General features: G+C 58.2%; 50 protein-coding genes and 1 other RNA gene (1 of these 51 running past the window's edge). 22 read left to right on the top strand and 29 right to left on the bottom strand.

Annotated elements, in window-relative coordinates:
- The 11 genes from rbsD to galU form a co-directional block, all read left to right on the top strand.
- Nucleotides 1–310, top strand: the 3' portion of a protein-coding gene (gene rbsD, locus Q0753_RS03690; RefSeq protein ID WP_298717419.1) for a D-ribose pyranase. It extends 110 nt beyond the left edge of the window; only the last 310 of its 420 coding nucleotides appear in the window; the start codon falls outside the window, past its left edge; the stop codon is at nt 308–310.
- Nucleotides 311–317: 7 nt separating this feature from the next.
- Nucleotides 318–1820, top strand: a complete 1503-nt coding sequence (rbsA, locus tag Q0753_RS03685; RefSeq protein WP_298717416.1) for a ribose ABC transporter ATP-binding protein RbsA — start codon at nt 318–320, stop codon at nt 1818–1820.
- A complete protein-coding gene (gene rbsC / locus Q0753_RS03680) occupies nt 1817–2782 on the top strand; it encodes a ribose ABC transporter permease (RefSeq protein WP_298717413.1) in 966 nt (321 codons plus the stop codon). Before rbsA ends, rbsC begins: the two co-directional genes overlap by 4 nt.
- A 215-nt stretch (nt 2783–2997) precedes the next feature.
- Complete coding sequence (rbsB, locus tag Q0753_RS03675) at nt 2998–3879, top strand: ribose ABC transporter substrate-binding protein RbsB (RefSeq protein WP_298717410.1); 882 nt, start codon at nt 2998–3000, stop codon at nt 3877–3879.
- A 399-nt stretch (nt 3880–4278) separates the two neighbouring features.
- A complete protein-coding gene (gene rbsK, locus Q0753_RS03670; protein WP_298717407.1) occupies nt 4279–5205 on the top strand; it encodes a ribokinase in 927 nt (308 codons plus the stop codon).
- Entirely contained in the window at nt 5205–6206 is a 1002-nt protein-coding gene (locus Q0753_RS03665) for a substrate-binding domain-containing protein (protein ID WP_298717404.1), read from the top strand. Before rbsK ends, Q0753_RS03665 begins: the two co-directional genes overlap by 1 nt.
- Before the next feature lie 94 nt (nt 6207–6300).
- The gene (locus Q0753_RS03660; protein WP_298717402.1) at nt 6301–7176 is read left to right on the top strand and encodes a DMT family transporter; all 876 of its coding nucleotides are present in this window, start codon (nt 6301–6303) and stop codon (nt 7174–7176) included.
- A 78-nt stretch (nt 7177–7254) separates the two neighbouring features.
- Entirely contained in the window at nt 7255–7791 is a 537-nt protein-coding gene (locus Q0753_RS03655) for a septation protein A (protein ID WP_298717400.1), read from the top strand.
- A gap of 80 nt (nt 7792–7871) precedes the next feature.
- Nucleotides 7872–8171, top strand: coding sequence for a YciI family protein (locus Q0753_RS03650; RefSeq protein WP_298717397.1), 300 nt, complete (start codon nt 7872–7874; stop codon nt 8169–8171).
- A 162-nt stretch (nt 8172–8333) separates the two neighbouring features.
- Nucleotides 8334–8624 (top strand): helix-hairpin-helix domain-containing protein, encoded by a 291-nt coding sequence (locus Q0753_RS03645; RefSeq protein ID WP_298717394.1) that lies wholly within the window; start codon nt 8334–8336, stop codon nt 8622–8624.
- A gap of 114 nt (nt 8625–8738) precedes the next feature.
- A complete protein-coding gene (galU, locus tag Q0753_RS03640) occupies nt 8739–9644 on the top strand; it encodes a UTP--glucose-1-phosphate uridylyltransferase GalU (protein WP_298717392.1) in 906 nt (301 codons plus the stop codon).
- A 6-nt stretch (nt 9645–9650) separates the two neighbouring features.
- Here the strand turns inward: galU and Q0753_RS03635 are convergent, their stop codons facing one another.
- Nucleotides 9651–10619 (bottom strand): response regulator, encoded by a 969-nt coding sequence (locus Q0753_RS03635; protein ID WP_298717390.1) that lies wholly within the window; start codon nt 10617–10619, stop codon nt 9651–9653.
- Nucleotides 10620–10758: 139 nt separating this feature from the next.
- Here Q0753_RS03635 and Q0753_RS03630 point away from each other — a divergent pair, with 139 nt between their 5' ends.
- The 3 genes from Q0753_RS03630 to Q0753_RS03620 all read left to right on the top strand — a co-directional run bounded on the left by Q0753_RS03630 (nt 10759) and on the right by Q0753_RS03620 (nt 15173).
- On the top strand, nt 10759–11439 hold the full coding sequence (locus tag Q0753_RS03630) for a DnaT-like ssDNA-binding domain-containing protein (RefSeq protein WP_298717383.1): 681 nt from the start codon (nt 10759–10761) through the stop codon (nt 11437–11439).
- Complete coding sequence (locus Q0753_RS03625; RefSeq protein WP_298717381.1) at nt 11423–12268, top strand: ATP-binding protein; 846 nt, start codon at nt 11423–11425, stop codon at nt 12266–12268. The genes Q0753_RS03630 and Q0753_RS03625 overlap by 17 nt, the downstream gene beginning before the upstream one ends.
- Before the next feature lie 97 nt (nt 12269–12365).
- Nucleotides 12366–15173: an HD domain-containing phosphohydrolase gene (locus tag Q0753_RS03620; RefSeq protein ID WP_298717378.1), complete on the top strand. Its 2808-nt coding sequence runs from the start codon at nt 12366–12368 to the stop codon at nt 15171–15173.
- Nucleotides 15174–15190: 17 nt separating this feature from the next.
- Here the strand turns inward: Q0753_RS03620 and Q0753_RS03615 are convergent, their stop codons facing one another.
- The 11 genes from Q0753_RS03615 to Q0753_RS03565 all read right to left on the bottom strand — a co-directional run bounded on the left by Q0753_RS03615 (nt 15191) and on the right by Q0753_RS03565 (nt 25533).
- A complete protein-coding gene (locus tag Q0753_RS03615; RefSeq protein WP_298717375.1) occupies nt 15191–15433 on the bottom strand; it encodes a hypothetical protein in 243 nt (80 codons plus the stop codon).
- Between the two features lie 3 nt (nt 15434–15436).
- Nucleotides 15437–15832 (bottom strand): phage holin family protein, encoded by a 396-nt coding sequence (locus Q0753_RS03610; protein ID WP_298717373.1) that lies wholly within the window; start codon nt 15830–15832, stop codon nt 15437–15439.
- Between the two features lie 137 nt (nt 15833–15969).
- Nucleotides 15970–16281: a YqjD family protein gene (locus Q0753_RS03605; RefSeq protein WP_298717371.1), complete on the bottom strand. Its 312-nt coding sequence runs from the start codon at nt 16279–16281 to the stop codon at nt 15970–15972.
- A gap of 193 nt (nt 16282–16474) precedes the next feature.
- Complete coding sequence (locus Q0753_RS03600; RefSeq protein ID WP_298717368.1) at nt 16475–16948, bottom strand: hypothetical protein; 474 nt, start codon at nt 16946–16948, stop codon at nt 16475–16477.
- A 119-nt stretch (nt 16949–17067) separates the two neighbouring features.
- Nucleotides 17068–17457: a host attachment protein gene (locus tag Q0753_RS03595; RefSeq protein WP_298717365.1), complete on the bottom strand. Its 390-nt coding sequence runs from the start codon at nt 17455–17457 to the stop codon at nt 17068–17070.
- 220 nt (nt 17458–17677) lie between these two features.
- Nucleotides 17678–20560 (bottom strand): aminomethyl-transferring glycine dehydrogenase, encoded by a 2883-nt coding sequence (gcvP, locus tag Q0753_RS03590; protein ID WP_298717362.1) that lies wholly within the window; start codon nt 20558–20560, stop codon nt 17678–17680.
- A 136-nt stretch (nt 20561–20696) separates the two neighbouring features.
- Entirely contained in the window at nt 20697–21086 is a 390-nt protein-coding gene (gene gcvH / locus Q0753_RS03585; RefSeq protein WP_298717359.1) for a glycine cleavage system protein GcvH, read from the bottom strand.
- Between the two features lie 32 nt (nt 21087–21118).
- Nucleotides 21119–22222, bottom strand: coding sequence for a glycine cleavage system aminomethyltransferase GcvT (gene gcvT, locus Q0753_RS03580; RefSeq protein WP_298717356.1), 1104 nt, complete (start codon nt 22220–22222; stop codon nt 21119–21121).
- Nucleotides 22223–22542: 320 nt separating this feature from the next.
- Nucleotides 22543–23754 carry an FAD-dependent oxidoreductase gene (locus Q0753_RS03575; RefSeq protein ID WP_298717353.1) on the bottom strand — a complete coding sequence of 404 codons (1212 nt, stop codon included), beginning with the start codon at nt 23752–23754 and terminating at the stop codon, nt 22543–22545.
- Nucleotides 23755–23757: 3 nt separating this feature from the next.
- Entirely contained in the window at nt 23758–24948 is a 1191-nt protein-coding gene (gene ubiH / locus Q0753_RS03570) for a 2-octaprenyl-6-methoxyphenyl hydroxylase (RefSeq protein WP_298717350.1), read from the bottom strand.
- 18 nt (nt 24949–24966) lie between these two features.
- The gene (locus Q0753_RS03565; protein ID WP_367179488.1) at nt 24967–25533 is read right to left on the bottom strand and encodes a UPF0149 family protein; all 567 of its coding nucleotides are present in this window, start codon (nt 25531–25533) and stop codon (nt 24967–24969) included.
- Nucleotides 25534–25684: 151 nt separating this feature from the next.
- On the opposite strand from Q0753_RS03565, the gene zapA reads away from it, so the two are divergent.
- Nucleotides 25685–25984, top strand: a complete 300-nt coding sequence (gene zapA, locus Q0753_RS03560) for a cell division protein ZapA (RefSeq protein ID WP_298717344.1) — start codon at nt 25685–25687, stop codon at nt 25982–25984.
- Between the two features lie 34 nt (nt 25985–26018).
- Nucleotides 26019–26201: non-coding RNA, 6S RNA (gene ssrS, locus Q0753_RS03555), on the top strand.
- A gap of 88 nt (nt 26202–26289) precedes the next feature.
- On the opposite strand, the gene Q0753_RS03550 is transcribed toward ssrS, so the two are convergent.
- Together Q0753_RS03550 and Q0753_RS03545 are read right to left on the bottom strand one after the other, a co-directional pair.
- Nucleotides 26290–26841 (bottom strand): hypothetical protein, encoded by a 552-nt coding sequence (locus Q0753_RS03550; protein WP_298717341.1) that lies wholly within the window; start codon nt 26839–26841, stop codon nt 26290–26292.
- Nucleotides 26838–28274 (bottom strand): ethylbenzene dehydrogenase-related protein, encoded by a 1437-nt coding sequence (locus Q0753_RS03545; RefSeq protein WP_298717338.1) that lies wholly within the window; start codon nt 28272–28274, stop codon nt 26838–26840. Before Q0753_RS03545 ends, Q0753_RS03550 begins: the two co-directional genes overlap by 4 nt.
- Nucleotides 28275–28453: 179 nt before the next feature.
- Here Q0753_RS03545 and Q0753_RS03540 point away from each other — a divergent pair, with 179 nt between their 5' ends.
- From Q0753_RS03540 to rpiA, 3 genes are all read left to right on the top strand, one after another.
- The gene (locus Q0753_RS03540) at nt 28454–28684 is read left to right on the top strand and encodes a VF530 family protein (protein WP_298717335.1); all 231 of its coding nucleotides are present in this window, start codon (nt 28454–28456) and stop codon (nt 28682–28684) included.
- Nucleotides 28685–28819: 135 nt separating this feature from the next.
- Nucleotides 28820–29398, top strand: coding sequence for a 5-formyltetrahydrofolate cyclo-ligase (locus Q0753_RS03535; RefSeq protein ID WP_298717332.1), 579 nt, complete (start codon nt 28820–28822; stop codon nt 29396–29398).
- A gap of 95 nt (nt 29399–29493) precedes the next feature.
- On the top strand, nt 29494–30153 hold the full coding sequence (rpiA, locus tag Q0753_RS03530; RefSeq protein ID WP_298717329.1) for a ribose-5-phosphate isomerase RpiA: 660 nt from the start codon (nt 29494–29496) through the stop codon (nt 30151–30153).
- A gap of 34 nt (nt 30154–30187) precedes the next feature.
- Here the strand turns inward: rpiA and modC are convergent, their stop codons facing one another.
- From modC to modA, 3 genes are read right to left on the bottom strand one after another with little or no spacing between them, the layout of a single operon-like run.
- Nucleotides 30188–31249 (bottom strand): molybdenum ABC transporter ATP-binding protein, encoded by a 1062-nt coding sequence (gene modC / locus Q0753_RS03525; RefSeq protein ID WP_298717326.1) that lies wholly within the window; start codon nt 31247–31249, stop codon nt 30188–30190.
- Entirely contained in the window at nt 31246–31923 is a 678-nt protein-coding gene (gene modB / locus Q0753_RS03520) for a molybdate ABC transporter permease subunit (protein WP_298717716.1), read from the bottom strand. The genes modC and modB overlap by 4 nt, the downstream gene beginning before the upstream one ends.
- A 24-nt stretch (nt 31924–31947) precedes the next feature.
- Nucleotides 31948–32706 (bottom strand): molybdate ABC transporter substrate-binding protein, encoded by a 759-nt coding sequence (gene modA, locus Q0753_RS03515; RefSeq protein WP_298717323.1) that lies wholly within the window; start codon nt 32704–32706, stop codon nt 31948–31950.
- 144 nt (nt 32707–32850) lie between these two features.
- Between modA and Q0753_RS03510 the strand changes: the two genes are divergently transcribed.
- On the top strand, nt 32851–33639 hold the full coding sequence (locus Q0753_RS03510; RefSeq protein ID WP_298717320.1) for a TOBE domain-containing protein: 789 nt from the start codon (nt 32851–32853) through the stop codon (nt 33637–33639).
- Nucleotides 33640–33924: 285 nt separating this feature from the next.
- Here the strand turns inward: Q0753_RS03510 and acnA are convergent, their stop codons facing one another.
- Entirely contained in the window at nt 33925–36642 is a 2718-nt protein-coding gene (gene acnA, locus Q0753_RS03505; protein WP_298717317.1) for an aconitate hydratase AcnA, read from the bottom strand.
- A gap of 282 nt (nt 36643–36924) precedes the next feature.
- Between acnA and rimK the strand changes: the two genes are divergently transcribed.
- Together rimK and Q0753_RS03495 are read left to right on the top strand one after the other, a co-directional pair.
- Nucleotides 36925–37827: a 30S ribosomal protein S6--L-glutamate ligase gene (rimK, locus tag Q0753_RS03500; RefSeq protein ID WP_298717314.1), complete on the top strand. Its 903-nt coding sequence runs from the start codon at nt 36925–36927 to the stop codon at nt 37825–37827.
- Nucleotides 37827–38846, top strand: a complete 1020-nt coding sequence (locus tag Q0753_RS03495) for a succinylglutamate desuccinylase/aspartoacylase family protein (RefSeq protein WP_298717312.1) — start codon at nt 37827–37829, stop codon at nt 38844–38846. Before rimK ends, Q0753_RS03495 begins: the two co-directional genes overlap by 1 nt.
- 43 nt (nt 38847–38889) lie before the next feature.
- Here the strand turns inward: Q0753_RS03495 and serA are convergent, their stop codons facing one another.
- From serA to Q0753_RS03440, 11 genes are all read right to left on the bottom strand, one after another.
- Entirely contained in the window at nt 38890–40119 is a 1230-nt protein-coding gene (gene serA, locus Q0753_RS03490; protein WP_298717309.1) for a phosphoglycerate dehydrogenase, read from the bottom strand.
- Between the two features lie 162 nt (nt 40120–40281).
- Complete coding sequence (locus tag Q0753_RS03485) at nt 40282–40995, bottom strand: SIMPL domain-containing protein (RefSeq protein WP_298717306.1); 714 nt, start codon at nt 40993–40995, stop codon at nt 40282–40284.
- A gap of 53 nt (nt 40996–41048) precedes the next feature.
- Entirely contained in the window at nt 41049–41564 is a 516-nt protein-coding gene (locus Q0753_RS03480; protein WP_298717300.1) for a hypothetical protein, read from the bottom strand.
- 25 nt (nt 41565–41589) lie between these two features.
- Nucleotides 41590–44415 carry a retention module-containing protein gene (locus Q0753_RS03475; RefSeq protein WP_298717296.1) on the bottom strand — a complete coding sequence of 942 codons (2826 nt, stop codon included), beginning with the start codon at nt 44413–44415 and terminating at the stop codon, nt 41590–41592.
- 123 nt (nt 44416–44538) lie between these two features.
- Nucleotides 44539–46449, bottom strand: a complete 1911-nt coding sequence (locus Q0753_RS03470; RefSeq protein ID WP_298717293.1) for a LapD/MoxY N-terminal periplasmic domain-containing protein — start codon at nt 46447–46449, stop codon at nt 44539–44541.
- A 2-nt stretch (nt 46450–46451) separates the two neighbouring features.
- Nucleotides 46452–47138: a transglutaminase-like cysteine peptidase gene (locus Q0753_RS03465; protein ID WP_298717290.1), complete on the bottom strand. Its 687-nt coding sequence runs from the start codon at nt 47136–47138 to the stop codon at nt 46452–46454.
- On the bottom strand, nt 47138–47737 hold the full coding sequence (locus tag Q0753_RS03460) for an OmpA family protein (RefSeq protein WP_298717287.1): 600 nt from the start codon (nt 47735–47737) through the stop codon (nt 47138–47140). The genes Q0753_RS03465 and Q0753_RS03460 overlap by 1 nt, the downstream gene beginning before the upstream one ends.
- Before the next feature lie 26 nt (nt 47738–47763).
- Nucleotides 47764–49077 (bottom strand): TolC family outer membrane protein, encoded by a 1314-nt coding sequence (locus Q0753_RS03455; RefSeq protein ID WP_298717284.1) that lies wholly within the window; start codon nt 49075–49077, stop codon nt 47764–47766.
- A 21-nt stretch (nt 49078–49098) separates the two neighbouring features.
- On the bottom strand, nt 49099–50484 hold the full coding sequence (locus Q0753_RS03450) for an HlyD family type I secretion periplasmic adaptor subunit (protein WP_298717281.1): 1386 nt from the start codon (nt 50482–50484) through the stop codon (nt 49099–49101).
- Nucleotides 50477–52621 carry a type I secretion system permease/ATPase gene (locus Q0753_RS03445; RefSeq protein ID WP_298717278.1) on the bottom strand — a complete coding sequence of 715 codons (2145 nt, stop codon included), beginning with the start codon at nt 52619–52621 and terminating at the stop codon, nt 50477–50479. Before Q0753_RS03445 ends, Q0753_RS03450 begins: the two co-directional genes overlap by 8 nt.
- Nucleotides 52622–52745: 124 nt before the next feature.
- Nucleotides 52746–57671: immunoglobulin-like domain-containing protein (locus Q0753_RS03440; protein WP_298717274.1), on the bottom strand; the 4926-nt coding region annotated here is incomplete at its 5' end.

Genomic DNA, 57671 nt, shown 5'->3' with positions numbered 1-57671 from the left:
CGAGCGTATCGATCTGGCGGTCAGCCCGGGGTTACCCGGCCTGCAGCCGGTACTGGCGGCGCTGCTGAGTGAATTGCAGCTGGAGTCGGTGGTGCTGGCGGAAGAAATTAAAACCGTCAGTCCCGAACTTCACCAACAATTGCTGAGCCAGCTGGCCGAGGCCGGCCAGACTCAGGGCCGGGACATAGCGGTAAGCTACATCAGCCACGTGGCGTTCAAGCGGCAAAATGCCTGCGCTCGCGCCGTGGTGCGCACCGGCGAATGCACCCCTTACGCCAACATCATACTGCGCTGCGGCGTTCCTTTCTGAGGTGAGCATGGAACCCATATTGTCTCTATCCGGCATCGACAAGGCCTTTCCCGGCGTCAAGGCGCTGGATCAGGCCGGACTCAACGTGTATCCGGGCCAGGTAATGGCGCTGATGGGCGAGAATGGCGCCGGAAAATCCACCATGATGAAGGTGCTGACCGGTATCTATCAGGCGGATGCCGGCGAGATCCGTTATCGTGGCCGGCCCTGTCACTTCAAGGGTCCGCGCGACTCGCAACAGGCGGGTATAGGCATCATTCATCAGGAGTTGAACCTGCTGAACGAGCTGACCATTGCCGAGAACATTTTTCTCGGGCGCGAGCCGGTCAATGCCTTCGGCAAAATCGACTGGACCCGGCTCTACGCCGACGCCCAGGTATTGCTGGATCGATTGCAGATCCGCCAGTCTCCCAAGACCCGCGTCGGTGATCTCAGCATCGGCGCCCAGCAGATGGTGGAAATCGCCAAGGCGCTGTCGTTCAAGGCCGACGTCATCATCATGGACGAGCCTACCGATGCCCTGACCGATACCGAAACCCGCGCCCTGTTCCGGGTGATTGAAGAACTGCGAGCCGATGGTTGCGGCATCGTCTACATATCTCATCGCCTGAAGGAAATCTTCGAGATCTGCGACCGGGTCACCATACTCCGCGATGGCAAATGGATCGGCGAAGATGCGGTAAGCGATATCGACGAAGACCGCCTGATCGAAATGATGGTTGGCCGCAAGCTGGACGAGCAATACCCGCGCATCAGTGTTCCTCAGGGGCCGGAAGTGTTGAAGGTAAAAGATCTGAGCGGCACAGGAGTAAACGGGGTCAGCTTCAGCCTGCATGAGGGCGAAATCCTGGGCTTTTCCGGCTTGATGGGCGCCGGTCGTACCGAACTGGTCAAGACCCTGTACGGTGCCCTGCCCCGCACCAAAGGCCAGGTCTGGCTGGCAGGAAAACCCTATGTCGCCAACAGCCCGCAACAGGGATTGTCCGCCGGTATCGCCTATATTTCAGAAGACCGCAAGGGCGATGGTCTGGTGCTGGATTTGTCGGTCAAAATCAACATGAGCCTGTCGGCGCTGGCCCAGCTGAGCCGGGGCCCCCAGCTCGATCACCAGGCCGAACGTGGTGCCGTGGACGAGTTTATTTCGCTGTTCAAGATCCGTACCCCGGGTCGCGAGCAGCTGATTGGAAACCTGTCGGGAGGCAACCAGCAGAAAGTGGCCATCGCCAAGGGACTGATGACGCGCCCCAGAGTATTGATCCTCGACGAGCCGACCCGCGGCGTCGATGTGGGTGCAAAAAAAGAAATCTATCAGCTGATCAACCGTTTCAAGCAGGAAGGCATGGCCATTATTCTGGTGTCGTCCGATATGCCGGAAGTGCTGGGGATCAGTGACCGTATCATGGTGATGCACGAAGGGTGTATTGCCGGTGAATTCAACGCCACCGCCGCGACCCAGGAACAACTGCTGGCCGCCGCCGTAGGTCAGACTCAACAAGAGGAAGATGCATGAACTCCCCCGCCATTAATAGCCGCCGCTGGTTCAGCAAGGAATGGTTGATTGCCCAGAAATCGCTGATTGCCCTGCTGGTGCTGATCGCGGTGGTTTCTGCACTGAGCCCCAACTTTTTCACCGTTGACAACCTGCTCAACATACTGCGTCAGACCTCGGTCAACGCCATTATTGCCGTGGGCATGACCCTGGTGATCCTCACCGCCGGCATCGATCTCAGCGTGGGCTCGGTACTGGCGCTGTGCGGCGCCTTTGCCGCCAGCATGGTGTCGATGGAGCTGTCCATTTTCATCACCCTGCCGGCGGTGTTGCTGGCCGGCTTTGCCCTCGGTGGCGTCAGCGGCCTCATCGTCGCCAAGGGCCGGGTACAGGCCTTTATTGCCACCCTGGTCACCATGACCCTGCTGCGCGGCGTGACCATGGTCTATACCGATGGTCGCCCCATCTCCACCGGTTTTACCGATGCGGGCGACATCTTCTCCTGGTTCGGCACCGGCTATGTGTTCGGCATTCCGGTACCGGTATGGCTGATGGCCATGACCTTCCTCGGCGCCTGGTATCTGCTCAACCACACCCGCTTTGGCCGCTATATCTATGCGGTGGGCGGTAACGAAGCGGCGGCAAGGCTGTCGGGCATCAATGTCGCCCGGGTCAAGATGGGCGTGTATGCCATCTGCGGCATGCTGTCGGCCCTGGCCGCCATTATCGTCACCAGCCGCCTGTCATCGGCCCAGCCAACCGCCGGCACCACCTACGAGCTGGACGCCATCGCCGCCGTGGTACTGGGTGGCACCAGCCTGGCCGGCGGCAAGGGCGCCATTATGGGCACCCTGATCGGGGCGCTGATCATCGGTTTTCTGAACAACGCGCTCAACCTGCTGGATGTGTCTTCCTACTATCAGATGATCGCCAAGGCCTCGGTGATCCTGCTGGCAGTGCTGGTCGACAACAAACACAAGTAACTATTGGTAACGACACAAAATTTGGCAATAAGAGGCTAACGACCTCTACGCATGGGGGCGAATAAAGGGGAGCACTAAACCGACCGTGACATGCCATGGATGGCATGTCCGAGCCCCCAGGGAGGGGTTTACGGCGTGTCGGTGTAGTGGCCCCTTTGTTCGACCTTGTTAATATACAAACTAACGCTGTCTTTAACCCGAAAGGAAGCTGAATCATGAAAAAACTGACGACCCTGCTCTCCGCTGCCCTGATCAGCGCCACCATGACCTCGGGTGCCTACGCCAAAGATACCCTGGCCCTGGTGATCTCGACCCTCAACAACCCCTTTTTCGTGACCATGAAAGAAGGTGCCGAGCAAAAGGCAGAAGAGCTTGGCTATGAGCTGATCGTGCTGGACTCCCAGAACGATCCGGCCAAAGAGCTGGCCAACGTGGAAGACTTGAGCGTGCGCGGCACCAAGGTGCTGTTGATCAACCCCACCGACTCCGATGCGGTCACCAACGCCATTCGTCTGGCCAACCGGGCCGACTTGCCGGTACTGACCCTGGACCGGGCCGCCAACCGTGGTGAAGTGGTGTCGCATATCGCCTCCGACAACGTGGCCGGTGGCCTGATGGCCGGTGACTATATTGCCGAGCAGATTGGCGCCGACGCCAAAGTGATTCAGCTGGAAGGCATTGCCGGCACCAGCGCCGCCCGCGAGCGTGGCAACGGTTTTGCCCAGGCGGTCACCAAACACGGCTTCGAGCTGATGGCCAGCCAACCGGCGGACTTTGACCGCACCAAGGGCCTGAACGTGATGGAAAACCTGCTGACCGGCAACCCGGAAGTACAGGCGGTGTTTGCCCAGAATGACGAAATGGCGCTGGGTGCCATGCGCGCGCTGCAGGCGGCCAACAAGAAAGACGTAATGATCGTCGGCTTTGATGGCACGCGGGATGGCATCAAGGCGGTGCAAGGCGGTCGTCTGGCGGCTACCATCGCCCAGCAGCCGGATGCCATCGGTGCCATCGCGGTAGAAACTGCCGACAGAATCCTGAAGGGTGAAACCGTGGCCAACCATATTCCGGTTCCGCTGCAGGTGATCAGCGAGTAATACCAAACAGATTAAATAATTGATCTGTTTGGTTGCTCTGCAAAGGCCGGATAAAGGGCCCGCTCCGCCGACACGCCATGAATACATCCTTGGCGCGGAGGGTCGGCGAAGCAGATCCCTTTATCCTCCCTGATGTCAGGGAGTTACCTGTTGGCATTGTCTACAGGCAACTCGGTGCTTGAGAAGAGGCAACAGAGATCGACTACCACGACCGTGAAATGCCAAGGACGGCATTTCCGAGCCCCCAAGGATGGGTTTATGGCGTGTCGAGGGAGGCGACTGTGTTGCCTCTGGTCCGGGGCCTCAATATGATCAGATCATCTGGGGTTGGTATAAGGCTCAGGGTAAAAAATAACAGGCGGGGGCTCTGTACTGCTAACGCAGTCGGTCCCCGATTTAATGAATAAGGCAAACACCATGACATTAACCGTAGTAGGCAGCATCAACATCGATCATGTGATCCGGTTGCCGCAGTTTCCCCGCCCCGGTGAAACCCTGACCGGTAGCGACTATCGCATCGTGCCCGGCGGCAAAGGCGCCAACCAGGCGGTGGCTGCCGCCCGGGCCGGGGCCGCGACCCGCTTTATCGCCTGCGTGGGTGACGATGCCCTGGCCCGAAGCCTGATCGATGGCTTTGCCGCCGACGGCATTGATGTAAGCGCCATCGAACGCATGACCGGCATCAACACCGGGGTGGCCTTGATCCAGGTGAATGGCGAAGGCGAGAACACCATTTCCCTCGCCGCCGGTGCCAATGGCCGACTGACGCCCGAACAGCTGAACCGGCATTCGGCCGGTCTGAGCTGCGAACAGCTGCTGCTGCAACTGGAAATTCCGCTCGACACCAACATCGCCGCCGCCAGTCAGGCCAAGGCTCAGGGGGCGCGTGTGGTGCTCAACCCGGCCCCGGCTCAGGCGCTACCCGATGAATTGTTGTCTTTGGTGGATCTGATCACCCCCAACGAAACCGAGGCCGAACGGCTGACCGGTATCGCGGTACACGACGATGCCGGCGCGGCGGCGGCGGCCCGGGCACTGCATGCCAAAGGCATCGCTACCGTCATCATCACCCTGGGTGCCCGCGGCGTCTGGCTGAGCGAGCAGGGTCAGGGCCGAGTCATACCGGGCTTCAAGGTCGAGACGGTGGACACCACGGCGGCGGGCGATACCTTCAACGGTGCCCTGCTGGCGGCATTGCAGCAACAGCCGCTGGAGCAGGCGGTGCGTTTCGCCCAGGCGGCGGCGGCCCTGTCCGTGACCCGGCCCGGCGCCCAGACCTCGGTTCCTTACCTGGCCGAGATCAACGTCCTGCTGGAGTCCCGCTGATGGCCACCATCAAGGACGTGGCACGGCGGGCACAGGTGTCGACCTCTACCGTCAGCCATGTACTGAACAAGACCCGCTTTGTCAGCCCCGAGATCACCTTGCGGGTCGAACAGGCCATCGACGAGCTTCACTACGCACCTTCGGCGCTGGCGCGCAGCCTCAAGAGCAATGAAACCCGGACCCTGGGTATGCTGGTGACCAGTAGTGCCAACCCCTTTTTTGCCGAGGTGGTACAAGGGGTGGAACAACGCTGTTTCGAGCTGGGTTACAGCCTGGCGCTGTGCAATACCCGCGGCGACAAGGCGCGGCTTAACGCCAGCATGGAGATGCTGCTGCAAAAGCGGGTAGACGGCATTATTCTGATGTGCACCCAGGTCGATCTGGGCGCCGGCGTGTTCGACCGCTACCCCAGCGTGCCCCTGGTACTGGCCGACTGGGGCCCGATGGACATGGAAGCGGATCTGATTCAGGACGGCGGCCGTCTGGGTGGCATGCTTGCCACCGAGCACCTGCTTGGCCTGGGTCATCGCCATATCGGCTGTATTACCGGCCCCCGGGGCAAGCGGGCGGCAGACGAACGCCGGGCGGGCTTTGAAGCCGCCATGACCAGGGCCGGCCTGACGGTACGACCGGAGTGGGTCATCGAGGGCGACTTCGAGCTGGCCGGCGGCAACAGCGCCATGACCGCCCTGCTCGCCCTGCCCGAACGGCCCACGGCGGTGTTTGTCGGCAACGACATGATGGCCATGGGGGCACTCAGGGCCCTGGCCGATGCCGGTGTTTCCGTGCCGGAGCAGATGTCGCTGGTGGGCTACGACAACATAGAACTGACCCATTATCTGGTGCCGGCGCTCACCAGCGTAGAGCAGCCCAAGGCCGGCATGGGCGCATTGGCGGTCGACACCCTGCTGGCGCGCATCAAGACACCGGACTGCCCCCGCCGGGTACTGACCCTGACGCCCGAGTTGATCGTCAGAGACAGCAGCCGGGCGCTCGCCTGAATAAGGGCCCGGCGCTCACTTTTGCAGCGATGGGCTGGTAATCCCGGTTTGCTCTGATTAGCATCGACGTTTACTCATCATCAATTCAGGCGTTATGGATAACCACCGGAAAGGACTGCTGCTGACCGCGCTTGGCGTGCTCATTATCTCTCCCGATGCGCTCTTGTTGCGCGTGATCAGTCTGCCCGCCGAGCAGATAGTACTGTGGCGGGGCCTGCTCAATGTACTGGGATTCTGGCTGATTGTGGTAGCCCGCCACCAAAACCGGTGGTGGCAGGCTTATCGGGGCTGTAGCCGAGCCGGACTGGGCTGTGCCCTGCTGTTCAGCTTCAGCACCATCGGCTTTATTCTGGGCAACCACTTTACCAAAGCCGGCAACGTGCTGGTCATTCTTGCCTCCGCTCCCCTGATAGCCGCCCTGCTCAGTCGTTTCTTTCTGCAGGAGCGTCTGCCCATGCGCACCTGGGTGGCCATCTGCGTTTGCCTGTTTGGCATCGGTCTTATCGTCCTCGACGACACCGGTGCCACCTCCTGGCTGGGTAGCAGCTTCGCCCTGATGGCGGCACTGGGACTGGCCGGCAACCTGACGCTGGCACGCAGTCGGCCCGACATAGACATGAGCCCCATGCTGGCCCTCAGCGGCCTGATTACGGCCGCTCTGGCATGGCTCTGGAGCGGCGAGGTTGTGTTACCGGACGCCATCAACATGGGCTGGCTGGTACTGCTGTGCCTGATCCTGATGCCGGTGGGCTTTACCCTGATCCAGCAGGGGCCTCGGTATCTGCCCTCGGCGGAGGTCAGCCTGCTGTTGTTGCTGGAAACGGTCTTCGGCACCCTGCTGGTCTGGCTGTTCCTGAGCGAGCGCCCCTCCAATCAGGGCCTGCTGGGTGGCGCCATCGTATTAATGGCCATACTGACCAAGAGCGGGCTGGAACGGCGCCGGCAGCGACTGGTTTACCGTGAAGGATGATCCGGGGTGGCAGCAATGTTTTGCCAGCCGCCGGTGCTATGGGTAAACTGCGGGTATCTTTGTTGTACGGGTCCTTCTATGAAGCAGTTTGCCGAATTTATTCCCCTGATCATCTTCTTCGTGGTGTACAAGGCCGTCGATATCTACGCGGCGACCGGCGCGCTGATGGCCACCACCTGTATCCAGATGCTGCTGGTCTGGCTGAAACACAAAAAGCTGGAAAAAATGCACCTGATCACCCTGGTACTGGTGCTGTTTTTTGGCGGTCTCACCATGTTTTTTCAGGATGATGCCTTTATCAAATGGAAGGTCACCGCAGTCAATGGGCTCTTTGCCATCGGACTGCTGGTGAGCCGTTACGGCTTTCGTAAAAACCTGATCAAACAGATGCTGGGCAAGGAAATGACGGTGCCCGACAGCATCTGGGACAAGGCAAACCTGGCCTGGGTCGGCTTTTTCAGTTTCTGCGGCGCCCTCAACGTCTATGTCGCTTTCAACCTGTCGCAGGAATTCTGGGTCAACTTCAAGGTATTCGGATTACTGGGGCTCACCCTGCTGTTTACCTTCGCCACCGCCCTGTACCTCTACCGTCAGCAACAGGCGCTGGAAAAATAAGCCGTCATTTTCAGTACCAACAGGGCGGCTGCATGAGTGGCCTCCCTGTTTAATTTCCATCATGTAACAAGGAATACACCATGTGGTATGTCATCTTCGCCGAAGACAATGCAAACAGCCTGGCCTTGCGCAAGGAAGCTCGTCCGGCTCACCTGGCACGCTTGCAGGCGCTGACCGATGAAGGTCGTCTGCTGGTCGCCGGCCCCAACCCCGCCATCGATGCCGACGATCCCGCCGAAGCCGGCTTTACCGGCAGCACCGTGATTGCCGAGTTTGATTCGCTGGCATCGGCGCAAGCCTGGGCCGATGCCGATCCTTACGTGGCGGCCGGTGTTTATGCCTCTGTCGTGGTCAAGCCCTTCAAAAAAGTCCTGCCCTGATACAAACCGGCTGCGGCCGGTTTTTTGCTGTTATTCCCGTCCTTCTTTTAAAACTTTCCATAATTTGTTGTTTCTTTATTGGCGAAAAATTCATCTTTCGACAAGGCTTGATAGGGTCCGATGGACAAAATGCTACTCATCTGGAAACAAGGAGAGACGGTAATGAACAAGGCACTGTTATCCACCTTGCTGGCCGCGTTACTGACGGTAACGGCACCGAGTATGGCCAATGAAGCGGCGACCGAGCAAAACGCCGTGGTCACCAGCATCGATATCAATAACGCCACCCAGGATCAGCTGGCCATGCTGACCGGCATAGGTCCGGCCAAGGCGGCGGCCATCGTGGAGTATCGGGAAGCCAACGGGCCCTTTAGCTCGGTCGACGAGCTGGCCGAAGTCAGTGGCATAGGTCCGGCTACCGTAGAAAAAAACCGGCATTTACTGAGTAATTAACACGGATGCCGGAGCCGTGGCCCTCCCGATAATGGTCGGGAGGGCCACTATTGGTTATCATTAGCTCCCATTGTTTTTTTGATGACACTCATGCCTTCAACGACGCCTCAAAACATGCCTTCACCCTTTTCGATTCGTAAAGCGGTCATCCCGGTCGCCGGTCTGGGCACCCGCATGCTGCCCGCCACCAAGGCCATCCCCAAGGAAATGCTGCCGGTGGTCGACAAGCCCCTGATCCAGTATGTGGTGAATGAAGCCGTACAGGCCGGGATCAAGGAAATCGTGCTGGTTACCCACGCCAGTAAAAACTCCATCGAAAACCACTTCGATACCAGCTTCGAGCTGGAAGCCACCCTGGAAAAGCGGGTCAAACGGCAGTTACTCGAAGAAGTGCAGAAAATCTGCCCTCCCGACGTGACCATCATGCATGTGCGCCAGGGTGAGGCCAAGGGCCTGGGCCACGCCATTCTGTGCGCTCGCCCGCTGGTGGGCGACGCCCCCTTTGCCGTGCTGTTGCCCGACGTATTGATTGACGATGCGGGCTGCAATCTGCAACAGGATAATCTGGCGGCCATGATTCGTGCCTTCGAGGACAAGGGCCACAGTCAGATTCTGGTGGAGCCGGTGGCTGACGAACTGGTCGATCAGTTCGGCATTGTCGATATCGGCGGTCAGCCGCTGGGCCAGGGAGAGTCGGCGCCGATTGAAGCGATGGTAGAAAAACCGCAACAGCAGGAAGCCCCGTCCAATCTGGCGGTAGTGGGTCGTTATGTACTGCCGGCCGACATCTGGCCTCTGCTGCTCAAGACGCCGCTCGGCAAGGGTGATGAAATACAGCTGACCGACAGCATCGCCATGCTGATGGCGCAACAGCCGGTCTCTGCCCATCATATTACCGGCAAGAGTCACGATTGCGGCAGCAAGCTGGGGCTGATGGTGGCCAATGTGGAATATGGCCTGCGCCACCCGGAGCTGGGCGCTGCCCTGACAGACTATCTGCAGCAGCTCAATTTGCGGTAACTGCTTTCACGAAACCCCATGGCGCGCCGTCAGCTGGATTTCACCGCCGAAGCCGCCATGCAGGGTCAGATCGAAAGGAAAAGAACAGGGGTAGCTCAGCTGGCTGGCACTGAAGGTTCCCGCACCCAGCGGGCCGGCATCACACCGGGCCAGCCAGTCGTTGCCGGCCATGCCGCCGTTGGCCAGCACCACCTTGTTGCTGTTGGCCTGCAACCGGTATAACGCCAGGTTCATCCGGCAATTCAGCCCCGTATCCAGGATCAGACGATTGATGTATTCCAGGGTGCGGCCCGGGTGGTTGAGCAAAGATCCCGACTGATGCTGCCGCCGAGGCTCATGCAACAGCAAGGGCATCAGCGCCATCACCACCGGGGTATCCATGCTCAGCGGATCGAACTCCGCCAGCAACAACAACAGATCCTGATCGAGCCGAATATACTCTGCAAGCAGCCAGGGGGTGCTTTGCCGCCAGCTCAAGTGCCAGCCCCCCAGATCCCGCTCCGGCCGCTGACGCAAGTCCCGACTCAGACGACTGGCGGCCACGTCATCCCGACGAAAGAACGCCAGATGTTCGTTGAGTTCACCCCATATTCGCCGCGGACTCGATCCGAGACAGGCGGCCATGACATCAAATACCTGCCGCCAGTTACGAATCGGCTTGATCAGGTAATCTTCGGCGCCGGCCCGCAGCGCCCGGGCCACATCGACCATTTTCAACCGCGCGGAAATCGCAATCACGGGCAACGCCGGATAGCATTGTTTCAGGCAGGCGATCACCTCAATACCACTCGGTGCCGCCAGCAACAGATTAATCAAGACCAGATCGGGTGCCTGCTTCCCCGCCAGCCCTATGCCTTCGTCGCCATTGTCCACTTCAATCACCCGAGCGCCCCACAGTTCAAGGTAGGTCACCATCAGCCGACGGAACACGGGATCGTCTTCTATGAGCAGAATAAGCGGAGAACGTTCAAACATCGAATGAGGTAACAGCGTAGTGGGGGTATATACTGAGCCTAGCCGAATTTTGACCTCATGGCAGCGGCTCCGTCATGGCGGCTGTATTCTACTGCGGCTTTGTTGGATAATGATCCCCTCATTCGATAACAGTGGCACTATGACACCGGCAGAATATCAGGCGCTCACCTCCCCCAGGCTGTCTCACCCGGCCCGCAGCCTGTATCAGCTTTATCTCAGGCACCTGGCGCGCGGTGACCATACCCAACCGCTGGATTATCCCTTGCTGGGCAAGGCGCTGGCCGTGCAGGGTGAAGGGGAATATCGCTATCGCGTCACGCCGATGGCGTTGACCGAGCTGGTTGATGAGCTGCTGGACGCCGGCTTGCTGAGTGTGGTGCAAAATCCCCACCCCCAGCATTATCACGGGGCCGTGTTCTCGCTGCCACTGAAACGGCTTGAAGGGCTGACCCCGCTGCCTTCTCGCCAGTTTGCCATGCATCCACAGTGGCGCCCGGACGAACAGTTCGAGGGGCTGGCCAGACTCTGCGGCCTGCTCGACAGCCAGTTCGATGAAACCGAGCTGGGCGAGTTTATTGCCTACTGGCTGGGGCGGCCCGAAGTATTTGAAAACCAGCATCAGTGGATGCTGAAACTGGTACGCAAACTCAAGAATCAGCGTAGTGTCAAACGCACGCCGGCGCCGCAGGAGAGCGGTGGCTATCAGCAATTGCCGGCCAAGAGCGACGCTGGCCCCAGCAAACGGGCCCAGGAAATGATGGCCGAAGCCCGGCGTCTCAGCCCCGATAACCAGGAAGACCGCAATGAAAAAGACACCTGAAGAAATTGCCGCCGACCTGAACGACATTGCTCGTCGTCGACGCCGCCCGAAACCGCAGAAAGACCTGACCCCCACGGCCACCGGTGGCGATGTGAAGGGGCTGCTGAACCGACTGCAGCGACTGCGTGCCGACGGTAACCTGCCCGAGTACGATTATCTCGACCTTAAACGCCAGTATGAACAACAGGCGAATATCGAAGTGCGCCAGGCTCAGAAAGAAGCGCAACAGAAACGGACCGAACGTTTGCTGGCCCAGGCGGATCTCAATCCGGAATGGGTGTTCGAGAATATGGACCGCGACGATCCGGCGCTGAGCCATCATATCGACACCGCCCATCATTTCATCAACGCCTTCGATCACTGGGAAGAGAAAGGCGGTGCCGCCATTCTGATCTACGGCAACTTCGGCACAGGCAAATCGACCCTGGCCGGGGCCATTGCCCATGATCTGATTTACCAGCACCAGAAATCGGTCATTTTTCAGCAATGGGCCTCGGTGGTAGACCGACTGTTTTTCGGGGTGATAGAGGATCAGGAAAGCCGCAACCAGTATCGGCGGGCGCTGGAAGAAGTGGACCTGCTGGTATTGGATGAAGTGGCCGCCAACCGCACGCGACTGGCCGAAAGCCAGTCCAGCTTTCTTGGCCATCTGCTGCGTCGCCGGCGCAACCTGGCCAAGAGCGTCATCATCATCACCAACCATGATCCCCAGTCTCTGCACCGGGCGGTAGGTGATTTCTGCTTCGAAGCCATCAAGGCTTTCCATCCGGTCGACATGGCGCTGCTCGGCCCCAGCCGTCGGCCCGATATCGGTGATTACCGAAGTTAAGCCCGGCTGCCCGTTTACGCCGGCAACACAAAGATACTGATGGCACCCCGCTGACCGGCAACTACGCTTAGGACTGTTCTGGTCACGGATGCCGGCCATGTCCCTTTTCTACTCACGTTTCAGCCTGCGAGTATACATTACCTGCATGTTTGCCACCCTGATCATTCTGCTGGGTGGCGTGCTTATCTATGCGCAGCACCGCCATAACAGCGCCTTTGTGCTGGCCAACAGCGAACACCGCCTCGACAGCCTCGCGAGTAGACTCAGCCAACAGCTGGAGCAGAGCCTGCACAACATCAATACCGGCCTGACCCTGATGCGAGCCAATGACGTCACCCTCGCCACCAGCGAGCAGACCCCTGCTCGCTGGTGGCCTCTGCTGCATCCCCTGCTGGACGCCAACCCTGGAGTCACCGCTTTTTATGTAGGCGAGCCCGATGGTCGTACCCTGGCGTTCAGCATGATACGCGATCCGCAGACACGTGCCGCTTTCACGGCGCCAACAGGTGCCGATTTGATGATGGAGATCATAGCGCCGGACAGCACTGCCCGGCGCTTCTATTTCGACCGCCATTATCGGCTGGTCGACGAAGTCGAGTTCTACGCCGAGTCCTTCGATAGCCGCACCCGCCCCTGGTTTGCCCCTACCCTTACACAACCGGATCTGCACATCACCCCGCCCTACTATTTTCACTTTTCACAGGTTCCGGGTATTACCCTGTCTTTGGGAGATGCCAGCCGGCAACGGGTGTGGGCAGCCGATTTACTGCTGAGCGACCTGGATGCCCAGCTCAAACAGGCCTTGCCACAGGCTCACACTTTGCTATTGCAGGCGCCGGCATTTCAGGTGCTGGCCAGCAGCCTGCCCGAGTCGGCATCCGCCGACCTTATGCCGGCCTTTGATGAACTGGAGGGATTTGGAATATTGTCGACCCAGCCCGACCTGGCAAGCTGGAAAGTCGAGCTGAACGGCGATGTCTGGCTGGGTCAGCAAATCCCGCTGACCCTGGACACCGGCAGCAAAAGCAGCCTGGATCTGCGCCTGTCTACCCTGATCCCCTATCGCAAGCTGATGGCACAAGCGCTCGGCTTTGGTCGCTCCCAGGCGTGGCTGACGCTGTTGATTGTGGTGTTGAGCCTGCCGGTGGTCATCATGGCGTCTCGTGCCATCACCCGCCCCCTGCGACAAATGGCAGAAGACATGAAAGGAATTCAGGAGTTCGACTTTGACGGCCTGAAGGAACGGCACTATTTCTACCGGGAGCTGGATGCCCAGGCCCGCGCCATCACGCTGATGCACCGCACCCTGGCCGGCTTTATCCAGGAGTTGCACCGCCTGTCACAGAGTGATGATTTCAACAGCATGCTGCAGCGACTCAGTCAGGGCATACAACACCTGAGCGGCGGACAACGCTGTCTGGTGTACCGGGCCACACAGCAAGACAAGACGCACTGCCTGGAATTGCTGGATAAAGCGCAACAACATCGCATCCCGTTGCCCGACAAGGTCGAGCCAGACGAACTGTCTATGTTGATCCTGCAGGCGTTGAAAGGTCGTGGCCTGCACTTTGAGCCGCCCTGGCTGCTGTATGACCGCTTCGGCAAGCTTAACGGCGCCATCGTGCTTGGCCTGCGCTATGGCACCGCTTCCCTTTCTGCCGGTAAGCGTCGTTTCATCACTCATTACAGCGAATTTGCCAATCTGGCGCTGGAAGACATGGCGCTGTTCGAACAGCAGCAGCAGATGACCGAGTCGATGATTCGGGTCATCGCCTCCGCCATCGATGCCAAGTCCCCCTACACCAGCGGTCACTGCCAGCGCGTACCCGAGCTGACCCTGATGCTGGCCCGTGCCGCTCACCACAGCGAGCATGGCGACTATGCGGATTTTCGGCTGTCCGAGCAGGAATGGGAGGCACTTTATCTGGCTTCATGGCTGCACGATTGCGGCAAGGTAGTGACCCCTGAGCATGTGATAGACAAGGCTACCAAGCTGGAGACCATCTATAACCGGCTGCATGAGATCAGAATGCGCTTCGAGGTGCTCAAACGCGATGCAGACATCCTCTATTGGCAGGAAATAGCCAATGGTGGGAATGAGAATCTGCTCGCCCGGCAACGAGAACAACAACACCGGCAACTGGATGACGACTTCGCTTTTATTGCCCATCTGAACCAGGGGGGAGAAACCGTCAGCGAAGCACAGTTGGAGCGGCTGAACCACATTGCCGAACGGCGCTGGTTGCGCACTCTGGACAATACGCTGGGGCTGTCGTGGGAAGAGCTGCAACGCCGCGGCGATAGCGAGTCGCTGCCCGCATGGGAGCCGCTGCTGGCCGACAAGCCCTGGCATCGGCTGCCCTACCCGGCCAAGGAGCGCATCGACCACGACAATCCCTGGGGAATTACCCTGAAGCAACCCGAGCTCAAGCTGGATCTGGGAGAACGCTATAACCTGGCCATCGCCCGGGGCACCCTGACCCCGGAAGAGCGCTACACCATCAATGCCCACATGGTGCATACCCTGATCATGCTGAGCGAACTGCACTACCCCGAACACCTCAGCGAGGTACCCATGCTGGCCGCGGGTCATCACGAGCGCATGGACGGCCAGGGCTACCCGCGCAGCCTGAAGGCCGGCGACTTGCCGTTACAGGCGCGGATGATGGCGCTGGCCGATGTATTTGAAGCCCTCACCGCCGCCGACCGGCCCTATAAAAAAGCCAAGAGCCTGAGCGAAACGCTGACCATAATGGCAGCCATGGTCAAAAAACAGCACCTGGATCCCGGGCTGTTTCGCTTCTTTGTCGAGCAGGAACTCTATCTGCAATACGGAACTCGCTTTCTCGCACCGGAACAACTGGATTCGGTCAACAAGCAGCGGATACTGGAGTTAATGTCGTGATCCTCATCGATGGAGGCTCAGAAGCGCAGGTAGATCACCGCCAGCAGGGCGCCGCCCAGCAATAACTTGTTTCTGAGCTTGCGCGGCATGTTGGCCAGCCGCCATAGCAGCCCGGCCCTGGGTAACTTGCTGGCCAGTTCCAGTACGTCAGGCCCGGACTGCTCCTGCTGCCGACGCAATTGATTGGTCAGCAGCTTCAGCCGCAGCGCTTCGGCTTTCAGCTGCAACAGCTGTTGTTCCTGTTGTAACGACTTGTGCATAACTCAGTCCTTCAACGACCAGTCGGACATATTTTTCTTGCCCTGAATATAAGCGACGTCTTCCTGCAACTCATGCAGCGTGTCGGCCAGAAACCGGCGCTGGCTGGCAAGGTTACGGACGATGGCCCAGAAGGCCCAGCACATCAGCAGCAGCAATCCCGCCGACAGCCCGAAGAACACCCACAGTTTGGCCGAATGGGACAATACCAGGTTCAGACCGAACAGCAGGCTGATGTAAGACATGAAGAACAGAAAAACCGCCAAAGCCGCCAGCATGCCAAGCCGGACCATGCGCTCTTTCTGGGCAATAAACTCGATGCGGGCCATCTTGAAGCGGACAAACAGCAGCTCGGTAATGGTATGCAACAACTCCTTCAACGAATTGATCTGGCCACTCATTGAACCTTCCTTATGGCGTAAACCTCCGCTTGGGCGGCGCTGAACTTCGCCGCCCGAGACCTTTCATCTCCTCGTGCCTGCTCGGCAACTGTCAGCCTGTTGTCGGCCGGGCCATCGCAGAAGCAGACAAGGACAACTCACCGACGGCTCAGCAAGGCTCCCAGCACCAGCCCGACCAGGGCCGCAATACCCATGGCATGATAGGGTTTGCTGTGAACCAGATCGTCGGTCTGCGCCGCCGCCTGTCGGGTGCGCTCCACCACAGAGTCTTCCATATCGGAAAACTGGCCCTGGGCCTTTTCCAGCTGCGCTTTCAGCTTTTCTTTCAGCGCCTTGCCTTCCTTGGTGCCGTCATCGGCTGCCGCCTTGTAGAGTGCTTCGGCATCCTTCAGCAACTGCTTGACGTCATCCATCAATACCGCTCTTTCCGCTTCATACTTCCGGCTCATGCCGCCTCCTTGTCTAATCAGAAATAAACATCTTCTTAAACTGCATAATGCCTGCTCACCATATCCACTAACCGGCGAAGTAGCCAGTCCACCACCATATTTTTGGTCACTGGCGAGACGTTCAACGACCGGATCTGGCGGATGATCCCCATTCGAAAAATGGCCAGATGCCCGACCACGATGCGGCCATCGATTAGTCCGCCACCGTCAGGCGATAGTCGGGGGTGGTATTCAGCGGGCAGGAGTAAAGATATTCGCCGGGTTCAAGCTCGATTTCATAATCGCGGCTAGTCCCCATGCCAAGGCCGCCACCGGACACACTGGGCAGCAGGGCCCTGTCCAGCAGACTGGCACCTCGCAGCCAGAATCCCAGCTCATAGGGCACATTCAGGTTATGCACCCTGAAGATATAGCGACCGGGCTCCAGCTCCAGCGTGCGAGCCCGGGTCAGCCGCTCAACGGCGGTCTCGGCATTGATGCGATCACAATCGGCCTTGCTGCGGGTAACATAGCCATGATCGACCCCGTTCTCGCTTTCAATAAACTGACAACCGGTCTGGGTCAGCTCGATAACCCGGGCCGTATCGGCCTGCGCGGCAACAGGCAAAGCCAGCAGCAATAAGCAAAAGCCGACGCGTATCGGTGAGTAACAAAAGGATCTGTTCATCGGGGCCTCCTTAACCGTATGCCCGGTCATGCTCAATGCTTACGGAGCTTGATGACTCAAGCCGAAACTCACCCGAGGCAGGCTCCGGCCGTTACTGCGGAATAAGGATCCCAGGCGAGTCAGGCGAAAGCGGCAACCACCTCTTCATGAGACGCGCCGCTCAGGTTTTTATCCAGATCCTTGTACAGCGCCTTGCGCATATGATCATCCATGGCATCACGCAGTAAACCAAGAAACTGGGGCGGGGCCGCCAGATAGAAACCCCGAATTTCGTTGGTGTCGAGGGCATGGCGAACCCGGCCGATAATGTCACGCGCGAAGCGTTGATTCTCGGTATGCCGCGGGTCGCTTTTCTCCGGAATGGTCTGCGCGTCGCTGACAAGATCACTCGCTTTTAAACGGGCTTCCGGATGAGCAAGATCCATCACCTCTTCAAACACGCCTTCAACCCTGTCTTGCAGATAAACCACGGCTTTTGAAGCATCAGTCACTACGATCCAGTCTGCCATATAGCACCTCATGTTGATGGTAGGAATATCCAAGGGTAGTTAAGACTCCTAAGTATCGTCCATTTTTCACAAACCACATCGCGGCCTTGAGTGCGACTTTGATCTGGCTGATGTTGATACCACCAACAAAAAAAAGCCCTGCTAACCAGCAGGGCTTTTTACATGGGTTTCCAACTTAATTGTCGGTTTCCAACTTAAATGATCGTGAACCGTCTAGCGCTTACTCGCCGTAGGCTTCGGTCGGCAGGCAGCTACAGAACAGGTTACGGTCACCAAACACATCGTCGATGCGGTTAACGGTGGGCCAGAACTTGGAGCTGCGTACCTCGGCAGACGGGAACACCGCCAGCTCGCGGCTGTAGCCGCGATTCCACTCGGCATCCATGATGTCATCCTGAGTATGCGGCGCATTGACCAGCGGGTTGTCTTCCAGGGTCCAGGTGCCGTTTTCTACCTGACGGATTTCTTCGCGGATCTGCTTCATGGCGAAGATGAAGCGATCGATCTCGGCCTTGGATTCGGATTCGGTCGGCTCGATCATCAGGGTGCCGGCCACCGGGAAGCTCATGGTCGGCGCATGGAAACCGAAGTCGTTCAGACGCTTGGCCACATCCATTTCGCTGATGCCGCTGGCTTCCTTCAACGGACGCAGGTCCACGATGCACTCGTGGGCTACGCGGTCGTTGCGGCCGGTGTAAAGGATGGAGTAATCCTCGGCCAGGCTCTTCATCAGGTAGTTGGCGTTGAGAATGGCCAGCTGGGTCGAGCGCTTCAGGCCTTCATCGCCCAGCAGTGCCGTGTACATCCAGCTGATGGGCAGAATGCTGGCAGAGCCGAATGGCGCGGCAGACACGGCGCCGTTGTTGCGGCTTTCCTTGTCGGTTTTCACCACCGCATGGCCGGCCACGAACGGAGCCAAGTGTGCCTTGATGCCGATAGGACCCATGCCCGGACCGCCGCCACCGTGCGGAATGGCGAAGGTCTTGTGCAGGTTGAGGTGCGATACGTCGGAGCCAATGAAGCCGGGAGACGTGATGCCCACCTGGGCGTTCATGTTGGCGCCGTCCATGTACACCTGACCGCCATAGCTGTGAATAACGTCACAGATCTCGCGGATGCTTTCTTCGTACACACCGTGGGTCGACGGATAGGTCGCCATGATGCAGGACAGGTTCTCGCCCGCCTCGGCCGCCTTGGACTTGAGATCGGCCATGTCGACGTTGCCTTTCTTGTCACAGGCCACCACGATCACCTTCATGTTGGCCATCTGGGCAGAGGCCGGGTTGGTGCCGTGGGCCGAGCTCGGGATCAGGCAGATATCACGGTGACCTTCGTTGCGGGACTCGTGATACTTCTTGATCGCCAGCAGGCCGGCGTATTCACCCTGGGCGCCCGAGTTGGGCTGAATGCAGATGGCGTCGTAACCGGTAACCTTTACCAGCCAGTCTTCCAGCTCGGTCAGCATCTGCTGATAACCCCGGGTCTGATCCAGCGGCGCAAAGGGGTGGATCTGGGCAAACTCGGGCCAGCTGATCGGCACCATTTCGGCGGTGGCGTTGAGCTTCATGGTGCAGGAGCCCAGTGAAATCATGCTGTAGTTGAGCGCCAGATCCTTCATTTCCAGCTTGTGGATGTAACGCAGCATCTCGGTTTCGGAGTGATACTTGTTGAACACTTCGTGGGTGAGAATGGCGCTGTCACGCGTGAGCGCCGCCGGAATGGAGTCGGTGCCGGCGGCGGCCTTGGCATCCAGTGCTTCCACGTCCAGACCGTGACCTTCGCCGAGGAAGATGTCGAACAGCTCGGCCACATCCTGACGGCTGGTGGTTTCCGACAGTGACACGCCCAGGGCGCCGTCCAGATCGGTACGCAGGTTCACGCCCCTGGCCAGGGCTCGGGCGTTGATGGCGTCTTTGTCGGCGGTGATCAGGGTCAGGGTGTCGAACCAGGTGTCATGCTTGAGCGCCACACCCTTGGACTGGAGACCCAGTGCCAGAATGTCGGTCAGGCGGTGTACCCGGTTGGCGATGCGCTTGAGGCCTTCGGGACCGTGGTACACGGCGAAGAAGCTGGACATGTTGGCCAGCAGCACCTGAGCGGTACAGATGTTGGAGTTGGCCTTTTCGCGACGAATGTGCTGCTCGCGGGTCTGCATCGCCATGCGCAGCGCGGGCTTGCCACGGGTGTCTTTGGACACGCCGATAATACGGCCCGGCAGTGAACGCTTGTGGGCGTCACGAGTTGCAAAGAAGGCGGCGTGCGGACCACCGTAACCCATGGGTACACCGAAACGCTGGGCGTTGCCCAGTACCACGTCGGCACCCAGCTCGCCCGGCGCCTTCAGCAGCACCAGAGACAGAATGTCGGCGGCCACACAGGCGATGCCCTTCTGGCTCTGCACACTGGCAATCAGCCCCTGAATGTCGCGGATCTGACCGGTGGTAGACGGATACTGGAACAGGGCGCCAAAGACGTCGTGCTCGACGACCGCCTCGGCCGGGGCTACCTGGATCTCGAAACCGTAGTGCTCGGCGCGCTCTTTGACCACGTCGATGGTCTGCGGGTGTACATCGTCGGCAATGAAGAAGATGTTGGCTTTCTTGTTCTTGCTCACGCGCTTGGCCAGTGCCATGGCTTCGGCGGCGGCGGTGGCTTCGTCCAGCAGCGAGGCGCTGGCCAGATCCAGGCCGGTCAGATCCTGAGTCAGTTGTTGGAAGTTGAGCAGTGCCTGCAGACGACCCTGGGCAATCTCCGGCTGGTAAGGGGTATAAGCGGTATACCAACCCGGGTTTTCCAGCACATTGCGCTGAATAACCAGAGGCACATGGGTGTCGTGATAGCCCATGCCGATATAGCTCTTGTTGACCTTGTTTTGCCGGGCCAGGGATTTCAGGTAAGCGAGGGCTTCTACTTCGGTGCGGCTGGCACCGATGCCCATGGGCTGATCGTTGAGAATGTTGGCGGGAACCGTCTGGCGGATCAGGTCGTCCAGCGACTCGGCGCCCACCACGGCCAGCATCTCGGCCACATCCTGCTCGGCCGGGCCAATGTGGCGACCGATAAAGGCATTATTCTGCTCAAGTTCAAACAAAGACTGGGTCATTTTATTAACTTCCTTAACAGGCCAGCAGCCTGGAGGCACACAGACAACCGGCCCCTGGGGGGTACTTACCGGCAAGGTCTTGAAATATGATTGCAGGGTCGAATTAACAGGAAGCCCCCTGTTCGGGGGCTTGGTATTAGTCTTCGTCGATGCTGTTTTCGTAACCGGCGGCATCCAGCAGTTCGTCCAGATCAGACTCGTCTGCCAGCTTGATGCGGAACAACCAGCCGTCACCGAAGGGGTCGGAGTTAACCAGCTCGGGGCTGTCTTCCAACGCGTCGTTCACGGCAATGATTTCACCGCTGACCGGCGCATAAATGTCGGAAGCGGCCTTGACCGATTCGGCCACGGCACAGTCTTCGCTCGCGTCAACGGTGCGGCCCACTTCGGGCAGCTCAACAAATACCATATCACCCAACAGATCCTGCGCGTGCTCGGTAATACCAACCACCGCTTCGCCGTTTTCTTCCAGTCGAACCCATTCGTGGGAGCGGGCATATTTCAATTCACTGGGGATATTGCTCATCAGTTGTTCCTCTTGATTCTTGGCTTGAATTCTTAAAATTCGGCGACCGCTTTGCCGAAACGTACGAATGTCGGTTTGACCACCGACACCGGCATCCATTTTTTACGCATTTCAACTTCAGCATTGGCTCCCACCGAGCGCGGCACCCGCGCCAGGGCAATGCTGTGTCCCAGTGTAGGCGAGAAGCTACCGGAAGTAATAACGCCTTGCTGCTCCTGGCCCTGGTCGTCAAAAAAACGCACCGGGGTGCCGGCACGCAGCACGCCTTTTTCCTTCATCACCAGGCCCACCAGCTTGTGCTGGCTGCCTTCGGCTTTCTGGGCTTCGAGCACGTCACGACCGATAAAGTCACGCTCGGCCGGTTCCCAGGCGATGGTCCAGGCCATATTGGCGGCCAGCGGAGACACGGTTTCGTCCATGTCCTGACCATACAGGTTCATGCCCGCTTCCAGACGCAGGGTATCGCGCGCACCCAGACCGCAGGGCTTGACGCCAGCCGCCAGCAGGGCATTCCACAGCGCGGCAGCCTGGTCGACCGGCACCACGATTTCATAGCCGTCTTCACCGGTATAGCCGGTGGTGGCAACAAAGAGGTCGCCGGCCTGTACGCCAAAGAAGGGCTTCATGCCTTCTACCGCGGCGTTTTGCTCGGCGTTGAATACCTGGGCGGCCTTGGCCTTGGCGTTAGGGCCCTGTACCGCAATCATCGCCAGCTCGGGGCGCTCGGTCAGGGTGACGTCAAAGCCTTGTACCTGTTTGCTCATCCAGGCCAGATCTTTGTCGCGGGTGGCGGAGTTGACGATCATGCGATAGTCATCATCGGCAAAGAAGTAGGTGATCAGATCATCGATAACACCGCCCTGCTCGTTGAGCATGCCGCTGTAAATGGCCTTGCCGGGCTGGCTGACACGGGCAACGTCGTTGGCCAGCAGCTTTTGCAGGAAGGGTTTCGCCTGGCTGCCTTTAACGTCGACGATGGTCATGTGAGACACGTCGAACATGCCGGCGTCGTTACGCACAACATGATGTTCCTCAAGCTGAGAGCCATAGTTAATGGGCATATCCCAACCGTGAAAATCCACCATCTTGGCACCGGCTTCCAGGTGCTGAGGGTGCAGAACTGTTTGCTGAGTCATGGCGCTTCCTTTTATTCCAGGCCTGGCCTGTGAGCGATAATCCGATATTGCACCCTGATTATACCCAAGCCGGCGGGGGATAAAACCGCACCAACCCCAAAAAAAACTTATCGTTTCATCGTGGCCGTAAAAGTGTGATCAAACAGGCAACAGTCGTTTCAACGAAAGGAAGTGCCAAAACCAGCATTAACACCGTAAAATTAACAAAAAATTAATATATGATGCACTTTAATGCTCATTGAAAAGCATAAGCGCAAATAATTTCGCCATCGGCAGGTAAAAGTTAGCCGCAAGAAAACTAATCCCGAGTGACGCTGTGATTAGTTTTTCTCAGGTGTAGATAGCCGAGATTGCAGCCCGTCGCTACCCAGGGCATGGGCGGCCAGCTTGCGCTTGAAGGGCGTTAATCTATCGGTCAGGCTCAAGCCCAGACCACGCAAGCCACGCACCAGCGGATGTGGATGGGTAAACAACCGTTTCAGCCCCTCCATGGCCGCCAGCAGGGTGGCCGCTTCCGCCTTGCGCCAGCGCTCGAAGGATTTCAGCTCGGCCAGGGTACCGATGTCTTTGCCCTGCTCATGCAGCGTGGTCAGGGTTTGTGCCAGGGCGGCCGCATCCTGCAGCCCCAGGTTCACGCCCTGCCCCGCCAGCGGATGTATGGTATGGGCCGCATCGCCAATCAGCGCCCAGCGCGGACCACAGAACTGCTGACTGTAACGGGCCTTGAGCGGAATGGCCATGCGCGGCCCCAGCACCTCACTCTGGCCCAGGCGCAGATCGAAGGCATGGGACAGCGCCTTGTTGAATTCGAGATCAGACAACGCCAGCAGCGCCTCGGCCCGCTCCGGCGCGCACGACCAGACAATGGAGCACTGATGCGAATCGGCCAGCGGCAGGAATGCCAGAATGTCGTTGCCGCGAAAAATCTGTCGGGCGGTCTGCTCGTGAGACTCGGTGGTCGCCACCGTCGCCACCAATGCGCTGTGGTCATAGTCCCATTCAATCATGCCCGGCTGCAGTTGTTCACGCAGCCAGGAGCGAGCACCATCGGCTCCCACCAGCAAACGACCGGTAATGGGGGTGCCATTATCGAGCAGCACAAAGGCGCCCTGCTCGCTCACCGACACCGAAGTGGCACGCGCCGGCATATGCAGGCTGATATGAGGACACTGACGGGCTCGGGCCAGCAGGCTTTGCTGCAGCAGGGCGTTTTCTACGATATGACCCAGGTGCGACTGATGCATGAGGGCGGCAGAAAATTCGATGCGGGCGGCGCTGTCCGCCTCCCACACTTCCATGCTGGTATAAGGACCCAGGCGTTCGCTTTGCTCCGGCCAGGCCTGCACCCGTTCGAACAGGGTCCGGGAGGCCAGGTTGATGGCACTGACCCGATTATCGGGAATGGCCGGCAGCTCGGGCTCCGGCGTCTGCCCTTCTATCACCGCCACCTTGAGACCGCTGTGCTCCAGCGCCAGCGCCAGGGTCAGCCCCACCATGCCGCCACCAATCACGATCACATCTGTCGCTTGCATGCGTTACCTCTTGCCCATGGCCCGCCAGGCCAGTTTGTCTTTCGCCGTGCTGCTGGCCGCCATGGCCATCAACCCCAGGTTACGCCCGGCAGCCAGTGCCGGGTGATCATTCGAAAAAATCAGCGCCAGCGCCGTGGTCAGGCCGACAATCTCGGCCTGATCCGGCTGGCGAGCCTGACCGTAAGCGGACAGTACCGAATAGCTGCCGATGTCCCGCTCGTCCATCAAGGCCCGGTGCACCTTGTCCACCAGTGCCGCCACATCCCGCAGCCCCAGATTGAATCCCTGGCCGGCAATGGGGTGCAGCAGGTGTGCGGCATTGCCGATCAGGGCGACCCTGTGATGCCAGGGCCGTTCAATTTCATCCAGCACCAGTGGGTAGCAGTGTCGCCGGCCGGTGCGTTGCAGCCGGCCAAGCCGATAGCCGAATTCCTGCTGCAGCTGTTGCAAAAAGGCCTCGTCGTCGAGGCTCATCAGCTGTTCGGCCCGATCACAAGAGGCACACCACACCAGCGAACAGCGGCCTTCCCCCATCGGCAACAAGGCGATGGGGCCTTCGCGGGTAAAACGCTCGAAGGCCCGCCCCTGATGGGGAGCAGCCGTCTGAACATTGGCAATAATGCCACTTTGCCGGTAGTCCAGCCGGCGACTGGTCAGTCCCAGTTGCCGGCGTACCACCGACTGGCTGCCATCGGCGGCGACCAGCAGTGTGGCGGTCAGTGATTGACCATCATTGAGGGTCAACACCACCCGTTCGGACTCCTGGACCAGCGTCTCGATGCAAGCAGGACACAGCAATTCGATGTTGGAGCTCTGGGTCATGTGCCGATACAGCAACTGCCCCACCGGATGCAGCTCAACCACATACCCCAGTGCCGGTACCGGGTAGTCGTCGGCACGAATATTGACCTGACCCAAATGGCCCTGATCGGAGACCTGAATATGGGTGATGGGGGTGGTCAGGCCGGCCAACCGGGGCCACAGGCCCAACTGCTCCAGCAGTTCACGGCTGTGTCCGGCCAGGGCAATGCTGCGCGCATCAAAGCCCGGGTGCAGGTCTCGCTCCGGAGCAACCGCTTCGATAACCGCAATGCGCAGGGCCGAGCCATCCGGGCGGTGCAAGCGGCTAAGGCCCAGTGCCAATACGGCACCGGCCATGCCGCCGCCGTTAATTACCACATCATAATGGGTCATTTGGTTGAACGGTCTTGCTTAATGTAAGGTGGGACGCTTGGGCGCAGGCTGACCCTTGCCGAATTCTTCAAAAGCCAGCGTCGCCCCCAGCTTCAGATGCTCATACAGCACCACAAAGGCGGTTTCGCTTTCTTCGTCTTCCTGATCGAAGTCGCTGGCAACCTGAGTAATGCTGCTGATGTCCTGGATCATTTCCTGCAGTTCGGGCGAAGCCTTGTTCAGCTCCACCTGCACCACACCAAAGCCGGCCAGAAAGGCGGCGGCCCACTCCATCATCGCATCCAGTCGCTCATCCAGCGGCTCGTCGTCTTCCGGCATCAGCAGTTCAAAACGGCTCTGACTGACCAGCTCGTCATATACCCGGCTAAACAGCAGGTTAACCGCTTTTTTCACGTCGGCAGGCAAACCGAAGTCGTCGTTCAGCAGCGCATTGAAGTGTTCCTGCCAGCGGGGGTCGTTCTTGGCCATGCCGCCGCAGATCAAACCGCAGATAACGCCATGCACTTCGGCGGCGGTCACCACCATATTGTGGTGTTCAAGCAAGGTGGTGAAGGCGTCGTAGTTGAGACGGGCGTTGTCGTTCATCATGTACTCGATTGGCAAAAAGGTGGCGGATATGGGGCAGATCCTAGCATTGTGACTTCGCTCAGGCCAGCAACCCCTTGAAACTTCTGGTGCGCCCCTATATAGTCGCCACAATTTTATGGCCTATTGCAATCAGCTATCTGAGGATCACATGACCACAGCGGCAATCGACATCGTTATTCTCGGGCGCCCTTATAAGGTGGCCTGTCCTGTTGGGCAGGAAGCGGCATTGCAACGGGCAGCCGATATGCTCAACGAGCGTATACACAAGTTCAAGCAGGGCGGCAAGGCGGGCTCGAATGAGCAGATCGCCATTATGCTGGCCCTGAATGTGTGCCATGAACTTGAGCTTGAAAAAGACAAGAACTACCAATATGCTGACGCCATGGATAAGCGCATCAAAATGCTTCAGCATACGATTGAAGATGCCCTGGCCAGCAAGGTAGGCTAGGTAGCACGCGTTTGGATTTAAGATAAAAGTTTAGCTTTCCCTGGGGTGTTCGTCAGTTGGGTGGCGTCCCTGAGCCGATAATCACAGCACAGGAAAGCCGTGTTATTTACTATTGAGCATGCTCGGCCCGACCGAGAAGCCTGCGGTAGATACCGGGTTTCCGCCTTGAACCAACGGGTTCAAGGACTAACACCTGCAACGGCACCCTGGGGATTCCCTCTTGGTTCTCTCTGGTTATCTGTTCGAGAGACACAAAAAAGACCGGCAACGCCGGTCTTTTTTTATGCGCGATAATCGCGTAGCGCTTACGCGTTACGAGCCCGGCCGCCCATGCCCAAGACGGCACAGCCGACCCCCAGTACCACCAGTAACATCAAACTCCAGTCCGGCAGGTAGAAGGTGCCGTAAACCGACCAGCCCAGTTGCCCCAGCAGTTGTGACAGCTGGGTGGGAGCCCCGGCAAGGTATCCCCCCAGAGTACCGCTGATGGCAAACAACGCCGAGCCAATCAGCCCCAGCACTATCAGTATCAGCCCCTGCCCGCCTTTCAGCGCCGCGTGTTGTGCCCGCCAGACCAGCAGGGTGATCACCGTCCACAGGCCGGTGGCCCACAGTGACATCAGCAGGTGATTGCGTACCATGGGACTATGCAGGTTGGCCGCTGCCGGCCACACCAGCCAGCCACTGACCAGCGCGGCAATGGCACCCAGCCAGGCCAGTACCAGCACCGCTGGCAAGCCCGACCGGCACGCCTGCGCCAGTGCGCTCTGCCGAAAGCGGCCCAGCAGCATCATCAATAGCGCCAGCGCCCAGAATGCCAATGGAAAGTGAACCAGCATATGATGCATGCCCGTCATTGTGCGTCTCCTCGCTTGGTAGTGGAAGTAAAGTCACGGCGCAGCCCCAGCCACAGGCCAAGCATCAGCACCAGACCGGCGCCCAGTGTCAGCCACCATTGGCGGGTGATCTCGGCATTGAATTCCATTTCGACCCCGTATTGTGCCAGTTGCTGCTCGCTGTGCCGTGGCCTGACCGGCTCACCGGCGGCGATATTGGGCGCCCCGGCGTGCGCCTGACTGGTCAACTGTGGCCAGCTGACCTGGCCTGGGTAAAACAGGGTCATGTCGGTCCATCCGTCATCGTTCCAGACCGGGCGATCGCCGTCGATATAACGGGCGACCAGATCCGCATCACGGCCCAGCCCCAGGGTGTAGGGGTGAGACACATAGTGCCAGCGACTGCCGGTCGCATCTCTGTGCACTGCAAAGGCGAGATCGTAACGCCCCTGATGCTGAAATGCCTTGTCGTCCAGCAGATGGCCGGTATCCAGCGCGCGCTGCAGGGTAATATCCCACCAGCCATCCTGCCAGCGTCCCTGACCCAACACGCTGATGTCGGCCCGGGAGCCCTGGCCGCTGCGCAGCAGACGACGTGGAATCACATCATCCTGCTGCCACTCATGAGTCGGGTCGAAGGGCCTGGCCATGTCTTCCGACAGATAATAGACCCCATCAAAGTCGACGCTGTCTTGCTGCACCTGCCGCCAGGTCAGAGCATCCATGCCGGCCTTGTCGCGATCAAACATGAACAACGGCTGATTGCGCTCTGCATCCCAGTTGGTGCTGAAGGGGCCCTTGCCGGCATCGCTGATCCGGTGCCCGGCCACCAGCTGGTCGTCGGACATGTTCACCCCATTGGAGCGACCGGCCCGCCAGTGCCAGAGATCCAGAAAATAGCCACTGGCGCGCTGCGCATCGAGATCGGACTCTGACTTTACACTTCGCCAGTCGGCCATGTCGGTACGGGTGGCGGGCAAATGTTTCTGCACCTCGTTGGCGCCCATTTTCCCGCCGATATAAGGATCGGCGGCCACCTCGGACTTGCTGGCCTGATGAGTGAAAAACCGCATGTCGGCGCCAACGGTGATGTAGCCCCCATAGCGACCAAACTCCGGTACCCGGCCATCGTCTACCAGCATGCTGACCCGATCTTCATAGGTGCCTTCGGGATCGGGGCCGGTACGCGACGCACCATAGCGAACCCAGTTGCCATCCTGATAGCGCAGCATGTCGTGATAAACATGGGGCTTGTCGGCCGGCCAGCGGTAACGAAAAAAGATCTGCTCGTCGTTATAGGCCGCCTGTACCTGCAGCGGCATGGTCAGGGTGGGCGGAATCCAGATATTGCGTTCCGGATCCGACTTCACCACGCCAGTGCCCTGACTGAACCAGGCCACTGCCATACCTGCAATAAAGCAGGTCACCACAGCGGGGGTTCTTGCTCTTGTCATCTTGCTCTCCCGTGCCTGCTCGAGGCGTTTTATTGTTATCGGCATTGCTATTGGCAATGGGACTCAAACTAGCACAGTTCTGTGACAACGGGGTTGTTCTGGATCATGCCTCTCCCGCCATTGGCGCAAATACTGCTACAATCGCGGCTTGCTTCGTTAATCACGTCTGGTACTCCCCGATGACAGAACAACCCAACAACCCGCTGCACGGTATTACCCTCAAGGATCTGCTGACCGAGCTGGTGGATCGTTACGGCTGGGAAGAGCTGGCCCGCCGGGTCAATATCAACTGCTTCAAGAAGGATCCGAGCATCAAGTCCAGCCTTACCTTTCTGCGCCGTACCCCCTGGGCGCGCACCGAAGTGGAAGCACTCTATGTTCGGCTGAAGAACAGCCCCTGGCATCACTGAACCGCCGAGAAGAGTGAGGAATGAGAGGAAAGACGTGAGGTGAACAAGAACGGCGAGGCCTGTTCACACCTTCGTAGCCCCCTTCCCCCTTACACTGCTCGCCTTACCGTGGAATTTAATAAGCAGGACGCTTTCATGACCGACAGACATCAAATACGACAGCAGATCCGCCAGGCCCGCCGAGCCCTGAGCGGCACCGAGCAGCAGGCGGCATCCGAGGTGATCATTCGGCATGTGGCCGGCGCCGAGCATCTGGCCCAGGCCGGCAAGGTGGCGCTGTATCTGGCCAACGACGGCGAGCTGGATCCGCAGCCGCTGATTGACTGGTACTGGTCACAAGGTACTCAGGTGTACCTGCCGGTGCTGCATCACTTCAGCCCCGGTCACCTGCTGTTTTTGCGCTATGACCCCGACACCCGGCTGATTGCCAACCGCTTCGGTATTCCCGAGCCCAAACTGGATATTCGTCTGTTGCTGCCCAAGCAGGAGCTGGACGTTATCTATACCCCGCTGGTCGCGTTTGATAGCCAGGGTAATCGCATCGGCATGGGCGGCGGCTTTTACGACCGCACCCTGGCCGCCTGGCGTCAGGGACTTGGGCCACGTCCCGTGGGCCTGGCCCATAATTGCCAGCAACTACCCGCTATTCCTACCGACAGCTGGGACATCCCCCTGCCGGAGCTGATCACTCCCGACCAGCACTGGCGCTGGTAAAAGCCACATGCAAGGCAAGTGTGCTTTGCTATAATGCCGCCACTTTTACAGCAGACCGCCGTAAGCACCATAGCCCTGAGCAAGAGAAAAAAGCCATGACACAAGATGAGATGAAAAAAGCCGCCGGTTGGGCGGCGCTGGATTACGTAACGCCGGGCACCATAGTGGGTGTGGGTACCGGCTCGACCGTTAATCACTTTATCGACGCCCTCGGCTCGGTCAAGGATCAGATCAAGGGTGCCGTATCCAGCTCCGAAGCCTCCACCGCCCGACTGGAACAGCTCGGCATTCGCATCTTCGATCTGAATGACGTCAGCGAGCTGGCCGTTTATGTGGATGGCGCCGATGAAATAGACGACAGCATGGCGATGATCAAGGGCGGCGGCGCAGCCCTGACCCGGGAAAAAATCGTCGCCGCCGTGGCCGACCGTTTCATCTGTATCGTCGACGGCACCAAGACCGTGGATGTGATGGGCCGCTTTCCGCTGCCGGTAGAAGTCATTCCCATGGCCCGTGAATACGTGGCCCGAGAACTGGCCAAGCTCGGCGGCAAACCGGTCTACCGGGAAGGCGTGATCACCGACAACGGCAACCAGATTCTGGATGTGCACGGCCTGCAGATCACCGCGCCCAGAGAGCTGGAAAACCGCATCAATGCCATCGTCGGCGTGGTGACCAACGGCCTGTTCGCCGAACGCGGCGCCGATGTGCTGCTGATTGGCAGCCCGAGTGGTGTGGTCCGCAAAGGCGTTTAATCTTCTTGTGCGGCGTCCGCCCGGATGCCGCCGCTTAAACCAGTGCCGCCGCCTTGATCAGGGCATAGCAGGGGCTGCCCGGCATCAATTTCAGCTGTTCGACCGAATAGGCCGAAAGCCGCGCCGGTATGTGCAGCTCACCGGTGAGTGCCAGCATCAGCAACACCTGCCCGGTCGAGGTTGGGGTCAGACTCACTACCCGCGCCGGTAACTGGTTCAGCACCGAAATATCGGGCACCGGCGCCAGCGCCACGCTGACGTCGCGAGCCAACACCCGCAGCCGGGCCGCCCCCGCCCCGGCAGGATCATGCCCGGCCAGCCACAGCCGACCGGCGGCGCAGTCGAACGGCAGCCGACCATCGGCCAGCACCTCGCCGAGCCGGCCTTCCAGCACCCCCGCCGCGTCTTCATCCCGAAACAAGGGACTCAAGGGGCGAGCCAGTGCCTGCTGCAGGCTGTCGTTATGGCTGATGCGCCCACCCTCCATCAACAGCACCCGATCGGCCAGCCGTTCCACTTCTTCCGGCGCATGGGTGACATACACCACCGGCACCCCGGCCTGGGCCGAGAGTCGTTCCAGCAGAGGCAGAATGTCCCGCTTGGCGCGGGTGTCGAGTGCCGACAACGGCTCGTCCAGCAACAACAGCTGCGGGCTGGTAAGCAGCGCCCGGCCGATGGCGACTCGCTGGCGCTGACCACCGGACAGCTCGGTCGCCCGTTGGTGTAACAGCGGCGTCAGCCCCAGCCAGTCGATCAACTGCGCCTTGTCGGCTCGCCGCAGCGCCGCCGGCAACCGCCGCCAGCCATATTCCAGATTGCCCAGTACCGACAGGTGTGCAAACAGGCTCGCCTCCTGAAACACGTAGCCGAGCCGTCTTTTATGGGTCGGCACAAACAGCTGCTCGCTTTGCCAGCATTGCTCGCCCAGCCGAAAATGCCCGGAGCAGCGCTCCAGACCCGCCATGGCCCGCAGCAGGGTGGTTTTGCCACAGCCGGAAGGGCCGAACAGCGCGGTGACGCCGGTGGCGGGCAGCTCGAACTCCACCTCCAGTCGAAAGTCGGGCCGCTGCAGGGTAAAGGCGGCATGGATGCTCATGGGTGCACCACCGCAAAGCGTCGGTTAAGCGCATACACCAGCAGCAATATGCTGAATGACAACACCAGCAGAATGGCCGACAGCAGATGCGCGTCGCCGTATTGCAGGGTTTCGACATGGTCATAGATGGCGATGGAGATCACCTGGGTCGCTCCCGGAATGTTGCCGCCAATCATCAGTACCACGCCAAATTCCCCCAGGGTATGGGCAAAGCCGAGCACCACCGCCGTTAACAAGCCATTGCGGGCCAGTGGCAGCACCACGGTAAAAAACCGATCCAGCGGCGAAGCCCGCAAGGTAGCCGCTACCTCCAGCGGACGCCGGCCGATACTGGCGAAGGCGCCTTGCAACGGCTGCACCACGAACGGCAGCGAATAAAAGGCCGAACCGATCACCAGACCGGTAAAACTGAACGCCAGGGTGCCACCGCCCAGCGCCTGAGAGGTGATGCCGAAGATGCCGTTCGGCCCCAGCGCCAGCAGCAGGTAAAACCCCAGTACCGTCGGCGGCAACACCAGTGGCAGTGCCACCACCGCCTCTACCAGCGTCTTGAGCCGACAGCGACTCTGGCTCAGCCACCATGCCAGCGGCATGCCGATCACCAGCAGCACCAGCACGGTGACCGCCGCCAATCGCACCGTCAGCAGCAGCGCCGACAGATCGTCCTGAGACAACAACATGCTTTTCCTTGATGTCGGTTAATGGGAGCCGGCGGCCACGCCATAGCCGTAGGATTCAATCACCCCGGCGGCGGCCGGCGAACGAACATAGTCCAGCAACTGGCGAGCCGCGGCGCCGTCTTTCAGCAATACCGCCTGCTGCACTATGGGATCATATAACGGCTCCGGCACCTGCCAGTAAGAGCCCTCGGCAAAGACACCGTTCTTGAATACCTGGGACTTGGCGACAAATCCCAGCTGAGCATTTTGGCTGAACACATACTGATAGGCCTGGCCGATGTTTTCACCGCGCACCATTTTGGGCCTAAGCGCGGCCCAGACACCCTGCTTTTCCAGCACCTGCTGCGCGGCACGGCCATAAGGTGCGGTTTTCGGGTTGGCGATGGAAAGAAAATGAAAATCCTGCTTCTTCAGTACCCGCAAATCAGGGGAAATGTAATCTTCGATCGGGCTCCACAGCACCAGCTTGCCCAGCGCATAGGTGAAACGACTGCCGGCAATGGCCACCCCTTCTTGATCCAGCAGGGCCGGACGCCGTTCGTCTGCCGCCAGAAACACATCATAGGGAGCCCCGTTCTTGATTTGTGCATACAGCTTGCCAGTGGCTCCGGAAGAAATGAGTACCTGGTGCCCGCTTTGTGCGGCAAAATCATCGCCCAGCCGCTCCATCACTTCGATGAAGTTGGTAGCTACTGCCACTCGAATTTCATCGGCGGCCAACGGCGCCGAGCACCCCAGAACGGCACACAACAGAGTGAATCTCAGTCGGTGTTGCATTTCACTCTTCTCCACTGGCTATATAAAAATAGATACAACGCTGGCACTCTATCGCTATATAAATAAAAATACAACGATACTGCCCCGCCCGCGAAGAAGGATGAATGTGGCCATAATGACAGCCGGTAATACTGAGGAGCCATCATGGATTTGGAACTACTGCTAAGCCTGCACAGCCAGGAGCAGCTTTTCGTCAATCCCAAGCGTATTCGTTTGCTGGAGCAGATCCGTGCTCAGGGCTCGATCAGTCAGGGCGCCAGGGCCGCCGGCATCAGCTACAAATCGGCCTGGGATGCGGTAAACGACATCAACCGGCTGGCCGACAGCCCGGTGGTGGAACGTGAAACCGGCGGCAAGGGCGGCGGCGGCGCCGTACTGACGCCTTATGGCGAACGCTTGCTTAAAATATATGGTCTGTTGAATCGAATCGAGCGCATGGCGGTCGACGCCCTGCAGGACGAGTCCACTTCGCTCGACAGCCTGCTGTCGGTAGTGGCCCGTTTTTCGCTGCAGACCAGCGCCCGCAACCAGTTTTTTACGCGCGTGCTGACGCTGGAGCCGACGCATCTCAACCGCAAGATCTGCCTGCAGATGACCGGCGGCGCTCGAGTCTATGCGGATATTACCGAACGCAGCAGCCATCGGCTGGGGCTCATTCCCGGTAAGGAAGTACTGGCGCTGGTCAAGGCGCCCTGGGTGAGGCTGGTGCCGGAAAGAACCGCCATTACCGACAGTGATAACCGCCTGCCGGGGATTATCACTGCCGTTGTGCCGGGGGAAGAATTCGATGAATACGAACTTCAGCTGGATCAGGGGGAACCACTGTGCGCCCTGCTGTCAAAAACAGACAGCCACCGGCTGAAGCTGGCCGCCGGTGACCGGGTTCAGGCCTGTTTTGCTCCTTCTCAAGTGATACTGGCTACCTTGGGGTGAATGGACGGCTGTCAGCTTTAAGAATGTCTCTTAGTTACACATAAAGTGTCGGTAATCAGATCGTTTTCAGTCCGATGTTTGCACATCGGCCAAAGGGCCCACTCCGCCGACACGCTGTGGATACATCCATGTACGCTCTCTGTTTCATCCCTGAAACAGAAGGTCGGCTGAGCAGATCCCTTTGCCCTCCTTGAAGCTGGGGCATCGCCTTTTGGGGATGCCACCGGCTAACTCATGCGTCAGGAAGAGGCAACCCTGTTGCCTCCAGATATGGCTTATCGCTTGTTACCCCAGCATGCGCCGGATTACGTAGTGCAGTATGCCGCCGTGCCGGTAATAGGTCAGCTCGTTACCGGTGTCGATGCGACAACGCACCTTGATTTGCTGCACCTTGCCGTCCGCCCCTTTAATGGCCACGGTCAGCTCCTTGCCGGGGCTCAGGTCATTCAAGCCCTTGATGCTGATCAGCTCGTCGCCTTTCAACCCCAGGCTGTCGATGCTGTCACCGATAAACTCCAGCGGCACCACGCCCATGCCAATCAGGTTGGAGCGGTGAATACGCTCGTAAGACTCGGCAATCACGGCGCGCACCCCCAGCAAGCGGGTGCCCTTGGCGGCCCAGTCGCGGCTGGATCCTGTGCCGTATTCCTTGCCGGCCACCACCACCAGCGGCACGTCTTCCTGTTGGTAACGCATGGCGGCGTCAAAGATCGACAGCTGCTCTCCGCTGGGGTAATGGCGGGTTTCTCCGCCTTCCACGTTTTCCAGCATGCGGTTGCGAATGCGGATATTGGCGAAGGTGCCGCGCATCATCACCTCGTGATTACCGCGGCGAGAGCCGTAGGAGTTGAAGTCCTTGCGCTCCACCCCCAGCGATTGCAGATAATGACCCGCCGGGCTGTCGGCCTTGATATTACCGGCCGGAGAAATATGGTCGGTGGTGACCGAGTCGCCCAATACTGCCAGCAGCCGGGCCTCGACAATGTCTTCCACCGGCTCCGGCTCTTTGGCCATGGTCTGGAAAAACGGCGGGTGCTGAATGTAGCTGGAATCTGCCTGCCAGTTGAAGGTGCTGCTGCCTTTTACCTCGATGGCCTGCCAGCGTTCATCACCGTCAAACACCCGGGCGTACTCCTGGTGGAACATGTCGCTGTTGACCAGCGCCACCGCCTCGGCAACGGCCTGCTGCGACGGCCAGATATCTTTCAGGTAAACCGGCTTGCCGTCTTTATCGTTACCCAGGGGATCGCGAGTCAGATCGACGTTCATGTTGCCGGCCAGCGCATAGGCCACCACCAGCGGCGGTGACGCCAGCCAGTTGGTTTGCACCAAGGGATGAATACGCCCTTCAAAGTTGCGGTTGCCCGACAGGACCGAGCCGACGGTAATGTCATGCTGCCGAATCGCCTGCTCGATGGGCTCGGGCAAGGGGCCCGAGTTGCCGATGCAGGTGGTGCAACCGTAGCCCACCAGATAAAAGCCCAGTTGTTGCAGATAGGTCATCAGTCCCGCTTGCTCAAGGTAGTCGGTGACCACCTTGGAGCCGGGGGCCAGCGAACTTTTGACCCAGGGGGCACGGGTCAGCCCCCGCTCTGCCGCCGCCCTGGCCAGCAGGCCGGCGGCCATCAACACACTCGGGTTTGAGGTGTTGGTACAGGAGGTAATGGCGGCAATCACCACGGCACCGTCCTGCAGCCGGTGGGTGCTGCCATCGAGCGAGAACTCGGTGCCGGTCAGCGACTGTTCGCAGCCGACCGCGGTCTGACCGCCCTCGCCTTCCAGCCGCTGTTGCTGGGCTTGCCCGACCCTCAGCTCCCGGCTCAGGTTGAAGGCCGCCGGTACCTTGGACAATTCGACCCGGTCCTGCGGCCGTTTGGGCCCCGCCAGACAGGCTTGCACCTCGCCCATGTCCAGACTCAGGGTGTCGGTAAACACCGGCTCGTCACCGGCATGACGCCACAGTCCCTGTGCCTTGCTATAGGCTTCGACCAGCTCCACCTGCTCTTCACTGCGATCGGTCAGCCGCAGATAGCGCAGGGTTTCTTCGTCCACCGGGAAAAAGCCGCAGGTAGCGCCGTATTCCGGTGCCATGTTGGCGATGGTGGCGCGGTCGGCCAGCGGCAGGCTCGCCAGACCGTCACCGTAGAATTCCACAAATTTGCCGACCACTCCCTTGTTGCGCAGCATCTGCACCACCGTCAGCACCAGATCGGTGGCGGTAATGCCTTCGCGTAACTGGCCGCTGAGCTTGAAGCCCACCACTTCGGGGATCAGCATCGACACCGGCTGGCCCAGCATGGCCGCTTCCGCTTCAATACCGCCGACACCCCAGCCGAGAATGCCCAGGGCGTTGATCATGGTGGTGTGGGAGTCGGTACCCACCAGCGTATCCGGGCAAACGACCGTCGTGCCGTCCTGCTGCTGTTGCCATACCGTCTGGCCCAGGTACTCCAGGTTGACCTGGTGACAGATGCCGGTGCCGGGCGGCACCACGCGGAAGTTATCGAAGGTGTGCTGGCCCCAGCGCAGAAAGGCGTAACGCTCGCCGTTGCGGGCCATTTCCATGTCCACGTTGGTAGCAAATGCCTGTTCATTTGCAAAAGCATCCACCATCACCGAGTGGTCGATCACCAAATCCACCGCAGACAACGGATTTACCTGTTCGGCCTTGCCGCCGAGCCGCTGCACCGCATCGCGCATGGCGGCCAGATCCACTACCGCCGGCACCCCGGTAAAATCCTGCATCAGTACCCGTACCGGGCGAAAGGCAATTTCCCGACTGGAAGTCCCCTTTTGCAGCCAGTCGACCATGGCGGCGATATCATCCTGAGTGACGGTGTCGCCATCCAGGTTACGCAGCAGGTTTTCGGTCAGCACCTTGAGTGACTTGGGCAGACGGGCCAGTTCCTGCCTGGCCGCCAGTTTTTGCAGGCTGTAGTAATGAAAGGATTGCTGACCCAGGGTCAGGGTATCGATAAAAGACGCATTTGGACTGGAAGACATGATTCCTCCTCATCGATGGGCAGTGGCCGGAGCAAAACAACCGACGCGTACAGTACAACATTTAGGCATAGTACCGGCAGCAAAGAAAGTATCTGCTCATAACACATGCAAAATAAGTGTTTATTGGCGTAAAAACCGCCCAGCGCTGCTAGTTTGTAAGTACAGGTAAAAAATTTTTAGTTCAGGCCCGATTTTTCTTGTTGGCGCTTGCTCGCAAGATAGCGTAGATAGAGGCCTGAATTTTCTCCCCCGAATATCAACGGATAGAGCCGCCTCACACCCATGAAAATTGCCATTCTTTCACGTAATGCATCCCTGTACTCCACCCGCCGCCTGCGCGAAGCCGCCGAGGCGCGCGGCCATGAGGTACGCATCATCGATGCCCTCAAATGCTACATGAACATCAACGATAACAAGCCCTCCATTCACTATCACGACGAGGAGCTCGAGCACTTCGATGCGATTATTCCGCGTATCGGGGCCAGCGTAACCTTTTACGGTACCGCCGTATTGCGTCAATTTGAAATGATGAACGGCTATTCGCTGAATCACTCCGCCGCCATCAGCCGCTCCCGCGACAAGCTGCGTTCGCTGCAATCGCTGTCGGGTCAGGGCGTGGGCATGCCAATCACCGGCTTTGCCAACAAGCCCGATGATGTGCCCGACCTCATCAGCATGGTGGGTGGTGCACCACTGGTGATCAAGCTGCTGGAAGGCACCCAGGGCATCGGCGTGGTGCTGGCTGAAACCCGCAAAGCCGCCGAAAGCGTGCTCGAAGCCTTTATGGGACTCAAGGCCAACATCATGGTGCAGGAGTTTATCGAAGAGGCCGGCGGCGCCGATATTCGCTGCTTCGTGCTGGGTGACAAGGTCATCGCCGCCATGAAGCGTCAGGCCAAAGAAGGCGAGTTTCGCTCCAACCTGCACCGGGGCGGCGCCGCAAATCTGATCCGTATCAGCCCGGAAGAACGCAAGACCGCCATCGCCTCGGCCCGCGCCATGGGCCTGAGCGTGGCTGGCGTTGATCTGCTGCGTTCCAAACGCGGCCCCCTGGTGATGGAAGTCAACTCATCGCCGGGTCTGCAGGGTATCGAGGTGGCAACCGGTAAGGACGTGGCCGATCTGATGATTCAGTATATAGAGCAGAACGCCCATAAAAAGGCAAAGACCAGAGAACGCGGCTGATGGTCGAGCCTTTTCACATCGCCGGGGAGCAGGTTGCCCCGGGCCAGCGCAAGATATTGCAGCTGGCACTGGCCCAGCTTTATACCCAATCGCCGCTGACGGTGCCGCTGGAGGTGGTACACGGCAAGCAGCCGGGGCCGGTATTGCTGATCTGCGCCGCCATTCATGGCGACGAGCTCAACGGCATCGAGATAGTCAATCAGGTCTTGAGCCGGGTGAATCCGGCGCGACTGAAAGGCACCCTGGTCGCGGTGCCGGTGGTCAATGTATTCGGTTTTATCCACAAGTCCCGCTATCTGCCGGACCGGCGCGATCTGAACCGCTGTTTTCCGGGGTCGGAAAAAGGCTCGCTCGGCTCGCGGGTCGCACATTTTTTCGTGGATGAAATCGTCAACAAATGCTCGCACATCATCGACCTGCACACCGGCGCCATTCATCGCTCCAATTTGCCCCAGATCCGTGCCCAATTAGACTGCGAAGTTACCCGCCAGATGTCCGAGAGCTTTGGTGCACCGGTGATCCTGGACTCCAGCATTCGCGATGGCTCGCTACGGGCGGTGGCTGAAAGCCGCGATATCCCGGTGATCCTGTATGAAGCCGGCGAGGCCCTGCGCTTCGATCCGGTGGCCATCAAGGCCGGTACCCGCGGCGTACTGAACGTGATGCGCACCCTCGGCATGCTGAAGCCCACGGTCAGCAAAGCCCGAATGAACCCGATGATCGCCAGGTCCAGCGCCTGGACCCGCGCCGAGCAAGACGGTTTGTTACATCTCAAGGCTCGACTGGGTGACCGGGTGAGCAAGGGAGAGTGCCTGGGTACCATTACTGCCCCACTGGGCGACGAGATTTGTGAAGTAGTGGCGCCAAAAGGAGGTATCGTGATTGGCTGCCTGACCATGCCGTTGGTCAATGAAGGAGACGCGGTTTACCATATCGCCACGTTTGACGAGGTAAAACAGGCCGAAATCAGCGTAGAACGCTTCGTGGACGAACTGGATATCCATCCGCAAACATTATAAAAAAAGGGGCCTCAGGCCCCTTTTTAATGGCTAATGCTTGTAATCAGTGCAGAATTCGCGCGCGAATGGTGCCGTCAATGGATTTCAGCTTTTCCAGCGCCTGCTCGCTTTGTGCCGTTTCCACTTCAATCACCACATAACCAATCCTGGGTGAAGTCTGCAGATACTGGGCGGCGATGTTGATATCGTCGGCGGCAAAGGCCTGCACTATCTGGCTCAGGATACCCGGCTTGTTGTGGTGAATATGCAACAGGCGGCTGGTATCCGGATGCTCGGGCAGAGACACCTCGGGGAAGTTGACCGCAGACAGGGTAGAGCCGTTATCGGAATACTTGATAAGCTTGCCAGCCACTTCGTATCCGATGTTTTCCTGGGCTTCCTGGGTAGAACCACCGATGTGCGGCGTCAGAATCACGTTATCGAACTCACGCAAGGGTGACACGAACTCTTCGGCGTTGGACTTGGGCTCAACCGGGAACACATCGATGGCGGCTCCGGCAATGTGCTTGCTGGCCAGCGCAGCGGCCAGGGCATCGATATCCACCACGGTACCGCGCGACGCATTGATAAGAATGGCGCCCGGCTTCATCATCGCCAGCTCTTCGGCACCCAGCATGTTCCTGGTCTGCGGGGTTTCGGGCACATGCAATGACACCACGTCGGAGATGTTCAGCAGCTCTTGCAGGCTGGCTACCTGAGTGGCGTTACCCAGAGACAGTTTGCTTTCGATATCATAATAAGACACCTGCATACCGATACCTTCGGCGATAATGCCAAGCTGAATACCGATATGGCCATAGCCGATAATGCCCAGACGCTTACCGCGGGCTTCAAAGGAATGATGGGCGGTTTTCTGCCATTCGCCCCGATGGGCCAGCGCATTACGCTCGGGAATACCACGCAGCAACAGCAACAGTTCACCCAATACCAGTTCGGCCACGCTGCGGGTGTTGGAGAAGGGGGCGTTGAATACCGGAATACCGCGAATTTCGGCGGCGCTCAGATTAACCTGATTGGTACCGATACAGAAACAGCCGATGGCGACCAGCTTGTCGGCCGCATCCAGTACCGCCTCGGTCAGCTGGGTGCGCGAACGCAAACCGACGAAATGAACGTCTTTGATGCGCTCTTTCAGTTCATCTTCCGCCAGCGAGGTTTTCAGGTAGTCGATGTTGCTGTAACCCGCACTTTTGAAAGATTCAACTGTGCCCGGGTGTACCCCTTCCAGTAATAAAATTTTAATTTTTTCTTTATCTAAAGAATGGTTAGCCATTACCTGGTCCTTTATGACAACTGCGTTGGTATCACCATAAAGTACCAAAAACATCGGCTTTAGGGAATTTATGTAACCAAAGTCACGTTTTTTTAAGTTATAAATTTTTTTTTAATCTTCCCGCTGTAAATAAGGCGACTCCATTCGCCTTCTCGGTACCGTTCAATCCAGATTGAATACCACCTGTACCCGATCGGTAAACGGTATTTCATTCTGTACATAGCTGGCATCCAGCGCTTCTTTCGACGCCATGGTCGCCATGGCACCAAGATGTCGAGACGGGTTAATCGGCCCTTGCGGCTGGTATTCGATGGCGTACACCTCGCCCAAACTGCGCCCGAACCCCTGCGCCAGTTCCTCTGCCAGAGATCTGGCGTTGGTTATCGCCGCCAGGCGTGCCTCGCGACGCAGTTCGTCTTCATTACGTCGGCCATAGCTGACCTGCTGAATGTTCTGGATACCCTGCTCCAGTATTTTGTTCAGGGTCTGACTCAGCAGATCCAGATCGTACAGGCGTACACTGATTTGTCGCTCGGCCAGATAACCATTAAGCGTGGGGCTGCCGCCATTTTTCGAATAGGTATAATCGGGACGGGTAATCACATTACCGCTATCGATGTCCTTTTTACCAATGCCGAGGCGCGCCAGACTGCTGAACAGCGCCGCCACCTTGGTGTCCACGTCTTCTTTCGCCAGTCGGCTTTCCGGCTTGAGTGCGGTCACCGCTACCGACAGGGTCGCCATATCGGGGGCGACCCGTATTTCAGACTGGCCCTGAGTCACCAGATGGGGATGCTCGGGAACGGCGATGGCAAAAGTGGTGGCGCTGAACAGCAGAGGCAGCAGCAACAGACTGCCCCGTGAAGAGATATGCATAATAAAGCCTCATGATAAGCACGCGACAAGGTTGCCTGATGGAGCCAACCCGTTTAATCATGATGACTATACACCGCCAGCCAGTTGATCACATCGTCGATAAGCTCACCGTCAAGGTGGCTTGTGTCAGCGGCAGTCGCAGCCAGAGCCGGCGCCAACGGCTCGCTTTCGTAGAGAATATCGTCCAGACTCAACACCACCAGCTCGTCGGTAGCCATCGTCTCGATCGGCTCCGGTAATACCGGAGCATTCGACGGCCCCGATGCGCGCTCTTCCATGCCTGATGAATTCACCGCCAGAGAGGCTCCCGCCTCGTCCAGAAGAATGATGTCACCGGGTATGTCCGCACCGGACAAGTACCACTGCTGCCCTTCGAAATCGATGGTAAATGCCGCCACCGACTCCCCTTCGCCATCAAAAAGCTCAACCTGCTCCAGTGCGTGGCCACCGAGTGACCAGGGTATACCCACACCGTCATCCACCAGAATATCCTGCCCGTCCCAGCGATAACTGACGCCCTGCAATAGCACCGTGGTCACCTTGGCCATGTTCACCTCTGTGTCCGTCAAGAAAAGGCGCCCGTTCCGCCCTGTATCAGCTGTCTATTACCAGGGTCTGCTCAACCAGCATGGCATTGACAAGATCCGCACTGCTGGCGGCTCCGTACATATCCAGCAAATCAACATTTTCCAAGCGTATATGCTGGCTGTCACCGCCATCACCACCGGGGGATACCTGCAGCAGGGTATCGCCGTTGTCCAGGCTGAAGTTCAGACAGTCGGACAGCTCGGAAGCATCAAGTTCGGACAGCAGCGCACTCAAATCCAGCGCTTCTCCCTCGGTATAGTCGGTGATGACATTGACCGAGTGCGGGTCGAATTCGGTGAAGATGAAGGTATCGACTCCGCTACCGCCGCTCAGAATGTTGTTACCCAGGCCGCCATTCAGCTCGTCATGACCATCACCGCCTTCCAGCACATCAATATCCACGCTCCCCATCAGCTTGTCGTCTCCCTCCAGCCCCAAAATATGAAGCTTGTCGCCTACCTCGGCCTGAATGGCGTCGGCCAGCGCCGAGCCAACCAGGTGTTGAGCTGCGCTGTCGATATCGATGCTGAACGGGTGAGTAATTTCCTCTCCGTGGCAATCCCGAGTGATGAATTCAAACTCCAGTGTCTGTTCAGCCAGAAAAGCATCGGGCCGCACCGGATCGAGATTATGCAGGTCGAACTGGTAGCTGCCGTCGATATTCATATCCAGAGTGAAAAACAGCGGGTTACCGGCATGCCCCGGTTCATCACCGATAAAGGCCGACAGCCGCTCACCCAGGTAATCATCGCCATCAAACCGGTCTTCTCTTGTCAGTACCACACCGTCCGGGCCGTTTTTCAGGATTACGTTAATACCGGACTCGGTATCATTCATGTCAATCAACAAGTCTGCGGCCGCCAGGGCGTGGCCCCAGAGTCCCGCAAAAGAGGCGGCGACATGCGGCAGGCTGATGTGATCAATCCAGTAACTGATCGGCGGACAGTCCGGATGCGATCCACCACCATTATCTCCGCCACCATCGGGCGGCGAGGTCTGCTCGCTGTCATTCACGGTAATGTTCAGCGTAGCGCTGCTGGTATCGCCGTCACCGTCTGTCATGGTGTAGGTAAAGGATTCGGTGAGACCATCCTCATCCACATCTGCCGGCCCGCTGTAGGTAAAGTGACCGTTGGAGTGCATGGTGAGAATGCCGTCGTTGTCGGTGGGAATGTCCACCGAGCCATTTTCCGGTACCTCATAGGTATTTTCGCCGTAGGTCACGGACACCACTCGACCGAGACCATCGGCTCCACCAGCATCCGTTCCCCCCACATCATTGGTCAGCACATTGCCCGTGACTTGCGTCGGGGTCGGCACCGTATCCTGCAAGGTGGCATCCAGCTCGGTGGCGTCATCGATCAACAGGGTTTCATCGCCGCTGTTGCCGACTTTATCCAGCTCGGCCACCGCATTCGTCCCCTGTACCCCGACCCCCACGGCAATAACGTCGATGTCATTGCCATCGACAAAACCCTGCCAGCCCTCGGGCGCATCGCCTCGGTTGGGCTCGCCATCGGAAATAAAATACACCTTGTGTACCTCACCCTGCTTGTCATCCAGCTGATCGGTCAGGGTAACCTCGGCTGCATTCAAGGGTGCCGCATAGTTGGTAAAACCGCCTGCTGTCAGGGTGTTGATATAGGTGATGGCCTCCGCAGGCGTCATATCAGTCTGCTGACCTTTAACTCCGTTGCCAAAATCGATCACGCTGACCCTCAGCTCGGACGCAATGCCTTCATAGCTGTTGATCAGGTTAATCAAGGCCGCCTTCGCCAGCGCAAGCTTGTCACCCTGCATGCTGCCCGAGGTATCAATCACCAACATCAGGTTGTAACAGGGCAGCCCGCTCTCGGTAACGCTGTAGTCGTCATCCTGGGCGATGGGGCCATCATCGTGTACATCTATAGTCAGGCCGGCAGTTGCCTGATCGCCGTCATCGTCGGTAGCCCGCACCTCGAAGTTTTCCTGGAGCACATCCTCGGCGCCGATGTTCATGTCGTCGGGATGATCCGCCGCCCCGTTCAGCGTATAGGTCCACTGATAGACGCCATCGACCAGGGTGACGTCCAGAGTACCGTACTGGCCGACAATCTGCCCGCCCCCGGTGACATCAACCCAATCACCGTTGGCCAGCCTGATCTCCAGTGTGGCCAGCGCGTCTCCACCGGTATCAATATCGAAATGACCGGAGGCGCTTTCATTGTTACTGTCCGGGTTGGTGCCATTGGGCAAGGCGCTTTCTTCAACATAGGCCAATGTAGCGCCGTCACCCGAGCCGCCGCCATCACCACCATCCCCTCCATCACCCGGCGGGGTGGGAGGAGGATCGATCACCACGGTAATAATAGGTATGGAATTCTCATCCGCTGCTATATCACGCTCAGGCAGCACCCGTAACTGCGACGCAAATGCTTCGGGCGCAAAACGCGTATCAAAGCCCGCCTGGGAGATAACCGCATCGCCCACTCTGTCCACCACCACGAAGCCGGCGTTACCACTGCTGCCATCGCCTGTTGCAGCAACCGGAGCTTCATTACCGGCGGCGGTGGCACTAAACAATTCGGTAGGATCGAGGCCGGCCAGAATGGCAGCCTGAATAGCGTCGGCATCGGCTAGCGCCGTTTCGTCGACAGGGAGCTGGGGAGGTGACTCGGCCGTCGGCGCCTCGCCATAAACAATATTGGTATTGGCATCGGTCAGCAGCAGGGTGCCGGGTAACAGCACCTGCCCAACAGTCACCGGCTCTACGGTGCCATCCTGGCCGACAATAAAAGCCTGCCCTTGCAGGCTGACGATTTTAACCGCACTGTCGATTCGAGTGGTTTCCATGCTTTTTGTCCCTGTTCGCCTTGTATTACTTTAAGGCTAGGGCCGGAAACCACTTAGTTCCTGCTCAATATATAGACAGCTGACCGTAGGCCAGCTGCCTTTTGTATCGAAAAAATAGAACGATTAATCGAGTCGTTTAGGCGGACTGATAAAGCCCTGATAGGCATCGACATACAAGGTTTTAAGCACTTCGACCTGCTGGTCGGTCTCCACTCGCGTGGCAATCGTCAGCGCTCCCATGTTATGTGCCGCGCGGCATACTGCCGCCAAAAAAGCATCGTCGTAGTCTGGTTGTGCCACCTGACTGCTGTAGCCGTAATCCAGTTTGACATAGTGGGGCCTGAGATCGCCGAGTTGTGTCAATAAATCGAAATGTCGCCCGAAATGATCGATACCCCAGGCCACCTTGAGTGACGATAACGGCTCCATCAAGGCGCTCTTGCTCGAGGCAAACGCGCTCTCCGGCAACTCCAGAAACAGTCGGGAGCACACACCGGCATGCCGGTCGAGTAACAGCTTGAGTTCATGCCAGAAGCTCACCTGACGACAACTATACTGCGTCAGGTTAACGGCCAGCCGCAGCGCGGGCCTTTGTGCCAGCAGGGTTAATGCACGGCCCACTATATGCAGATCCAGACGCTCACCAAGCTTGAACTGCTCTACCGCCGGCAAGAAATTACCGGCACCGTGCAGGACATCGTCCTTACGGATGGCAATATACAGCTCTTCATGCTGCAGCTGACCATCAAAGCCGAGTACCGCCTGACTGCTGAGTTCAAAATAGTCTTCTGCCAGCGCCTCTTCTACCAGCTGTTTCCAGGCCTGCCGGCCCATCTTGTGCTCTTCCTGGTAGAATTCTATTACCACGGCACCGGCTGCATTCATACGTGCCTTGTTCAGCGCGTTATCGGCGCGGGTCAGCAGCTGGCTGGTATCATCGCCGGACTGCACCACCACGATTCCCACCACCGAGATGTTCAGGCTATTGACCGGATCGATCACCAGCTCGGCAATCAAACGGTTGATCTCGCTGCCCAGCAACGACAACCGTTCTGCATCGGACTCGGGCACCAGCATGGCAAACTCGTAAGCGGAAATACGCGCCAGGGCATATTCATCGAAACGGCGGCAAAGTTGGCGTAAATTGCCGGCAATGGCTTTAACCATCTGCTCACGGGCGGAAAAACCTTCATCCTGATAAAGCTGTTCCAGCATATCCACCGAAATCAGTATGGCCGCACCGCCGGTGCCGTCACTAATCCAGGACTGGCTCTGAGACACAAAATAGGCTCTGTTACCCAGGCCCGACGCTTCATCCAGAAAGGCTTTATTGCGCAGTCGCTCCGCTTCGTCTGCCTGCTCCCTGAACTGGACTTCAAGCTTTCCGGCCATGTTGTTGATGGCCGAGACCACTTCTCTGAGCTCTCGGGTATTCGGCAGCGGAATGGCCTTGCCGAAGTGATGCAATTCTATTTCACGGGCCTGAACTTCAATATCGTGTAACGGCTTGAGCAGATAACGCAATGCCAGTATCAGCAGGCCCCACACCAGCACAAAACAGATCACAAACCAGGTCGCCAATTGGCTCATGCCCTGCCAGAGTTGGTAATAAGCCTGGCCCGGATGCCCTTCAACGTATAACTGGCCCAACTGTAACCAGCCGGAAGTCAGCACGGCTTCATGCCGAGCGCCTTCAAAGAGCCCAAGATTAACAAACCAGTCCGGCACCCCCTGAGGTGATGCCTGGTGCTCGCGGGTAATCTGCTGACCCGCAGCCAGTAAATTGAGTTGTACCTTGCGATAAAAACCACCATCGAATACCGCATTGATCACCGACTCGGCGCCCAGGGTATCGCTGGTTTCAAGATAAGGGGTTAGCGCCAATCCCAACGAAGTGACGGTATTGATCACCGTGGTTTGTTGTTGTTGTGCCAGGTAGCTTCTGGTTGAACTGAACTGTACCGAGTACGCCGTAATAAACAGCATGGCAAAGAGCAGCAGCATGGTCACCAGAAGTTGCCGGTATAATGTCATAGTTAGCCATCCAAATTCATACTGGGCCGTTGTAGTCGTTTAACGTCGACCCGGCCACGTAAATCATTCCAAAGAGACAGGCGTGATGCCCGGCCGGCCAGCTCGCCCCGACCTTGTTCCCGCATCAGCCATAGATGTTGACCATTAAAACTGTAAATAGGCGCCAGATCGTTGCGCTCCGTCGCCGGCCGTATGGTGCCTTCAAGATTATCCAGGATCAAAGGCACCGCCGATGGCGTCGGATAATAGGCAACCACCATATGAAACTGATTCAGTTTCAGCGCCTTGACGTACACCAACCGCAACCTGTCATCGTCGATACCCAGCTCCCGCAACGAGAAATACTTGGCCACGCTGAAGTCTTCGCAATCGCCGCCGCCGGCGCCCAGAAACTCCAGTGGCGTCGCCCAGTAATCTTCTTTATTCCATAACTTGATGTCGTCGATAAAACGCAGGCGATTAAAGAAAATATTGACCCGAGACAGGGTTTCTCTGTCACTCCAGTCGGTGGCCTGTCCTTCGCGAACCAGTTGTCGCCAACCACGCAGGCGACTCGCGGCCTTGTCACCATAAAATCGGTAAACCGCCTCGACCATTTTTTTATCTTCATCCAATAACGACTGGGCTGGCGCGCCAAGCACTATGCTCAGCACCGCCAGCCCACAAAGCCGGTGGAAAAATCGGCCCATTATTTATCGGAATGTTCAACGCTATAGACGTTCCAGCGCATTCTGACCCCCTCCTTCATACTGGCCAGCGCCCCCACCACCCGCCGATTGGCGGCGGCAGACTGCTCATCGTCGCCCATCAGCAAGGGGTTGCTCTCGCCATAACCGATGATCTCGAGACGATTCCCCTCAATACCGGCCTTCATCAGGGCACGCCGCGCCGCCTCGGCCCGGCGCTTGGACAGGGCCAGGTTATACTCGTCGCTGCCTACCTTGCTCGCATGCCCTTCCAGCAGCAGTTTGAGCTCGGTATTTTGTTCCATGAACGTCGCCATCTGGTTAATTTCATTTCGGTATTTTTGCGTGATTTTCGAACTGTCGTGGGCAAACAGAATAATAATATCCTGCTGCAGCGCTTTATAGGCACTGCCGCCGCAACCGCCGTTATCCACCTCCGAATTGGTGACCGAATCCAGACAATTATCCCGGGCGGCAATCACACCATCCCGATCGATATCGGTCAGATCATGAGCCGGTACCGTTTCCTGCTCCGGCGCCGTCGTCAGGCTGGTACAGGCCATCAACGGAAACATCAGGGCCAACAAAATCCATGTTTTCATCAGGTTTCTCCTTCTTTTTTATCTTGTTAGTTTTTGGCCTGCCACTGTTCCGGCTGGGTGAATCGCAGCGCATCAAGCAGCTGCCCGGAGGCATTCATGATGCGATATTCCGCCAGTAACTGATCGTACTCGGTATTGATGTAGGAGCGACGCGCCTCGAACAACTCGTTTTCGGTGTTCAGCACATCCAGCAGGGTTCGGCTACCCAGTGAAAACTGCTTTTTGTAGGCATCGACGGTATCGAAACTGGCTTCCACATGCTTGCGCAAAAAGTTTTTTTGCCGACCAAGTGATTCATATGCCGCCCAGGCCAAACGCATACCTTCATCTACCTGACGGTGTGCATTCATGTGAATATCCTTGGCCTGCATTTCCAGTGCCGAGGTCGAGCGACTGCGAGCCACGTCGGCACCGCCGTTAAACAGGTTGTAACGCATGCGTACCATGGCGGTGAAGTCGTTGTTATGACCACGAACACCATCGATATCGTCGTTCCAACCGCTGTCCAGTTCCAGATTTACCTTGGGATAAAAACCGGATTTGGCGTCTTCATGCTGATAACGTGCCGCTTCCACATCAAACGAGGCGGATGCCAGCGTCGGGTGCTTTTCCTGGGCAATCACCAGCGCTTCATCCAGCGTGGGCGGAATGAAATTGGCATCCGCCTTGGGCTGACGCAAATCGCCCGGCATATCATTCACCAGCGAGATAAACTGGCTTTGTGCATCGCGCAGGTTGTTTTCGGCGGCCGTCATATTGGAATAGGCCCGCGCTACCCGCCCCTGAATCTGGGTAAAGTCGGCGGTAGAGCCCACACCGGAGTCGGTACGGCGTTGAATATCGGACATTATCTGTTCGTGCGTTTCCAGGTTTCGGCGCGACAATTCGACAACTTCATCCTGACGCAACACATCCAGATATACCTCGGCTACTCGCAAGGCAATATTCTCGGCATCCGAGAGCAGGGTATAACGCTGCGCGTCCGCTTCGGCCTGGGTTCGATGCACATTACTGGAGGTCTTGAAACCATCAAACAGCAACTGACGCAATGAAAGTCCGGCCTCTTTGCGGGTCAGGGTCTTGTCGGCTCTGTCATCGCCGTCGCGGGTGCCGGGGCTGTCGGTATACTCGTAACCAATACCGGCATTGGCATCCAGGGTCGGCAAATAGCCGGCAAATGCCTCATCCTGCTCGTATTGTCGAGACTGGTAGAGGTGAAAGGCTTCTTTCACCTTGGGGTGGGTTATCAGCGTCTGGGTGACCGCCTCTTCCAGCGTCTGGGCTTGTACCGGCAATACCAAAGCGGCACCGACCAGCACTGCAATCGTCGTTTTTTTCATTTTTAGTTCTCCCTTCCTGAATCAACGCTCACGTAAAGCACTCTGTTTTGCTCTCAATATGGGTTTGAGCAGGTAGTCCAGTACCGTTTTTTTACCCGTTATAATATCGACCCCGGCCTGCATGCCCGGAATGATCCTGAGCGGTGCCGTTTCCTGTCCCAGAAAACTTTCACTGGTACGAATGGTCGCCAGAAAAAAGGTATTTCCTTCTTCATCCTGGATCGAGTCGGCGCTTATTTTCTCTACTTCGCCGACCAGGCCCCCATAGATAGTAAAATCATAGGCAGTAAACTTGACCATTGCCTCCAGTCCCGGACGTAAAAAACCGATATCCTTCGGCTCGATACGCGCTTCAACCAGCAGGGTATCTTCCAGCGGCACGATTTCAACCAGGTCCACCCCCGGCTGTACTATGCCGCCCACGGTATTGACGTTAAGGGTTTTAATGGTGCCCTTGACCGGAGAGGTCACCGAGGTGCGCCGCACCCTGTCCTGCAGGCCAACCTCTCCCTGCTGCAACTGAACCAGCCGGTTACGCCGCTCGTTCAGCTCTTTCTGCGCCTCGGAACGAAAAGTCAGCGCCACCTCCTTGCGTTTGAAGATGTTTTCCCGCAGCGAAGCGTCGAGCTTGGGCAACAGCAGGCGGGTCGACTCCAGTTCACCCTGCATCTCGTTCAACTGCCGTTCGAGACGCAGAATTTCCACCTGCGGCACTATGCCCTCTCGGGCCAGCGGGCGGCTCATGTTCACTTCACGTGCGGCCAGCGAGACCCCACGCTGCAGCGTGCGAATCTTGGAATTGGTTTCAATCACTTCCTGCTCGCGCTGCTCTATCTGATTGCCGAAAATGGACAGCTGATTTCTGACAAACCCCACTCGCTCGTTGAACAGGGAGCGCTGAAACTCGGGCTGACCCGGATATTGCTCGCGAAACTCATCGGGAAACTCAAGATCGACTTTTTCGACCTTGACCTGATCGCGCCAGGCCAGATCCGGATCCTCCTGAATATGAATCGAATTTACCTCTGCCTTTAACCGCCGCACATCGCCCTGCAATGCCGCAATCTCCTGTTCCCGCTCCCGCAAATCCGACAGAAAACGGGTGTCATCAATCAGCAGCAACGCCTGCCCCTTTTCCACCTGCTGCCCTTCACGGATATATAATTCGCGGACGATACCGCCCTCCAGGTTGGACACCACCTGGATTTGGCTGGAGGGGATCACCTTGCCCATGCCCGAGGTGACTTCTTCCAGCTCGGCAAAATACGCCCATATGATGGCGACCATCACAAACAGCAGCATGCTCCACAGCAGGGCCTTGCCCGCCCTGGGGGTATTCAGCAACACGGCGGCGGCGGTGTCATCGGTATAATCGAGCAGCTCCGGGGGCAATGACTTCTTAGCCATGACTGGCCTCCTTGCTACGTACCTTGCCGGATTGCAACTGCTGCAATACCTGCGCCTTGGGCCCATCCGCCACTATGCGACCCTGCTCCAGCACGATGACCCTGTCCACCACCTCCAGCATGGAAGTGCGGTGGGTCACCAGCAGCAAGGTCTGGTCAGCCCTGAGCTTGAGCAGCTCCTGGCGAATATACAGCTCGGAGCGGTTATCCATATTGGACGTGGGCTCGTCCATCATCAGCATCACGGGATCGTTGAGCATCGCCCGGGCAATAGCCACCGCCTGGCGCTGGCCACCCGACAACTGACGGCCGCCCTCGCCCACCTGTTTGTCCAGCCCGTCCGGATCCTGATTGGTAAACAGGGTCACCCCTGCCATCTGCGCCGCCGCCAGTACCTGATTTTCGTCCGCCAGCGGATTGGCAATCACGATATTGTCGCGAATGGAGCCAAAGAACAGGTTTACATCCTGGGGCACACAACCAATATTGCGTCTGAGCACCGCCGGCTGTAGCTGACCAATATCGATACCATCAATACGAATGGCGCCACCGGTAGGCTTGTACAAGCCCGCCACCAACCGCTCCAGCGTGGTTTTTCCCGAGCCGATGCGACCAATAACGGCCACCTTTTCTCCGGGCTTGATATGCAGGCTGAGGTTGCTCAGCACATCGTGCTCGGAGCCGGGATACCTGAAGTTGACCTGCTCAAACAGAATGTCACCGCTGAACACCGGGTGGTGAATAAAGCGCCGCCCCGCTTCGTGCTCTTCGGGCGCCGCCATGATCTGCTCCAGAATCCCCATGGCGGATCGGGCCTGGTTATAGCGGGTAGACAACACCGACATCTGCACCATGGGCGCAATGGCGCGGCCACTGAGCATGACCGCCGCAATCAGCCCGCCCATCGACAAGTCACCGGCGGCAATCAGATACACCCCCAGCACAATCAGGCTGATGGTGGTAAATTGCTGAGTAACGTTGGCCAGGGTAGAAACCGAATTGGTCAGACGCCGGGTTTTCATGCCCCAGCCGGCGATGTGGCTGACGGCTTGCTCCCAACGGTGCTGAAAGGTGCCCTGGGCTCCAAACAGCTTGATGGTTTCCAGCCCCGCAATGCCTTCCACCAGGTTGGCATTTTTCTGGGATGCCAGTCGCGCGCCCTCTTCAATGCTGCGCTTCAACGGCCGCTGGATCAGCAGACTAAAACCGATCAGCAACAAAATCGCGATCACCGGCACCCACACCATATAACCGGCAAAAATCCAGATGATCAGCAAAAACAGAAACGCGAACGGAATATCGACCAGTGCGGCCACCGTGGCCGAGGTCAAAAAATCCCGCACCGACTCGAATTCCTGCAAATGCTTGGCAAAGGCACCGGTAGAGGGCGGCCGGGCCTCCATGCGCATGCCCATCACCTTGGAAAAAATCTGTGCCGACAGCAGTACATCCGATTTTTTGCCGGCCACATCGATAAAGTGGCTGCGCAGCATACGCAGCAAAAAATCGAATAAAAACACGATACCGGCGCCAATAGCCAGTACCCATAACGAATCGAAAGACAGATTGGGCACTATCTTGTCGTACACATTCATGGTGAACAGCGGCGTCACCAGGGCAAAAATATTGATCAACAGGGAGCCGATCAATACATCCCGGTAAATGGAAAAGGAGCGACGCAGGGTTCCCCAGAACCAGTGTCCGTCCTGAGTATCCAGCACCTTGGGTGAACGGGCATCAAACCGAAACTTCGGCTTGGTAAAAATAACGTGTCCGCTGTAATTGGCAGCCAGCTTTTCAAACGGCAGCCATTGCTCCCCTTCTCCCGAGCCCGGCAACATCACCCGGCAACGGGCCTGCTCGGAATCCGTTTCAAGTAGCACACCGGCACCGCCTTCTTTAAACAACAGAATGCAGGGCAACAATAAATCGGAAATATCGTCCAGCGAATACGCCGCATGATGGGCCGATAACTCGGCCCGTTCGGCCGCGCGCGAAAACAGCAAGGGGGTCAACTTGCCATCCGCCAGCGGCAAGCCGTTGATCAACGCCTCTCCCTGATAAGGGTGGCCGTACACCTTGGTCAGAAACACCAGACTTTGCAGCAAGGGATCCTGAACCGTTTGTGAGTCCTGCATGAATGCTACTGCTCTCTTCAGTCACGTCTGAGCCTTATTCTAGTGAAGTTATGGCTCTAAATGTCAGAAAAACAAAAAAAACAGCGCCCCTGCATAACAAGGGCGCCATCAAGTTGAACGATGATCAGCCGTTGTCCGGCAGCTTGCCCACCAACTCATCCACCAGTATCTGGCTCAGAATATCCTGCTCGTAGGCAACCCCATCCAGGGTGATATTGAGCGAGGCACCATTATCACTGGACACACTGACCGTCGTCGCGTTTTCATCACCGTCCACAGAAAGATAGTTCCCCAGGTCTTCCTGCTCTTTGTCGGTCAGAAAATCGGACAAGTCCAGCTTGTCTTCATTCAGATCAAACCCTTTGACCGTGTCGCTCTGAGATTGCCCGGACTGCGCTTCTTCAGCGCTCCAGTAAAGGATATCCACTGCGCCGTCAGCCGCGCCCAGGTCGATAATATCGTCCCCCAGGCCGCCAGCCAGCCAGTCGCTCCCTGCTCCACCGTTTAGCTCGTCGCTCCCTTCGGTACCGGTAATGGCATCATCTCCATCCGTGCCCTCGATAGGACCACTTGCCTGCATACCGGCGGTAAAGCTCGCGTTGGTGGTATCCCCGTCCGCATCGGTCACTGTGGCGGTAAAGTCCATCTCAACCGGCAATGGCAGCGTCTGTTCCTGCTCGGTGCTGAAACCAAAATTGACCTTCACCTCTGTGTCGCAGGGATCCCCATTTGAATCGAAATAAAAACCGGCAGTCACTTGAAGGTGGTCGATCGTCTCGTCTGCACCGAAGGGGTTGTTCACCGTATACCCTGCAAGCGCACCGTCTGTGTAGCCGCCTTCGATCTCCGTGAGGCTCCCATCGGCGCCCACCACATAGTCGCCATAACCGCTGTCCAGCATGATGGTCTGAGTTCCACCCTGGGTGCCGGTAACGGTGAGGTAAAGCACATCCCTCGAGACAACCCCGAATGCAGGCTGTCCCGTTTCCTTAAAGAACAGGCTAATGGAGCTGGCCGCCTCGGCTGGATCGTAGATCAAACTCTCGGTGGTCAAGTCTTTATAATGACTAATGAGATTATTGCTCTTGAAGCCAATGCCTTGACCGGACGCATTGATCTGTCCGCCTCTCGTCGTAGCTTCAAAAGTCTGCTGCTCTCCGCTATTGGCATTTATCCCTTTCAGCGCAAGAGTCTGGCCTGATGCCACCGCCCTAACTTGGGCGGTTTCATTCGTATTTTTATACGAAATATCGTAAGTATCAGTAGGTCCTTCGGCCTTGACCGCCTTATCAAATTCTTCCGGAGTGATGCTGATGCTAACCGGCACAGCACTCAGCTCAATCTGATAACTGCCGTCTTCACTCAGTGTCAGGGTGAAAGTCACACCTTTCACTCCGCCCTCGTCGGCGTTGTAGCTGAAGCTGCCTGGGTAAACCCCAGCAACATTCGATTCACTGAACTGCAGGCTATCTTCAACCACAGCACCATTACCCACCGTCACACCATCAAGAGCTATCTGCTTGATCATCTCCAGGCCCGGCAAGGTATCTGCACCCGCCTCGGCCGACCAGACACCGTTAATCACGCTGGATGCCGACACGGCATTGGCAAAGGTCACCGTCGGCTCATCATCGTCAATGCGCACCGACAAAGAGGCGTTGGCGCTGCCGCCGCCGTTTTGCTCCAGCTGTACGGCAAATTCATCAAACAAGGCGTCTTCATCCGGAGCATGAGTATTGCTCTTGTCCAGGGTGTAGCTATATGTCACGTCACCGGTCTCGGCGTCATAACCGGTCATGGTCAGGGTATTACCCAAGGGGCTGGTAATGGTGGTTTTGTTGAACACACCATTGCTGATCACCGCTTCGCCTCCGATGCTCAGGCTATTGATACCCTGCGATGCTGCCACCTTGAAACTGCCGGACTGGGTCAGACTCTTAGTATCGGTTTGGGTACCGCCGACAAGATGACTCTCGTCCAGCACCAGATCGCCGCCCTCGATGCCAAGCCCGGCAATGGTAGGCGTCTCTCCTTCACCGCCGCTTTCTGCTGAGCCGGAAATCGTCACACTGGCAGATTGTTCATCCGCAGCGCCATCCTGTGCTGTGGCGATAACGGTCACTTCGAGTGCTTCGCTGGAGCCGGTGAGAACGGTGACACCTTCTATCGTCACCTTGCCGGTGGCTTCATCGATTACCACCGTATAGCCATCGCTGTTTTCCAGTGGCAACGTCCAGCTGAACAGGCCATCGGCATCGGCCGTTTCACTCTTATTGCCATGCGACAATTCAGCCCCGCCGGGGACTTTTACGATAATAGACGTTATTTCTTCAGAGAAATCACTGTCAGTCGGGGTGGCCGTGATCTCCAGCGAATAGATATTAGCCGTGGTGTAGCTTATTTTATGGATCAGGTAATCACTGTTATCGCTGCCGCCCTGAGCAGCATTGGGGGCGGTAAACTCGATACTGTAGATCAACTGATCATCATCAGCCGTAATGGTGAAGGCATCATCTATTTGATCGCTTTTACCTTGAACAATGCCCGAGCCGATAATCTCGCCGTGACTGTCTTTCAATACATATTTGGCATATTCAGTGTGGTGCAACCACGCAAACTGAGCGGTCAGCTCGGTCACCGGCACATCGAAATCAATGGCCAGCATTTCGGATTTGCCATTATTTTGTCCAATCTCGGTGGCAGCACCCGAACCGCCATTACTCTCTACGCCAAATCCAACCACCTTGCTCTTATCAACGGTAGATATCGTCGCCTCTGCACCATCAAGGCCGGATGCCGTCACCGTAAAGCCCAATCCAGTCTCTTTCACGTTACCGATATTGATGTTCTGCGTCTGTGATACCGGCTCACCCAGCTCTACCGTCACTTGTGGCACATCCGTCACCGGCTGTACCTTAATGCTCAGAGCAGCTTCTGCCGAGGCAACACCGGCATTATCGACAGCCTGATAATTGAAGGAGGTATCACCGCTCCAGTCTTTGCTCGGCACAAAAGTCAGCGTTGCCGTGCCCTCGCCAGCGGCAACTTCCATGCCTGGGGTCACCACTTCATCACCCAGATACAGAGTACCGTTTTCAGGCAGGTTATTGATGATGAACGACTTCACGCTGCCATCGGCATCGGTGGCCGACAGTTTGATCTCGATACCGGCGCTGTCTTCCAGACCTTCAGCATCGGCGCTGGTCGCAACAGGAATATGATTCACATTGACCGACGTATTCCCTGCCGTTATCAGCGACTCATATCCTTCTCCTCCGTCAACCTTCTCAATACGGTTATCAATATTGAACTGACCACTGGTGTCGACCGGAACGCTAGTCCCAGTAACCTCACCATTCGCCATGGTCACCGTCTCGCCGTTTTCCAGGGTAAAGGTCAGGCCGCCATGCTGGCTCAGCTCCATGCCTTCCGGCCCGGTCAGGGTCACGGTATAGGTGATGGTATCGCCTTCGGTCACACTGGCGCTGCTCACGCTCAGTACCGCCGTCACCGGGGTATCGGTGTCATTGACGGTGACCGTGGCGCTGTCGCTGATGTCCAGCTGCTCGAAGTTGTGCGCACCGGCATCGGTGACGCTCACGGTGATCGTTTCACCGTCCAGATAGACGTCATCGCCCTGAATGGCGAACGGCGTGGAGACCGCCTCGGTCGCCCCCGCCGCAAAGAACAGGGTCGCCTGGTTGCTCAGGGTCACGGTAAAGGCGCTGCCCGCCGGGTGACTCAAGGTCCCGGTCACGGTGGCGGTGCCACTGCCTTCGTTGACGCTGATGTCACCCAGGCTCAGGCGGGTACTGTCACCTTGCCCGTTCGGCTCATCGGTCACGGTGACCTGGGTGGCGGTCGGATCCAGCACCAAGTACTCGAAGGTCTCGCCGCCCGCCGTCACCTCGACGCCGGTGATCTGGTTGGCGATGGCCGGCTGCCCGCCGACCAGCGGATCGTCGGCCACCGTCACCGGCGCACTGCTGCCGCGGCTCTCACCGTCCGCAATGGTCACCGTCTCGCCGTTTTCCAGGGTAAAGGTCAGGCCGCCATGCTGGCTCAGATCCATGCCTGCCGGTCCGGTCAGGGTCACGGTATAGCTGATGCTATCGCCTTCGGTCACACTGGCGCTGCTCACGCTCAGTACCGCCGTCACCGGGGTATCGGTGTCATTGACGGTGACCGTGGCACTGTCGCTGATGTCCAGCTGTTCGAAGTTGTGCGCACCGGCGTCACTGACGCTCACGCTGAAGGTCTCCCCGTCCTGATACACGTCGTCGCCCTGAATGGCGAACGACTTAGAGACCGCCTCGGTCGCCCCCGCCGCAAAGCTCAGGGTCGCCTGGTTGCTCAGGGTCACGGTAAAGGCTTGACCGGCCGGCTGGCTCAAGGTGCCGGTCACTGTGGCCGTGCCACTGCCTTCGTTGACGCTGATGTCACCCAGGCTCAGGCGGGTACTGTCACCTTGCCCGTTCGGCTCATCGGTCACGGTGACCTGGGTGGCGGTCGGATCCAGCACCAAGTGCTCGAAGGTCTCGCCGCCCGCCGTCACCTCGACGCCGGTGATCTGGTTGGCGATGGCTGGCTGCCCGCCGACCAACGGATCGTCGGCCACCGTCACCGGCGCACTGCTGCCGCGGCTCTCACCGTCCGCAATGGTCACCGTCTCGCCGTTTTCCAGGGTAAAGGTCAGGCCGCCATGCTGGCTCAGATCCATGCCTGCCGGTCCGGTCAGGGTCACGGTATAGCTGATGCTATCGCCTTCGGTCACACTGGCGCTGCTCACGCTCAGTACCGCCGTCACCGGGGTATCGGTGTCATTGACGGTGACCGTGGCACTGTCGCTGATGTCCAGCTGTTCGAAGTTGTGCGCACCGGCATCGGTGACGCTCACGGTGATCGTTTCACCGTCCAGATAGACGTCATCGCCCTGAATGGCGAACGGCGTGGAGACCGCCTCGGTCGCCCCCGCCGCAAAGAACAGGGTCGCCTGGTTGCTCAGGGTCACGGTGAAGGCCGTGCCCGCCGGCTGGCTCAGGGTGCCGGT

The organism is uncultured Oceanisphaera sp. (assembly GCF_947495715.1).
GTDB lineage: Bacteria > Pseudomonadota > Gammaproteobacteria > Enterobacterales > Aeromonadaceae > Oceanimonas > Oceanimonas sediminis.
Note: the sequence above shows the minus strand (reverse complement) of the source record. Positions and strands in the feature narration are given on the sequence as shown.

Excerpts from the sequence above, each read along its gene's own strand:
- rbsA (WP_298717416.1), top strand. The coding sequence starts at position 318 with ATGGAACCCATATTGTCTCTATCCGGCATCGACAAGGCCTTTCCCGGC.
- rbsC (WP_298717413.1), top strand. The coding sequence starts at position 1,817 with ATGAACTCCCCCGCCATTAATAGCCGCCGCTGGTTCAGCAAGGAATGG.
- rbsB (WP_298717410.1), top strand. The coding sequence starts at position 2,998 with ATGAAAAAACTGACGACCCTGCTCTCCGCTGCCCTGATCAGCGCCACC.
- rbsK (WP_298717407.1), top strand. The coding sequence starts at position 4,279 with ATGAATAAGGCAAACACCATGACATTAACCGTAGTAGGCAGCATCAAC.
- Q0753_RS03665 (WP_298717404.1), top strand. The coding sequence starts at position 5,205 with ATGGCCACCATCAAGGACGTGGCACGGCGGGCACAGGTGTCGACCTCT.
- Q0753_RS03660 (WP_298717402.1), top strand. The coding sequence starts at position 6,301 with ATGGATAACCACCGGAAAGGACTGCTGCTGACCGCGCTTGGCGTGCTC.
- Q0753_RS03655 (WP_298717400.1), top strand. The coding sequence starts at position 7,255 with ATGAAGCAGTTTGCCGAATTTATTCCCCTGATCATCTTCTTCGTGGTG.
- Q0753_RS03650 (WP_298717397.1), top strand. The coding sequence starts at position 7,872 with ATGTGGTATGTCATCTTCGCCGAAGACAATGCAAACAGCCTGGCCTTG.
- Q0753_RS03645 (WP_298717394.1), top strand. The coding sequence starts at position 8,334 with ATGAACAAGGCACTGTTATCCACCTTGCTGGCCGCGTTACTGACGGTA.
- galU (WP_298717392.1), top strand. The coding sequence starts at position 8,739 with ATGCCTTCACCCTTTTCGATTCGTAAAGCGGTCATCCCGGTCGCCGGT.
- Q0753_RS03635 (WP_298717390.1), bottom strand. The coding sequence starts at position 10,619 with ATGTTTGAACGTTCTCCGCTTATTCTGCTCATAGAAGACGATCCCGTG.
- Q0753_RS03630 (WP_298717383.1), top strand. The coding sequence starts at position 10,759 with ATGACACCGGCAGAATATCAGGCGCTCACCTCCCCCAGGCTGTCTCAC.
- Q0753_RS03625 (WP_298717381.1), top strand. The coding sequence starts at position 11,423 with ATGAAAAAGACACCTGAAGAAATTGCCGCCGACCTGAACGACATTGCT.
- Q0753_RS03620 (WP_298717378.1), top strand. The coding sequence starts at position 12,366 with ATGTCCCTTTTCTACTCACGTTTCAGCCTGCGAGTATACATTACCTGC.
- Q0753_RS03615 (WP_298717375.1), bottom strand. The coding sequence starts at position 15,433 with ATGCACAAGTCGTTACAACAGGAACAACAGCTGTTGCAGCTGAAAGCC.
- Q0753_RS03610 (WP_298717373.1), bottom strand. The coding sequence starts at position 15,832 with ATGAGTGGCCAGATCAATTCGTTGAAGGAGTTGTTGCATACCATTACC.
- Q0753_RS03605 (WP_298717371.1), bottom strand. The coding sequence starts at position 16,281 with ATGAGCCGGAAGTATGAAGCGGAAAGAGCGGTATTGATGGATGACGTC.
- Q0753_RS03600 (WP_298717368.1), bottom strand. The coding sequence starts at position 16,948 with ATGAACAGATCCTTTTGTTACTCACCGATACGCGTCGGCTTTTGCTTA.
- Q0753_RS03595 (WP_298717365.1), bottom strand. The coding sequence starts at position 17,457 with ATGGCAGACTGGATCGTAGTGACTGATGCTTCAAAAGCCGTGGTTTAT.
- gcvP (WP_298717362.1), bottom strand. The coding sequence starts at position 20,560 with ATGACCCAGTCTTTGTTTGAACTTGAGCAGAATAATGCCTTTATCGGT.
- gcvH (WP_298717359.1), bottom strand. The coding sequence starts at position 21,086 with ATGAGCAATATCCCCAGTGAATTGAAATATGCCCGCTCCCACGAATGG.
- gcvT (WP_298717356.1), bottom strand. The coding sequence starts at position 22,222 with ATGACTCAGCAAACAGTTCTGCACCCTCAGCACCTGGAAGCCGGTGCC.
- Q0753_RS03575 (WP_298717353.1), bottom strand. The coding sequence starts at position 23,754 with ATGCAAGCGACAGATGTGATCGTGATTGGTGGCGGCATGGTGGGGCTG.
- ubiH (WP_298717350.1), bottom strand. The coding sequence starts at position 24,948 with ATGACCCATTATGATGTGGTAATTAACGGCGGCGGCATGGCCGGTGCC.
- Q0753_RS03565 (WP_367179488.1), bottom strand. The coding sequence starts at position 25,533 with ATGAACGACAACGCCCGTCTCAACTACGACGCCTTCACCACCTTGCTT.
- zapA (WP_298717344.1), top strand. The coding sequence starts at position 25,685 with ATGACCACAGCGGCAATCGACATCGTTATTCTCGGGCGCCCTTATAAG.
- Q0753_RS03550 (WP_298717341.1), bottom strand. The coding sequence starts at position 26,841 with ATGACGGGCATGCATCATATGCTGGTTCACTTTCCATTGGCATTCTGG.
- Q0753_RS03545 (WP_298717338.1), bottom strand. The coding sequence starts at position 28,274 with ATGACAAGAGCAAGAACCCCCGCTGTGGTGACCTGCTTTATTGCAGGT.
- Q0753_RS03540 (WP_298717335.1), top strand. The coding sequence starts at position 28,454 with ATGACAGAACAACCCAACAACCCGCTGCACGGTATTACCCTCAAGGAT.
- Q0753_RS03535 (WP_298717332.1), top strand. The coding sequence starts at position 28,820 with ATGACCGACAGACATCAAATACGACAGCAGATCCGCCAGGCCCGCCGA.
- rpiA (WP_298717329.1), top strand. The coding sequence starts at position 29,494 with ATGACACAAGATGAGATGAAAAAAGCCGCCGGTTGGGCGGCGCTGGAT.
- modC (WP_298717326.1), bottom strand. The coding sequence starts at position 31,249 with ATGAGCATCCATGCCGCCTTTACCCTGCAGCGGCCCGACTTTCGACTG.
- modA (WP_298717323.1), bottom strand. The coding sequence starts at position 32,706 with ATGCAACACCGACTGAGATTCACTCTGTTGTGTGCCGTTCTGGGGTGC.
- Q0753_RS03510 (WP_298717320.1), top strand. The coding sequence starts at position 32,851 with ATGGATTTGGAACTACTGCTAAGCCTGCACAGCCAGGAGCAGCTTTTC.
- acnA (WP_298717317.1), bottom strand. The coding sequence starts at position 36,642 with ATGTCTTCCAGTCCAAATGCGTCTTTTATCGATACCCTGACCCTGGGT.
- rimK (WP_298717314.1), top strand. The coding sequence starts at position 36,925 with ATGAAAATTGCCATTCTTTCACGTAATGCATCCCTGTACTCCACCCGC.
- Q0753_RS03495 (WP_298717312.1), top strand. The coding sequence starts at position 37,827 with ATGGTCGAGCCTTTTCACATCGCCGGGGAGCAGGTTGCCCCGGGCCAG.
- serA (WP_298717309.1), bottom strand. The coding sequence starts at position 40,119 with ATGGCTAACCATTCTTTAGATAAAGAAAAAATTAAAATTTTATTACTG.
- Q0753_RS03485 (WP_298717306.1), bottom strand. The coding sequence starts at position 40,995 with ATGCATATCTCTTCACGGGGCAGTCTGTTGCTGCTGCCTCTGCTGTTC.
- Q0753_RS03475 (WP_298717296.1), bottom strand. The coding sequence starts at position 44,415 with ATGGAAACCACTCGAATCGACAGTGCGGTTAAAATCGTCAGCCTGCAA.
- Q0753_RS03470 (WP_298717293.1), bottom strand. The coding sequence starts at position 46,449 with ATGACATTATACCGGCAACTTCTGGTGACCATGCTGCTGCTCTTTGCC.
- Q0753_RS03465 (WP_298717290.1), bottom strand. The coding sequence starts at position 47,138 with ATGGGCCGATTTTTCCACCGGCTTTGTGGGCTGGCGGTGCTGAGCATA.
- Q0753_RS03460 (WP_298717287.1), bottom strand. The coding sequence starts at position 47,737 with ATGAAAACATGGATTTTGTTGGCCCTGATGTTTCCGTTGATGGCCTGT.
- Q0753_RS03455 (WP_298717284.1), bottom strand. The coding sequence starts at position 49,077 with ATGAAAAAAACGACGATTGCAGTGCTGGTCGGTGCCGCTTTGGTATTG.
- Q0753_RS03450 (WP_298717281.1), bottom strand. The coding sequence starts at position 50,484 with ATGGCTAAGAAGTCATTGCCCCCGGAGCTGCTCGATTATACCGATGAC.
- Q0753_RS03445 (WP_298717278.1), bottom strand. The coding sequence starts at position 52,621 with ATGCAGGACTCACAAACGGTTCAGGATCCCTTGCTGCAAAGTCTGGTG.